The organism is Vibrio splendidus (genome assembly GCF_002873455.1).
Classification (GTDB): domain Bacteria; phylum Pseudomonadota; class Gammaproteobacteria; order Enterobacterales; family Vibrionaceae; genus Vibrio; species Vibrio splendidus_J.
In genome coordinates this window covers 356336-414006 of sequence record NZ_MCUN01000007.1, presented here as the reverse complement: position 1 = coordinate 414006, position 57671 = coordinate 356336, and the positions used below count along the sequence as shown (strand labels likewise).

Below are 57671 nucleotides of genomic sequence, written 5' to 3'. Positions count from 1 at the left end.
TTAGTGGTTCTTCCTGCAGGAACCCCATTTCGTTTTGAGCTCGATCCTCAATATAACTATTGGAAAATGGCGTGGATGTTGACGCCTGATACGCAGCAATGGCTACACATAGCAAGTTTAGGTCAGGGGATTGTACCGTTCGGAGAGTGTGAAAAGATCTGGTCACTAATGAACTTGGTTTACTTTGAGATCGGGGGCCGAGCCAGTTACCGTAAGTTGCTCTTGAGTGAAATCATCCGAACGTTGACGGGGTTTGAACCCAAATCGACCAGCACCACTGCACGTGTTCAAGCGCTGTATAATGAGATTGAAAGTAGCCTTCACCAGCCATGGACAGTGGCTGGTATGGCTGAAAGAGTGTTTATCAGTGAAGAGCAACTTAACCGAGTCACCAAGACGCTATTCAACTTGTCGCCGCGAAGCAAATTGATTCAATTACGCATGGATAAAGCCACCAGCCTACTAAAGTATCAAGATTGGTCAGTCACTATGATTGCTAATCGCTTGGGCTACAAAGATCCCTATAATTTTTCGCATCGATTCAAAAAGCATTTTGGTTTGTCGCCCAGCCAATATCGAAAAGGCTATCGAATTAAAAATTAGTAACAGTTTCTGCGGTTTATGAGGAAGGTCTGCGGAACTGAACAAGGTAATCAACCTTCCAACAGACAGACCATAGACGGCGTCTCTTTTTTTACCATGTTAAATGTGTAATACAGTAATTTTTCTGTATTGCTATTGGATGACGTTGTGTATTTTCTTCTTAATTTTTGCCACCCCAATTTAATTTTATGTGGTTGGCTTAGAAATAAAGAGGTGGAAAGTGCGACAGGTTGCATTAGAGGTGATCGATTTTAAATCAGACAAAAAAATCGTACTTAATATGAGAGAAATTCATACTAAAACGAAACTGGTCCGGAAAGAAGGTTGTGGATCCATTGTGGGGACATTATCTGAACCTCATCGTAAAGTGCTTTTTTATCTTTATCAGAATAAAGGCGTGGTTGTCAGTAAAAATATTTTAAGACGTATTGGTTGGTCAGAGAAAGACGTAACATCGGCTTCTGTACTCGTTGCGATTTATGAAATTCGTAGAGTTATAGGCGACCAATGTATTTATACGATACCTAATGAAGGCTATTTGTTAGAGACAAAGTCTTGCTATTGATATTCTGTTCATATTCTTATAATAAAAATTTAATCTCTTTACCGTATAGATTGCTTTGATTATCTTCGATTTTAAGCGTCCATTTATAAGTGACGTTAATAAACACATCTTGCAATTAGGTGGTGTCTTTGGTCGCTCTGCTAGGGAATATTATATGAATACGGACTCTTACCCCGTTATTGAAGGTGAACGGTTAGAACAAAATGAGGTTTTGGAAGTAAGCGGTAAAGTTATCGAACTAAATACTAAGCTTATACGTAATCTTGAAAATGGGTACGTAGTAGGTACGATGCCGTTAGCGTATAGAAAAATAATTCTGTTTATGAATCGTCATCGTGGACAGTTATTCAGTGTTCGACAGCTTAAAAGCATCGGTTGGGAAGGTGAGAGGGTAACCAACTCTTCGGTGATCGTCGCTATATCTGAGATACGATCAATTTTAGGCGACGGTTTGATTTTGACGATCACAGGTGAAGGGTACGTTTTCCAACCTTAATATTTTGGTAGGTTGAATATTAGCTTTTATGCATGAAAAAGGGCGCTTCCTTGAGACTATGAGTCTTGAATGAAGAGCCCCGCTATGATCATGATTGAATCTCAGAACAATGCGAATAACTTGATAATCAGTTGTTGTAGATCCGATTACTCGCCAGCGATTTGCAGAGGAGAACGTTTTAGGCTTGCAATCAACATGTAAATCGTTGTCGCTAGCAGAGACGCAAACAGGTAAGTGAATAGTCCTGCTTGTGAATCCATAAAGCTATCCGCAACGATTGGTCCCGCAACAGAGCCGATGCTATAGCAAAGCAACATGATTTGAGTCACTGACACCAAGTAGCTTGGGTCAAGGTTACGGCAACCCAAGTTAATCGCGATTGGGTATAGCGCAAATGTCGCCATGCCTAATACGAACAGGCTCATGCCTAATACGTAGAAATCGTGATTTATTGTTAACACACCAATGCTTGCAACCCCTAGCAGGCAGAACAGAGCCATCAATAACACTTGTCCTACGTGGTGAGACAACCAAGTCACCATTGGCTGTACAGCCATGCCCCCCAGGATCACCAAAGCCATCAAACCGCCAATGTCTTCATGCGCAATGTTGCGTTGAGCAAGTTCAACTGGCATCAAGCCATAAATCGCACCTAGCGTTAATCCAGACACAATGCAGCCAATTAGCGCGCTGTGGCTTAATTTACTGATCTGCTTTAAGGACAAAGATTGTGCATCGTGGATCTGTGGTGGTGTTGCTTGCCCATACATCAACACAATGATCGCACCAAACAGAAGGGTGAACATTGCAATAAAAGGCACGCCACCAGTAATACCTAGGTAACCGATGCCAAGCTGGCCAACTGCAGAACCGCCGTACAGTGAACACATGTAGATAGCTAGACGTTTTGCGCGTTGTGACTCGTCACCGCTCATTAGCCAAGATTCTACAATTACGAAGATACCTGCAACAGCCACACCAGCCACAAAGCGAGCTAATAACCATACCGCTTGATGTGGGATCAATGGCAATACAAGGATCGTTGCGATGAACACACTCAATGCGATGACGAAAGCGTCTTTGTGACCAACACGCGCAATAGCACGCTCAATCAATAACGTACCAGCCAGTAGACCTGCATAAAATGCACTCGCCAACCAACTCGATAGATTTTTGTCTAAGCCATATTCAGACAGCATTAATGGCAATGAACTCATTAAGTAGCCTGAAGCGATCGCGTAAAAAGACAATGCAATAACCGGAACAGTTATGCGAGTTGTTGGTTGGATGTTGTCCAATGCAGGACCCTCTAATAGTAAAAGAAACGATGAATTTTCCGCGACTATGGGGGAGAAACTGAATTGGGTAAAACGAATAAAAATGGTCGTGAAGACAAAAGAAATTTATCGTGTTTGTTGGTTAAAATACCGTTGTGAAATTTCGTGTTTTTGCGATATTTTCTGTGGTTAAATAGCCGGTAAAGCGTTGTTCAAACGACTATTTAATTTGAAAGACGAGGAGAGGTTTGTTGTATTCATCAGATTTTAATTTAGGGCACTTATTCGTGTTAGACCACTTCTTTTCGGTATTGCCTGGGCGAGCTTCCACTCCACTTACGAAAGGCATGTCGAAAGTTAGCGCTGTCTGAAAACCCAACGCGCTCAGATATCTCTTCAATGCTCATTTGAGTTGAAGAAAGGTAGTGCCGGGAAAGGTGAAAACGAACGTGGTCAAGTATCTTCTGGTAACTCGTATCGACGGCTTTGAGGTGCCGGCGTAGCGTTCGAGAAGACATCCCCAGTTCTGATGAAATAGATTCTATTGAAGGGTAACATCCAGGTCTCTCTAGTAGCATTTGAGAGACTTTTTCTTTTAGGCTGGTGGACGCACTGACTTTTGCCAACATGTCGTCACACGATTTCAGACACATCTGCAGCGTGATGGTATTGGCGGTAGGAAGAGGCGAGTACAAACTTGTTGCATCAAACTGCCATTCAAGGCGATCACTGTTGAATTCAACGGGACAACGGAAAATCTCTGTGTAGAGGTCGCCGTATTCTGGCTTCGGGTAAGGGAAGCGGATCACTTGGGATGGGAATGGTTGTTGCAGTACTTCTTCACACAGGCTTTGAATTGCGGTGAACCAATATTCGCAACAAAATGGCAGTAGCGAGTCCAAGTCGATCAGCTGTTCGGCTCTAAAGTATCCAACATTATTTTCTACTGACATCGTTTTTCTAAGTACTGGTCCTGCAAGCTGAAGATATTTAAATCCAATCAGCAATGCATCTAATAGTGTTTCACTACTGAATACCGCATAACCTAGAACACCAAAGTCGCTAAACCGTGCTTGTTGGCCGACTCTTAACCCTAAACCACCTTCATCAGTGTTCGCCAATGCGTTACTGAACACCGCCAACTTTTGCGCCAAGGTAATGTGGGTGTCTGGCGTGTTGAGTTGCAACTCATCAATGTTACTGCCTTCCAATAATGCTTCGATATGGAGGGCGGGTGACATATAGCGATGCAGTAATTGAAGATCAAGAATACCGAATGCTTGCATATCGGGTTCGTACACTGCGGTGTATTCCATAGGATGCCTCTTGTTGAATATTCCCATCTTAACCGAACTATTAACATTTTCGCTTGTTCTCACTTTCCCAAGCTTGTTCAAACTTTTGCTTTATGTGTGCAAGGTTCTACAAGGCCTGATAGAGCTGTGTCCGAATATCACCGGTTTTTGTCTTTTTGAAACCTGTTCGAAATGTTATCAAAATGTTGTAATTCGATGGGTTGCATATTGGAACGTCTCAAACATTTTGCTCAATAAATACTCTTACCTACATGACACACCAATGTGCAGGCTTTGATAGCAACAAAGACAACACTTATTACAACGATTAAAACGTCTAAGGCGAATAAGACCGCGAGGTCAAGCCGAATAAGGAGATCATGGATGCACAATCTTGCTGTTAACTTAGAGCGCAGCGCTTCGCTTTTTCCAAATAAAGTCGCTCTGCGAATTGGAACAGATGAAGTCAGCTTTTCTCAGTTGGAACAACTTTCTGGAAACGTCGCCGCGAATTTAAAGAGGCTGGGACTAAAGAAAGGAGATAAGGTCGCGTTATCGTGTCCGAATGTCACGTATTTCCCAATCGCTTATTACGGGATTCTGAAAGCAGGCTGTGTCGTGGTGCCTTTGAACGTCTTGTTTAAAGCAAGAGAGATCGCTTACCACCTTAATGACTCTGACGCTAAAGCCTATTTATGTTTTGAGGGCAGTGAAGAGCTTCCTATTGGTCGCTATGGCTTACAAGGTTTCGAACAGGCAAGCCACTGTGAGTACTTTGTCCAGATGCCAATCCCAACAATCACTGGAATTACTTCAGAAGCACATGAACAGCATGAATCTATTACTGACTGGTTAGCACAACCTTTGACTTCTTTTGAGTCTGTGGCTTGCAATGGTGATGATACCGCTGTGATTCTCTATACTTCAGGTACAACAGGTCAGCCAAAAGGCGCAGAGCTTTCTCACACCAATATGCAAACCAATGCGATGTCTTCACAGTATCTAATGCGATTGGAATACAGTGACACGACCATGGCCACGCTTCCTCTGTTCCACAGTTTCGGCCAGACAGTGATGATGAACGCGAGTGTGTTAACGGGTTCGACCATGGTGTTGATTCCTCGCTTTGAACCGTCACTGGTGATCGAGCAGATCATTACTCATAAAGTCAGCGTGTTTGCTGGCGTTCCTACTATGTATATTGCGCTTCTAAAGGCGGGAGAAGAGTCCTCTAGTGGTTTAGAAAACGTAAGCAAGCGTTCTGAACAAGTTAAACATAGCTTGAGACTAGGTGTGTCTGGCGGCGCTTCTATGCCCGTTGAGGTTATTCGTCAGTTCGAATCTCGCTTTGAGCTTCCTGTATTGGAAGGTTATGGGCTATCCGAGACTGCGCCCGTTGCTACGTTTAACCATATCGACGGTGATCGTTTATCGGGAAGTGTAGGACAACCGTTGTGTGGTCACCTCATCAAGATTACTGATATACAAGGAAACTCTGTCGCTATGGGTGAACTGGGCGAAGTCTGCATTAAAAGCCCAAGTGTAATGAAAGGTTACTATCAAAGGCCAGAGGCTACAGCAGAAGCGATAAGATACGGCTGGTTCCTAACTGGAGATATCGGTCGCACCGATGAGCATGGTAACTTGTTCATTGTTGATCGCGTCAAAGACATGATCATCCGTGGTGGTTACAACGTGTATCCACGTGAAATTGAAGAAGTGTTGATGTGTCACCCCGATGTCGAAATGGTCGCGGTTGTGGGTGAACATCATGATCGCCTAGGTGAAGAGATTCACGCTCATGTGGTGCTTCACGAACATACGCAATGTAATAGCGCGGCACTGATAACATGGTGTCGTGAGCAGCTCGCTGATTACAAATACCCTCGTAAGGTGTTTATTCGCAAAGCGCTGCCAATGACGGCGACAGGTAAAATTCTAAAGCGCGAATTGCACCCAATAGAAATAGCGGAGATGACAAATGGATAGTTACGATTTTATTGTTGTTGGCGGCGGTTCGGCTGGGTGTGTGATGGCTTCGCGGTTGTCAGAAGATCCTAATGTTACCGTTTGCTTGTTAGAAGCTGGCGGTAAAGACACAAGCCCATTCATTCATACACCGGTTGGCGTGGTCGCTATGATGCCAACCAAACTCAATAATTGGGCCTTCGAAACCGTTGAACAGCCGGGCTTGAATGGTCGTAAAGGTTACCAACCACGAGGTAAGACACTTGGCGGGTCTAGCTCTATCAATGCCATGATGTACGCTCGTGGGCACCGTTACGACTACGATACATGGGAATGCTTGGGTAATGCAGGTTGGAGTTATGAATCGTGTTTACCTTACTTCAAGAAAGCGGAAAACAACGAAGTTCACCAAGATGAATTTCATGGTCAAGGTGGTCCTTTGAATGTGGCAAACCTCAGATCGCCAAGCCCAATGTTGGAACGTTACTTAACGGCGTGTGAATCAATAGGGGTTCCTCGTAATGAGGACATCAACGGCGCTGCTCAATTTGGGGCGATGCCGACTCAAGTTACTCAAGTTAATGGCGAACGATGCAGTGCGGCCAAAGCTTACTTAACCCCAAACCTTTCGAGACCAAATCTCACGGTCGTGACCAAAGCAACGACACATAAAGTATTATTTGAAGGCAAGAAGGCGGTTGGTGTCGAATACGGTTCTGACGGCAAGCGTTATCAGATCCAGTGCAACAAAGAAGTGATTCTATCTGCTGGCGCATTCGGTTCGCCCCAATTGTTGTTGCTTTCGGGTGTAGGTGCTCGAGCTGAACTAAAGACGCACGGGATTGAGCAGGTTCACGAACTACCCGGTGTTGGTAAGAATCTCCAAGACCATATCGACTTGGTACATTCGTACAAGTGTAGTGAAAAGCGTGAAACTTTTGGTATCTCGTTGCAAATGGCCTCTGAAATGACCAAAGCTCTGCCGCTATGGCACAAAGAACGCCGCGGAAAAATGAGCAGTAACTTTGCCGAAGGGATAGGCTTTCTTTGTTCCGAAGATCACATCGCTGTGCCGGATTTAGAGTTCGTATTTGTGGTTGCTGTTGTCGATGACCATGCAAGAAAAATCCATACCAGTCATGGTTTTACCTCTCATATCACCTTGTTACGCCCTAAAAGCCATGGCACCGTAACGCTCAATAGTAATGATCCTTATGATCCACCTAAGATCGATCCTGCGTTTTTCAGTCATCCTGAAGATATGGATATCATGATTAAGGGCTGGAAGAAGCAGTATCAAATGTTAGAGAGTTCGGCGTTTGATGATATCCGTGGTAATGCTTTTTACCCGGTGGACGCCAGTGATGACAAGGCTATCGAGCAAGATATTCGCAACCGCGCAGACACTCAGTATCACCCGGTCGGGACCTGTAAAATGGGACCTAATAGTGATTCATTAGCCGTGGTGGATACAGATCTTAAGGTGTATGGTTTGATGAGCTTGAGAGTCATTGATGCTTCTGTGATGCCGACACTGATTGGGGCAAATACCAATGCGCCAACCATTATGATTGCCGAGAAAGTCGCAGATCAGATCAAAGAACAATATGGCTTTATCGAGCAACAAGCCAATGCACAAGCAGAAGACGAGATGATTGTATAATTAAAAAAGCAGATATAACTGATTGATTTACAGTAGGTTAGGGAGTCTTAGTTTGATAAGGCTCTCTAACCTATTTTTGTGTGTTTACTTAGAATAAAGCAAAAGCTAATTCAATCGCTTAATCAATAGCTAAAACAATAGGGTTACTTGGTTAGAGCTTGATTAAGCCACTGATCAAATTGACCTTTTGGTAGTGCACCGTTAATCGTATCGACACGTTTACCGTCTTTAAAGACCATCACCGTCGGAATACTTCTGATTTGATACATTGCTGCAAGCTGTTGTTGAGCTTCAGTATCAATCTTGACGAATCGAACATCTCCAGAACGCTCTTTTGCAACGTCACTGAACACAGGCGTAAAGCCTACACATGGGTTACACCATGTCGCCCAAAAATCAACAACTACAGGTTGTGAACTGTTCAATATAGTTTGGAAATTAAGTGACGTTCCCTCTATCGGTGCGCCATCAAGTAATGCTTCTTTGCATTTACCACAAGCAGGGCTTTCTGAAATTCTTTCTGAAGGTACTCGGTTTACCCCATTACAAGAAGGGCAACGTGTGTTGAATGTAGACATAACTTTCTCTTTTTATTGTAGCTCCGAGTCTAACGTGATTTACGAATCACGCCCGGAACGCTTATACTGTTTAAAACTAGAATACGATACTTAAATAAAAACAAACAATAAATAGGTAAATGATGACAAAATTTTACGCCGAGGTTACGGGCTGGGGAAAGTGTCTGCCACCAGCTGTACTATCAAACGATGATCTAAGCACTTTCATTGATACCTCAGACGAGTGGATTCGTACCCGTACGGGCATCGAGAATCGTCGTATCAGTCATGTTAATACCTCTGAGCTGGCAACAGTCGCTGCACAGCATGCGATGGCATGTGCTGGCCTGACAGCTGACGATATCGATATTATAATCATCGCGACGTGCAGCCCAGACTCCCTTATCCCAAACACAGCATCTAAGGTTCAACAGAACCTAGGCATTAAGAGCGCAGCGGCTTTTGACCTTAATGCAGCGTGTACTGGCTTCATTTACGGTGTTGAAACGGCGACTCGACTGATTCAAGCGGGTAACTACCGCAATGCTATCGTTGTGGGTGCAGAGCGTCTGTCATTCTTCATTGATTGGACTAAGCGTGATACTGCCGTACTTTTCGGTGACGGCGCTGGCGCAGTGGTTCTGTCTCGCACTGAAGAACAAGTTGGCTTGCAAGAGGCTCAAATCGGTTGTGATGCTAAAGGTCGTGACATTTTAGCGGTACCAAAGTTCGGTACTTCTATGGACCGCTTCGCCGCTGATAACGGCTACTGGGACTTCGATTTCGTTGGTAAAGAGATCTTTAAGCGTGCTGTCAAAGGCATGGGTGCTGCAGCACATACAGTATTGAGCCGCACAGGTATCTCAACGGATAATATCGACGTAGTGATTCCACACCAAGCAAACATCCGAATCATTCAAACCCTGTGTGATATGGCGGGTATCGATCGCGAGAAAGCGTTTGTTAATATTCAAAACTACGGCAACACATCGGCTGCAACTGTGCCAATCGCATTGTGTGAGTCGCTAGAGCAAGGTTTCGTCAAACCTAACGACAACATTCTTGTTGCGGCATTTGGTGCGGGTTTAACTTGGGGTGCTGGCCATATTAAATGGGGTAGCCGCGTTGAACCGCTAGGTCAATCGGATGCTAAGCTTCCAGAAACTGATAAATCTGCTTTAGAGCTTCTAGAAAGAGCCATTTTACACTGTAAAACGCACCCAAACTCAGTGACTGAATAACGCTAGTGAGTGACGTGTTATGAGTAAAGTGCGCCTTATGACGAAAGCCGACCTCGATGGGGCGGCTTTAGTTCACCAAACAGCCTTTGTTCGACAGCAACATTCGCGTGAGTGGTTACAATGTAACTTAAGCGCTTCACCACGCTTTCTTAACTTTGTTGCTGAAAGCGAAGGTGAAATTGTTGGCTACATTGTTTGGGTTCAGAAAAGTGGCTTTAGACCGGAAGCGGTATTGGAATTGGAACAACTCGCTGTGTTGCCCAGCGCTCAAGGTCAAGGATTGGGCAAGAAGCTGATTCTAAATTCTTTACCGCAGGTAAAACATCATTTGGCGCAACAAGGCTCGACACTAAAGCATGTTCTGGTTACCACCAGAGCAGACAATTTTGCACAAAAACTGTATCAGTCGACATTAGGCGCTGAAGTCGAAACCACGATTTCAAACCTGTACTCTGCGGATGAAGTGCTGATGATCGCTCGCAATGTGGGTGAGCGAATCTGGTCGCTGAGTTCTTAGAACCAATTATAATCAGCGATACAAACCGACCATCATCGATAAACGTTTAATTAGGGACTAATCCAGTCCCTTTTGTTATTTCTTAGGAAGTGTTTTGAAGAAAGTTTTAGCAATTGGCTACGTTTGGCCAGAACCGAATTCATCGGCGGCAGGCAGCCATATGATGTCTCTTTTACGTCTGTTCAAGAGGCAAGGCTGGTCAGTTGAATTTGCAACGCCAGCTCAAGAAACCGAGCACATGATCAATCTCTCTGAAGAGGGCATCACAAGCCAATCCATACAGTTGAATTGCGATAGTTTTGACCAGTACATCGAAGAATTTCAACCCGATGTCGTGATGTTCGACCGTTTCATGATGGAAGAGCAGTTTGGTTGGCGCGTGGAAAAGGTCTGCCCGAATGCCTTTAAGCTGTTGGATACTGAAGATTTGCAGTTCCTACGTAATGCTCGACACGAAGCGGTTAAGAAAGAGACAGAGCTTACCAAAGTACACTTGTACAGTGACTTGGCTAAACGTGAAATTGCCGCGATTCTACGCTGTGATCTTTCGTTGATCATTTCTAGCCATGAGATGGAGCTACTGCAATCTGAATTCAATATCGATCCGAAACTGCTTCATCATCTACCGTTCATGGTTGATCTTAATACGCTTCCTGAAAGCACTAAGAGTTTTGAAGAACGCAAGCATTTCATGACGATAGGTAACTTTAGACACGCACCGAACTGGGACGCAGTACTTCAACTTCAAAAGATTTGGCCGAAGATCCGTAAGCAGCTCCCTGAGTCTGAACTTCATATTTATGGATCGTATCCGCCGCCAAAAGCGACGGCATTACACAACCCTAAAACCGGCTTCCATATCAAAGGCTGGGCGAAAGACGCTCAAGAAGTGATGGAACAGGCACGTGTGTGTGTGGCGCCACTGCGTTTTGGCGCGGGCATTAAAGGCAAGTTGCTTGATGCCATGAAGCTGCAAACTCCAAATGTGACCAGTGAAATTGGTAGCGAAGGCATGTTACCGCAAGGCGATTTGCAGTGGCCTGGTGCAGTTTCTGATGATATTGACGAGTTTGTTGAACAAGCTGTTGCTCTCTATAAAGATGAAGAGAAGTGGCTTAAGGCACAGATCCAATGTCATTCAATTCTTGAAGCACACTATGAACAGAATCAACTGGGTGACAAATTGATCGAGCGATTGATTACGCTAAATTCTGAACTTGAATCTCACCGATTGGATAACTTCTTTGGCTCGATGCTTAAGCACCACAGTATGGCGAGCACCAAGTACATGTCGCAGTGGATTGCTGAGAAGAACAAGATCAAATAACTGTTCTTTTTGAAAGGACAGAATAAATCATGAGCCCTTAGGTTAACGCCTAGGGGCTTTTTTATATGGCAAGCTCTTGTGATTCCAGACTTAAAAACCGAAACATAACGGCATTATATTAGCATTGACTAATTTATATTTATTAGTAAAATCTAATCTATATTTATTAGCAAGATCTAATTTAAATCTGTAGCGGGTTAAATTTAAGTTTGCGGACAGGAGAGGTCGATGATGAGTTTAATACCTTGGGATGCATTTTTCGGGGGCATGTTGCTAGGCGCGTCGGCGATTATTCTGATGTTGGGGATCGGGCGAGTTGCGGGGATCAGCGGGATCGTTAGCCGCTTATTACCGTCTAGAAAGAACAAAAGATTAGAATTAGGATCTGAATCCGGCTCGGACGCCAACATTGAGAAAACCGAAAAACATTGGCGGCTTGCTTTTGTTGTCGGAATGGTTGCGAGCGGTTGGTTGTTGATTCCGACTGGATATCAACTTCCCCAATTAGAAGAGATTAACTTAGCAGTCATTATCATAGCCGGACTTTTGGTGGGCTTCGGTACGAAAATGGCGAATGGCTGTACTAGCGGTCATGGCATTGTGGGCATGGCACGTTTGTCTAAACGTTCAATTGTCGCAACCTGTGTATTTATGGGGGTGGCAATGGCAACAGTGTTGGTTAAGAATCTGATTGGCTTGGGGGCATAATGAAAAACTCTTCGTTTACTATCGTTATCGGATTGCTCGCGGGCCTTCTTTTTGGTTCAGGTATGATCATTTCAGGCATGGTTGATCCTAAGAAGGTACTTGGATTCTTAGATCTTACGGGTGATTGGGACATTAGCTTGGCGTTCGTCATGGGTGGTGCGTTATTGGTGTTTGCTCCGTTTTATCATCTAGTCATTAAAAAGCGCGCTAAAGCCATCAATGGTGAGTCATTAGACAACAGTAATAATCCGCTTATAGATAGAAAGCTGATTCTAGGTTCAACAGCGTTTGGCTTAGGTTGGGGGATTGCAGGTTTTTGCCCGGGACCTGCAGTAACCAGCCTAAGTGGTGGTAATCCAACAGTGTGGCTGTTTATAGTGAGCATGTTGCTTGGGACGTGGCTAGCGGGTCGTGCAAACAAGATCGGGTAGCAGTATACCTATCATTTATTGCATGGGCTGAGATGACTCGCTCTGAAGTTGCCAAACAGAGAGGTTGACTCGCTTTAAGTAAAAAGCCAGTCAGCCTCTTTTTACATCTCTATCTACTATTTAATAGTCGTTGAAACTGGGCAGTGGTCGCTGAGTATGTAGTCCAGCACATCTTGGGTTTCAAATACCTTTTGTTTCGCAGGAGTAGCATCTAAGGACTCGCTCACCACAATATGGTCAATGACCGAACGAAATTGATGTGTACGGTGATTGTTGCGGTTTGAGCGTACTTTACAATCTGCTCGAGTTTTTCTTGTTGCCAACTGAGCATCGGTATTTTGCGTCATATCTTTCCACATCCAATCTCTTGAATAAGCAAGGTTGTGGTTAAAGTCGCCCAGAATTGCGTAGTCTTCGCCTTTACGCTCTCTCTGCTGTATCCACTTATTCAATTGTTTAGCTTGGTCTTTGAGCCTTGAACAGTTGCGGTTTGATTTGTACGCGCCACTGCAGCCCGCCTTTAAATGCACCGACAATATGTGAATTGGCTCTGCATCCGTTTCTACAACCACATAGCTGGCAAACCTAAGCTTGCTGTTGGTGCTCGTTTCTAGAGGAAAGTCAGCGTAGTCAGTGAATGTGATTCCTTTACGAACCGCGAACCCTGTGTATTGATTCACTTCTTTGAACTGATGGTTACTGTTTTCTGGTAATGCCCGGTCAGACATCAATATCTTGTATTGATCGCCAGCGATGCGCTGAATGGCATTGACGTCGTCGACTTCTTGAAAGGCGACCACATCCGCATCTAAGGATTGAAAGTATTCTTCAAGTTTGTCGAAATCCGCTTGATCACGTTGGGCAGAAAACTTATTCACAGCCTCGTTGGTTGATAACCATTCGATATTCCAACTGGATATGGTCAAAGGTTCAGCAAATGTCTGGCTACTGAGTAAGCAACCTAACATTATCCAGTTTTGAAGTCGTTTCATCCCAAATATCCCTAATTTTGGTGTGCAATATAGTTGAGCCGTTATCCTACAACACTTACCGAAAATTCAACTCTTTTTAGCAGTTTTTTTATTGTTACATTGTTTCTTTTCGACTTGAGATCTCACGTAATAATATTGGATTTATCTTGTTCGGCGTGCCTATTTTATTGATCCAAATCAATACTCAATGTTGGTGGTTCTCGTTAAATACGCCACAATATCTAGTGTTAGTTAAACGATAAATCGCTCTATAGTGTGTTTGTGGATAAGTCTGTGAATACCTCAAGAGTAAGGAGAAGTGGTGAAATCAATCGTAATCAAGCGTGATGGCTCAAGGGCTCCATTCAGTAGAGATCGCATCCAAGCTGCAGTGGAAGCAGCATCAGACAAAGCCGATAAGGAAATTGCTATTTATGCTCTGAATGTGGCATTAGCAGTTGAGTTGAAGCTCGAAGACTACGATGAAGTTCATATCTCTGAAATTCAAACCATGGTCGAGAACGAGCTAATGCAGGGGCCTTATAAGTCTCTGGCTCGTGCCTACATTGAATATCGTCATGACCGCGACATCGCACGTGAAAAGCAAAGCGCTTTAACTCGTGAGATCGAAGGTCTGATCGAAGAAAGCAATGTTGATCTGATCAATGAGAATGCCAACAAAGATGGCAAAGTTATCCCAACTCAGCGTGATTTGCTGGCGGGTATCGTGGCTAAGCATTATGCAAAAACTCACATTTTGCCGCGTGATATCGTACAAGCTCACGAGTGTGGTGACATTCACTATCACGATTTAGACTACGCACCGTTCTTCCCAATGTTTAACTGTATGCTTATCGATCTTAAAGGCATGTTAACGCATGGCTTTAAGATGGGTAACGCGGAAATCGACACACCTAAGTCTATTTCCACAGCGACAGCGGTAACCGCACAGATCATCGCACAAGTAGCGAGCCACATTTACGGCGGTACAACGATTAACCGTATCGACGAGGTTCTAGAACCTTACGTAATGGCGAGTTACGAGAAGCACCTATCACTAGCGAAAGAGTGGGATATTCACAGCCCAGAAGCTTTTGCTATCTCTCGTACAGAGAAAGAGTGTTACGACGCATTCCAGTCTTTGGAATACGAAGTAAACACACTACACACGGCTAATGGCCAAACACCATTCGTTACGTTTGGTTTTGGTCTAGGCGAAAGCTGGGGTTCAAAACTGATCCAGCAATCTATCTTGAAAAACCGCATTGCAGGTTTGGGTAAGAACCGTAAAACAGCCGTGTTCCCTAAATTGGTGTTTGCAATCAAAGATGGTTTGAACCATCAGAAGCAAGATCCAAACTACGACATCAAGCAACTAGCGCTTGAGTGTGCATCTAAGCGTATGTACCCAGACATTCTTAACTACGACAAGGTAGTAGAAGTGACAGGGTCATTTAAAACGCCGATGGGCTGCCGTAGCTTCTTGAATACATACAAAGAAAACGGTGAGTTGATTCATGAAGGTCGTAACAACTTAGGTGTTGTTAGCCTTAACTTGCCACGTATCGCGATTAACGCGAAGCAAGATATGGCTAAGTTCTACGAACTGCTTGATGAAAAACTCAAGCTTGCTCGTCGCGCATTAGAGACTCGTATTTCTCGTCTAGAAAACGTGAAAGCGCGTGTTGCTCCAATCCTATATATGGAAGGTGCATGTGGCGTTCGTTTGAAAGCAGATGACTCTATTGCCGATATCTTCAAGAACGGTCGTGCTTCTGTTTCTCTTGGTTACATTGGTATCCACGAAGCAATGACAGCACTTTACGGCACAGACGTTCACCTGTATGACGACGGCGAAATGCGTACTAAAGCACTTGAGCTGGTGGAGTACATGAAGCGTGAAGTGGAATCTTGGACGAAAGAGACAGGTTATGCGTTCAGCCTATATGGCACACCAAGTGAAAACCTATGCAGCCGTTTCTGCAGCATAGACACCAAAGAGTTTGGTGTGATTGATGGTGTAACGGACCGTGGCTACTATACAAACAGCTTCCACTTAGACGTACAGAAGAAAGTGAACCCATACGACAAGATCGATTTCGAGATGCCTTATCCTGAAATCTCTAGCGGTGGTTTCATCTGTTACGGTGAATTCCCTAACATGCAGAAGAACATCGAAGCGCTAGAAAACGTATGGGATTACAGCTACACACGCGTTCCTTATTACGGCACCAACACACCAATTGATGAGTGTTACGAATGTGGCTACAACGGAGAGTTTGATTGTACAAGTAAGGGCTTTACGTGTCCTAAGTGTGGCAACCATGACTCAACCAAAGTATCGGTAACACGCCGTGTTTGTGGTTACCTTGGTAGCCCAGATGCACGACCATTTAACTTCGGTAAACAAGAAGAAGTTAAACGCCGCGTGAAGCATCTTTAATCTAACGAAGGATCTTAGTTAAGATCTGCGATCTTTAGCTAGTTAACTTAAAAAAGCTACGTTTCAAGAAATAAGATTGGTATCGGCGCTATGTCGATATCAATTCTTTCGTTTCAGTTTACGTTAGTAGCTAGTTCCAACAGCTGAGCATTAAACTTCAATTTCTCGCATCAAATATTAAGCAATAACGAGTTTTCAATACTGCCTTATGAATTATCACCAATATCACCCAATCGACGTTGTAAATGGCCCAGGTACTCGCTGCACTTTGTTTGTGTCGGGTTGTGTGCACCAATGTCGCGGGTGTTATAACCAGTCGACGCAAAGGTTGGATTCTGGGCACTTGTTTACGCAAGAGCTGCAAGACCGCATTATCGCTGATCTCAACGATCCGCGAATCAAACGTCGTGGTTTATCGCTTTCTGGTGGTGACCCTCTACATCCTGCAAACGTGTCTGAAGTGCTTAAGCTTGTTCAGCGTGTAAACGCAGAATGTGAAGATAAAGATATATGGATGTGGACTGGCTACGAACTCGACGAACTAGATGAAAAGCAGAAGCAAGTACTTGAATACGTTGATACCTTGATTGATGGTCGCTTTGAACAAGACAAAGCGGATCCAATGTTAGATTGGCGTGGTAGTTCAAACCAAATTATTCATCGGTTCCGACTGTAGTGGACTTGCGTTAATTTACGACATGCTGCATTAATACAATTAGCTAGCTTCAGCCTCTCTGCTGAGGCTTTTTTATTTTATGACGTAGTTAAATTTGTAAATTGATGGAATATTGAACTATCTGGAGTAGGGATTATTAGGGTGCACTGGATTCAACTAGAGTTATCTCCTAAAAATCAAAACTTTGATGAATTTCTGTTTCTTAAATTGTAAATAAAATGATAACTTGGAGTTCATACTTGAATTTCAAAGGGTTGTGACTTTCATGTTTTCACATCTACCAAAACCAACTTTAGATCCAATTTTATCTCTTTCTGTCGCTTATCGTGGCGATCCTCGTACTGACAAAGTCGATTTAGGCATTGGCGTTTACAAAAACGACCAAGGTGAAACACCGATCATGAAAGCCGTTTCTATGGCTCAAGATATTGTTGTCGATACTCAGAAAACCAAAGCTTACGTTGGCCTAGCGGGCTGTGAAGAGTTTAACCAGAGCATGGTTGATCTGCTGCTTAAAGGGACTTCTGCAATGGATCGTGTTGCAGCGATTCAAACACCAGGTGCAAGTGGTGCACTTCGTATGTTGGGCGACTTAATGAAAGTTTCTCAACCAGACACCACGGTTTGGATTTCAAACCCAAGCTACGTTAACCATAAACCAGTAATGGAAGCTGCAGGCTTAAAAGTCAGATATTACAATTACTTCAGTCCTGAAACGAAGCAAGTTGATACTGCTAGAATGTTGGAAGATCTTTCAAAAGCGGGTCCATCAGACGTGGTACTGCTGCATGGTTGTTGTCATAACCCAACGGGTGCTGATATCGACTTTGAAGCGTGGCAGGAAATCACCAAATTATCTCAGAAGAATGGTTTCTTACCGTTCGTTGATATCGCCTATCAAGGCTTTGGTGATGGCTTAGAAGAAGATGCAAAAGGTCTTCAACATATGGCTAACAACGTCGAAGAGATGCTGATTACTACGTCTTGTTCAAAAAACTTTGGGTTGTACCGCGAAAGAACGGGTGCAGCTATCGTGATCGGCAAGAATACCGAACATGTTGGTAATGCCAAAGGTAAGCTTCTTACGCTTGCACGTTCAACTTACACAATGCCACCTGATCATGGTGCGGCTTTGGTTAAAACAATTCTTCAGAATCAAGAGCTAACATCGATTTGGAAGCAAGAATTGAATGAAATGCAGCAACGTTTGTTAAATCTGCGCCAAAGTTTATGTGGTGAATTACGAAATATTTACAACACGTCACACTTTGACTTCATTGAAAGCCATAAAGGTATGTTTAGTGTACTAGGCTTTAAAGAAACTCAAATGAATCAATTACGTGAAGAATATGGAGTCTATGGTGTTGGTGACGGACGCATCAATATTGCAGGTCTTTCTGAATCCCATATTCCTTATGTAGCTAAAGCGATAGCCAACGTTTCAAAATAGAAGGTGACTGAATGTATAATTGGAAAGCGATTGTAACCCTAATGCTAAGTGGTGGCCTGTTTGCTTGTTCGACGACGACTCAAGTGCCAGTCGAGCCAGAGCAAAAGCCTCAAGTAGAACAACCTGTTGTGGATGAATCTTCTAAGACTGACGCAACTGAAGGCGAGAAAGTAACGGAGCCTACTGAGAAGCCTGAAGAAGTGAAGCCTACTGAGCCAGAAGCTAAACCAAAGCCTGAACAAAAACCGGCTGCAAAACCGACGAAAACAAGCGATGGTAAACTGATTCTTGGTGAAGAAGAGTGGGTGTTTGTTCCTGGTTTGAAAGAAGCATTTAAAGCTCGTGTTGATACAGGCGCAACAACATCTTCGATCAGTGCTGTAGATATCGTTGATTTTGAGCGTGACGGAAAAGACTGGGTCAAGTTCAAAATTGAACATGACGGTATCACAACCAAAGAGATCAGTTTACCGGTAGAGCGTTGGGTTAAGATCAAGCAATCGAGCGCAGAGGGTACACAACGACGTGCTGTTGTCGTAGCTTCAATTCAAATCGGCGATCTAAAAGACAAAACTGAGTTTACGCTAGCAGACCGAACGCATCTTTCTTTCCCTATTCTGTTGGGTAGAAGCTTCTTTAGAGATGTTGCGGTAGTGGATGTAGGCCAGAAATTTGTTCAGAAGAAAATAACGAAATAGCATTAAGTTATCGTTAATACAGATTTAATCTGGTGCTTTTATTTTTTGTAAATTGAATCCCTGCTAATGGAATTAGCGGGGATTTTTTCTATTTCCGGCGAAATTAGCGATGAAATTCATTTAATTGTCCATTGTTCTCTATTCGTTCACGGTTTAACCTCGACAATGTGATCCCGATCTCTATATAATCCGCGCTTCGTTTTATGTTTAATCCATACTTTCGTACATCTTGTTTAGGCGCGTTAATCCGCTTAAAAATTATCTGTCAGTACACGCTTAGGAATTAGTTCTTTGATATCTACCGCGAACATCACAATGCAATTTGGCGCAGAGCCGCTGTTTGAAAACATCTCTGCTAAATTTGGTAACGGCAACCGCTATGGTTTGATCGGCGCCAATGGTTGCGGAAAATCAACGTTCATGAAAATCCTAAGTGGTGCATTAACGCCAAGCTCGGGTAACGTTTCTATCACTCCAGGTGAAAAACTGGGTGTGCTAAGCCAAGATCAGTTCGCTTTTGAACAATACAGCGTTATCGACGTTGTGATCATGGGTGACAGAAAACTGTGGGAAGTAAAACAAGAGCGTGACCGTATTTATTCTTTGCCAGAAATGAGCGAAGACGATGGCATGAAAGTCGCTGAGCTTGAAAGTGAATTCGCTGAAATGGATGGCTACACAGCAGAAAGCCGTGCAGGTGATATCCTAATTCAAGCGGGTATCGAAGAAGAATTCCATTTCGGCCTGATGCAGCAAGTTGCTCCAGGTTGGAAACTGCGTGTGCTTCTGGCACAAGCACTGTTTGCAAACCCAGATATTCTACTTCTTGATGAACCAACCAACAACTTGGACATTCACACGATCAACTGGCTTGCTGAAGAGTTAAACCAGCGTAAATGTACAATGATCATCATTTCACACGATAGACACTTCCTGAACTCTGTGTGTACGCACATGGCCGATATCGACTACGGCGAGCTACGTGTTTATCCTGGTAACTACGAGTATTTCCTAGAAGCTTCTGGCTTGATTCGTGAGCAACTTCTAGCAAACAACGCTAAGAAAGCCGCTGAAATTAGTGAGCTTCAAGATTTCGTAAACCGTTTTGGTGCAAACGCATCTAAAGCGAAGCAAGCAAGTTCACGTGCTAAGAAAATGGACAAAATCACGCTTGATGAAGTGAAATCATCGAGCCGTATGAGCCCATCAATTGATTTTGGCGAAGGCAAAAAACTGCACCGTCAAGCGCTTGAACTGAAAGAGCTTAGCCACGGCTTCGATGGCGAAACCCTGTTTGCTGGTGGCAACTTGCTGCTTGAAGCGGGTACGCGTCTTGCCGTTATCGGTGAGAACGGTGTGGGTAAAACCACGCTACTGCGTTGCCTAGTTCAAGAGCTAGAGCAAAACGAAGGTATCGTTAAATGGTCTGAAAACGCATCGGTAGGCTACTGCCCACAGGATAGTACGTCTGACTTTGATAACGACCTGAGCATCTTCGATTGGATCTCTCAATGGCGTACAGTGAAGCACGATGACCTTATGGTACGTGGTATTCTAGGTCGTCTATTGTTTACTGCTGATGATGCAAACAAGAAAGCACGCAACTGTTCTGGTGGTGAGAAAAACCGTCTGTTATTTGGCAAGCTAATGATGCAAGACATCAACGTACTTGTTATGGACGAACCAACCAACCACATGGACATGGAAGCAATCCAAGCTCTGAACGATGCGTTGAAGGTTTACACTGGCACGCTTATCTTTGTAAGTCATGACCGAGAGTTCGTCTCTTCACTGGCAACACACATCATCGATGTAAAAGATCAACAACTAGTGAGTTTCCAAGGTACTTACGAAGAGTACTTAGATCATCAGAAAAAGATGCTGATGGTTAATTTGTAAAGTAAGTCGCTGGCTTAGGGTGTTGAACGACTAAAAGCCAGCTAAACTAATAAACAAAAAAGCGCCGAACATTAATGTGTTCGGCGCTTTTTTATTTAATTCATGTCGTTATTATTACTTAGTAACGAAGCCTCGCTTATCAATAAAACCTAGGTGCGAAATCTAGATTAGAATCCGAATCGAGCCGACATTAAGATCTGGTGGCCGTACGTGCCGTTATTTCGCAGATCTACACCAACAGAAAGTTGATCGGTTGAGTGAAAACGAGCGCCAAAACCAACAATTGAACTGCTTTTATCGTTATCAATCAGTTGACCAAGGCGCGCGTTGACTTCAACGTTTGCAATGATCCAGGCTTTTACGCCGATGTTTACTTCCGTTTTAATGCTGTTGTCGTCGTTGCGTTCGATGTTGTGCAATAGCATCTGGCCATAGATATCAGCAAACTGTCCAATCGGCCCATTAAAACCAACACCAGCTGCAGCATCCCAATCACTTTCGAAACCACTATCAACACGCCCGATAAAATGAGCATTTTGAGTAAATAGCGTTGTGAATTCACCACCAAACGTACTAGGACTAGCCCCCATGCGTAGCTCGAATGTGTTGTAGTTAAAGTTGTTTGCAGACGCAGAGAATGAACACAGTGCAGCTAACCCCAAAAGGACAGTCTTGTTTGTGCGACCTAGCATGGTGACTCCATATAAATTGTATTTTTCGGCAGTATAATACAAAAAAGCCTGCAATATGCAGGCCATTTAATTGAAGTCAGTATATTTTATATCTATCGCTTATAGAACCTGGATGTGATCCACTTCGATTTCTGGTGTCTTGCCGCCTTCATATTCACCGAAGATACGAACTCTGGTATCAGCGGTTAGTGGTTGTGCCAGGCGGATATCGTCATCCAGCTCAATTTGAATTTCACTCTGTCCGTCAGAGAAGATAAATGTGTCATTCTTTAGTTGACGAACAATCTTGCCATCTACAATCGCTTCTTGCTCTGCGAACATGCTTGTGTCTGCAAGTAGTGTTGCAACAGAAACGGTTTCAATCGGACCCGTGTAAGCAATAGCGCTCTCGTGCTTGTTGCCGTTGCTCTCGTTGTGGTGGTCACTAGCCATTGCGAAAGTAGGTGCAAGGATAATAGTAGATGCGATAGCTAATACAGTTTTTTTCATGGTGAATCCCTTAATGTTGTTTTTAGTAGAAACGTTTTGTGAATTTGAAACGCTTCTTTTCGTTAGTACGTTTTACTTGTTGATGCGCTGCTTATCGTTCATAAGCTTCGTTTCGATGTAGCTATTAAACAACACTGGGGTTGAATCCAGAGTGAGTAACACATTCATTTTCCATTCATTTTATTGAGCATCTACTCGGCAATGGCGTTAAGATGGAGGCAGAGAAATATTGCCCACAGCTATAAATTGAAAATTAAGAAATTAAGAAATTAAGAAATTAAGGATTTAAGTACAAATGCGATCACCATTAAGTGCCCTTATGGTTCAAGGGACAACGTCAGATGCCGGAAAAAGTGTGTTGGTGGCAGGTTTATGCCGTGTATTGGCAAGAAAAGGAGTCAAAGTGGCACCTTTTAAGCCACAAAACATGGCTTTAAATAGTGCGGTGACAAAAGATGGTGGCGAAATTGGCCGTGCTCAAGCGGTTCAGGCGCAAGCCTGTAATATTGAACCTACCGTTCACATGAACCCGGTATTGCTAAAACCTAATTCAGATACCGGCGCGCAAGTGATTCTTCAAGGTCGAGCGCTGAGCAACATGGAAGCTACGGGTTATCACGATTACAAGAAAGTGGCGATGGATACGGTTATTGATTCGTTTGTTCGACTTTCTGAAGAATATGAAAGCGTGATGATTGAAGGTGCGGGCAGCCCAGCTGAAATCAACCTCCGTGAAAATGATATCGCTAACATGGGATTTGCTGAGAAAGCGGACATCCCTGTGATCATCGTTGCTGATATTGACCGTGGTGGGGTTTTTGCGCACCTCTATGGCACATTGGCTCTATTGTCTGAATCTGAACAAGCTCGCGTAAAAGGCTTTGTGATAAACCGTTTTAGAGGCGATATCGCACTGCTTCAATCTGGACTTGATTGGCTAGAAGAAAAAACCGGTAAGCCAGTGATTGGTGTACTGCCATATCTTCATGGTTTTAACCTAGAAGCGGAAGATGCGATTACCTCTGCTCAAGAATCTGACGGAGAAGCTAAGCTTAAGGTCGTAGTGCCAGTGCTAACACGAATCAGCAACCATACGGATTTCGACGCGCTAAGACTTAACCCTTCGATTGATTTGCGTTATGTCGGTAAAGGTGAACGTGTAAACAATGCGGATTTGATTATCTTGCCAGGCACAAAATCGGTAAGAGCAGATTTGGATTATCTCAAACAGCAAGGTTGGGATAAGGACATTCAACGTCATCTGCGCCTAGGCGGTAAAGTGATGGGTATCTGTGGTGGTTACCAAATGTTAGGAAACATCATTCACGATCCTGATGGTGTTGAAGGTGCACCCGGTAGCAGTGAAGGGTTAGGGTATCTTGATACTGATACGACGCTAACACAGCAGAAAACCTTAACAAACGTGCTTGCTACTATGACGCTAGATGGAAAATCAGCACCAGTAAAAGGGTATGAGATCCACGTAGGTAGGACTGATGTCAAAGAAAGAGCATTACCGGTTCAGTTAGAATCAGGCAGCCTTGATGGCGCAGTAAATCAAGATAACTCGATTTTTGGTACTTACCTGCATGGCGTGTTCGATAACAGCGATGCGTTATCGCTTATTTGCGAGTGGGCAGGAGCCAACGATGTGACAGCGATTGACCATGAACAACTTAAAGAGTTGGGTATAAATCGAATCGCTGATGCTATCGAAGAGCATTTAAATCTTGACCTGCTTTGGCCTGAACTTAGCGTTCTAGGTCATAAATAAAAACGAATAATAGATAAGTGATCACAATGAAAAAGCGAGTCATCCTTTTAACCATCGCCTTAACGTCGGCATTGAGTTCTAGTCATCTTTTGGCTGCCGAAAAGCTACGAGTTTATGCTGCATCGTCAATGACCAATGCGGTTAACCTGTTGGTTGAAGAGTTTGAGAAAAACCATTCTGTCGATGTGATTCCTGTGTACGCGAGCACGTCTTCTCTGGTGCGCCAAATCGAAAGAGGGGCACCAGCAGACATCTTTATCTCGGCAAATGAAAAATGGATGACGCATTTAGTCGACCGCAAATTGGTTTCTAGTGACAATGTCACAAACCTGTGTGAAAACGACCTTGTGCTGATTTCACCGAAAGAGACGTCAATATCTTTGGATCTCTCAAAGGGTGACCAATGGGCCAAACTACTAACGAATGAAAGACTTGCGGTTGGCAACACCATGTCGGTTCCTGCGGGTATCTATGCAAAAGAAGCGCTTGAAACGCTAGGTGTATGGGACGATGTGAAGATTCGATTGGCGCCCAGTAACAATGTTCGTATGGCATTGGCTTTGGTAGAGCGTAGTGAAGCTAAGCTTGGCATTGTTTACAAAACAGATGCCTTGCTTTCTAAAGAAGTGAACCTAGTGTCGACGTTCCCATCAAATTTACATACGCCAATACGTTACCCTGTAGCGAAATTGAGCGATAAAGTCGTCGCAGAAGAGTTTTATACTTTCCTAAATAGCGAAAAAGCGAAGGACACCTTGAACAGTTTTGGATTTGAAGTGCGTTAAATGATGTATTTATCGGAATACGAATACCAAGCCTTAATGCTGAGCTTGAAAGTCGCTGGGTTTGCCATCTTGTGGCTTATTCCTATCGGCATCGGCTTAGCATGGTTGCTTGCTAAGAAACAATTTGTAGGCAAAAGCATTGTAGAAAGCATAGTCCATTTGCCTTTGGTACTTCCACCTGTGGTCATTGGCTATTTGCTGTTAGTGATGATGGGTAGGCAAGGCATTATTGGATCATGGCTTAATGACGTATTGGGTATTGTATTCAGCTTTAGCTGGAAGGGCGCAGCACTCGCGTGTGTCGTTGTGGCGTTGCCGTTAATGGTTCGTTCTATTCGCCTGAGTCTAGAAACTGTAGACAGTAAACTTGAAGAGGCCGCTGCTACATTGGGCGCCTCGCCGATTCGAGTCTTCTTCACCATCACTTTACCTTTGATGATCCCAGGGATCATTACCGGCACTATGCTTTCATTCGCAAGAAGCCTAGGTGAGTTTGGTGCGACCATCAGCTTCGTTTCGAATATTCCCGGTGAAACTCAAACCATTCCTTTGGCCATGTATACCTTTATTGAAACCCCTGGAGCTGAAATGGAAGCGGCGCGTTTGTGTGTCATTTCAATAGTGATAGCGCTTGGTTCATTAATGCTTTCTGAGTGGCTAAATAAAAAGTCAGCAAGACGCTTGGGAGGAAATGCATGAGTGCTTTGATCCTCCAATACCAACAGCAGCTTGGAGAAACCTTTTTCGATATCGATTTAGAGTTACCAAGTACCGGAATTACGGCAATTTTTGGTCGTTCTGGTGCGGGGAAAACGTCCCTTATCAATGCGATTAGTGGACTTAAACAGCCAGACAAAGGCGTGATCAGCGTTTCTGGAACCACTCTGTTTGATAGTAGCAATGGTATTAACTTGCCAACTCACAAACGCAACGTCGGTTATGTGTTCCAAGAGTCGCGATTGTTCCCGCACATGAAAGTCGCGGCGAACCTTAAGTACGGCATGAAAGGGGGCGATAGCGCGCACTTTGAACAAATAGTTTCGCTGTTGTCTTTGGGTTCACTGCTTGATCGCTATCCAGCTCGTTTGTCTGGCGGTGAGAAGCAACGGGTGGCGATTGGCCGCGCATTGTTATCAAAGCCAAGCATTTTGTTGATGGATGAGCCTTTAGCGTCTCTGGACTTACCTCGTAAGCGTGAAGTCATGCCATTTTTGGAAAACTTATCCGAAACGGTTCAAATACCGATCATTTATGTCACTCATAGCCTCAATGAAATTTTGCGCTTGGCGAATCACCTTGTGATCATCGACCAAGGTAAAGTTATCTCATCGGGTGTGACAGAAGAAGTGTGGGCTTCAAGAGCTATGCAACCGTGGCAATCTTTCTCAGAACAGAGCTCGTTGTTTGAAGCAACATTAGCGGAACATAATGATGACTATGCGTTGTCACGTCTAACACTGGGTAAATCGACATCGCTTTGGGTTCAGAAAGTGTCGAGTGAGCTTGGTGCAACGGTAAGGCTGCAAGTGAGGGCAAATGATGTCTCTATCACGCTAGAACAGCCGAAAGGGACTTCGATACGTAATATCCTTCCTGTCACCATTAAAAGCGTAGAGACGCACCAGCAAGGCTCAAACAAGCAAAGTGTTGCAGTAGAGCTGGAACTAGAGCCTGGTTGTTACTTGTGGGCCACCATAACCTTGTGGGCATTGGATGAGCTAAACCTAGAAATCGGTCAACGTGTTTATGCGCAAATTAAAGGTGTAAGCGTCGCCCAAAGAGACATCGCGGTCACGCACTAGTTTGTGCGGTAGGCTGTTAAATCTGCGAGTTAAGTTATTAAGTTCATGCGGCAAGATATTTAGTGCTTATGGTGACCAATTAAGTTTCGGACTGTCGGACTGGGGTCTCACGGTGTTTTCGTTTTTATCTTGAAGTTTGTAAAACTCGATCTTGATTCCATGAATGGATACATGCGTCACTTTTATACGGTATAACTGCCAGTTTTGAGCCACACTGTATGAGTGTTAAGGCATATTGCTTACTTGTAAAATGACAACAACACACAGACGCTACGTTCAAAGAACAGATAAAGAACGAACAAAAAAGTAACAGGCACAAAAAAGCCGCATGTTTGAAGCAACATACGGCTTAATCATTAAGTTTTCGTTAAGCACTCAACCTAAACTTAGGTGATATGAATGGCTTATCGGATGAAAACTTCTTTAAAATCACGCTTCAAGATAGCATCACGGCGCGCTTTCTTGATTTGCTTAGCCATATCTTTTACACAGTTATGTAAAATTTGGTCAAGCAGTTGAGCTCTGTACTCTTCTTTTTCTTCATCAGACATACCTTCTGGAAGTTTAAGAGTAGGGAACTCTTCCATCATGTTTACACCAGCGAAAGCTTGGCTAACAGAGATTAGAGCGTGGAATTGCTCAAAGTTGTCCAAAACATTTTGTGCGCTTGCTGGAAGGCTGCTCCAAGTTTCACGCACAGCTTCTTCAGACACCTCATGAATAGAAGTAACCATGTTGTGCATCTCTTTAGGCACTTCATCAAATTCGATAACTTGGCGAAGCTCTGGTGAGATAGTGGTTAAATCGATTTCTTGTACTTCGTTGTTTGTAGCGTCTGACATAGTATTTCTCTTTAAAAAGAAACAATGCTAAAAAGATCTGTAAAAAAGTCAATATAATATAGAGATTAGGGCATGATTTAAGCCCAAATTTGAGCTACTTTGAATATTCAACACTAGATAAAGGTGATGTGATGATAGAAAAGGGATCTTCGATGCGCATATTGCTGGTTGATGACGTTCAACTAGATAGAATGCAACTCGCTATTCGACTCAAGCAATTGGGTCATGTTGTAGAAGCTGTCGGTAGCGGAAAAGAAGCCCTGAATGTTTATTCTGATTTTGATCCTGAACTCGTGTTACTTGATATTAGTATGCCAGACATGGATGGATTTGAAGTGGCTAATGAGGTTCGTGGCCAATTCCCAGAGTGGGTTCCCATTATCTTTTTGAGTGGTCACGAAGAGCCAGAGATGATCGCGAAAGCGATTGATGCTGGTGGTGATGATTACCTAATCAAACCAGTAAACAAAGTTGTTTTGAACTCTAAGTTGATTGCGATGCAGCGTATCGCGCACATGAGACGAGAGTTAAAACAGAGCACCGCCAAACTCGAAGAACTGAATATCCTCTTACAACAACAAGCGAATGAAGATGGTCTGACTAAATTGTATAACCGTCGATATATGGACACCAAGCTCGAAGAGAGCATTGCGTGGCATGGAAGACGTAATATACCCATGACTATTATACTTCTAGATGTAGACTTCTTTAAGCCTTACAACGATAATTATGGTCATATTCAAGGGGATAAGTGCTTGCAAGGGCTTGCCAATACCTTGAAGCAGCTGTTTGTTCGTGCGGGAGAATATGTCGGTCGCTATGGCGGCGAAGAGTTTGTTCTTATTTTAAGTGACACGGACAGCGATGTTGCTATGTTGCAGGCGACACGTATAAAAGAAACGTTGCATGAAATGAACTATGCTCATGAGCATTCAACCGTATCTGATAGGGTGACAGTGTCACAGGGCGTGCTCTCATTTGTGCCTGATGGTGGAGAATCTATCCCCACGATTTACGAAAAGGTCGACCAAGCGCTTTACCAAGCCAAGCAAAGTGGTAGAAATACTTTCATACAACGCAACATTTTGGAGCTTGCTCGTTAGTTGGCGAGCTCTTTTAGATATTTAAATCCATGCGTCTAATAGCAATGAGCTAGGAAGCGATTTAGTGATAGAAAAAATGCCACACTCCACCTCATTCTTCATTTCTAATACGAACAGGGTAATCGTACTGCCGATACTTTGCGTCCTTTTCCCTGCGATTGTTAATGCTAATACGCTGTCTGATCTTTTCAGAAAAGAGCTCGAACAAACTTTCGCCGCGAGCGTATTGCTTAATGATACTGATGTATTTACGTTTGGTATTAATAACTTTGATCCGAATAAAGTTTTTCGTTTAGACAATGAAGATATTGGTTCTAACGAATCTGTCAGTCGCAGAAAAGATATTACATCAATAAGTATCCCTTATACGTTTGAACTGCCTGAATACATCGAAGATAACCACCAAGAGATAACATTGCGCTTGTCAGCGCTTCGTATTGAGAAAGATGTCTCGTACGCGTCAACGACGAAAAGTGATTTTCAAAAAGAATCCGTGGTTTCTGGCTATGTGGAATTTGCCAATATTTCTCAGTTAAATGAGTATTGGAGCTTCAGCTCTGCGGTAGGTAATCACATTTCGTATTATCGAAACGACTTTGAATACCGTTCTTCGCTGCTTGAGCCAATTAAGGGCCAATTGGATGGTATTTATCTGAATACCGATGCGTGGGCATACATCATTGAGCCGAAGATTAAACTGACCTTTGAAGATAAGAGTGATTGGGGGAAATACAAGTTAAGTACGAGTTGGCATTACTTCAACGGTCTGGGTTGGGGAGAGGCAAATGATGGCAATATCGGGCACCCTGAAGGCTGGTATGTCGCTAATGAAGCCAAACTCTTCTATGACTTAATAAGCTGGGATAAAAACATTACTTCGATGTACTCAAGTATTAAAAGGATTGATATTGGTGGTGACACTGTTGCGTCTATGGGGACGTCTTCATATTACGAGGGTTGTGTGGGGTGGTTACTCAATCCAAATCTGTTTAATGACTGGGTCGATAATGTAGGAATAGGCTTTACGATCAATTACGGAAGCAGTTTGAAAGGCGGGAGTTTGGTTATTTTCTTTAACCAAGATTAAGCTCCCTTTTGTCTAGCCTAATCAATGATTACTGTTAGTACTTGTCGACGGATGTCTATTGAATCGTATAGCTACCGTTATTGAAGCGTAAAGCTTCTGGGGCGCACCGTTATTGAAACTGTTGGTACTGAAAGCTATTAACGCCTTTTACTTATTAACGCCTCTAGCTGCGAAAACTTGTAATCATCAATATCTTTAGAGCTATCAATGCTTTAACTGCAAATGCCTTTAACTCTTGATACGCTCTTTAACTAGCAACACACAGCTTGTTTCGGCCAGTTTCTTTCGCTTTATAGAGTGCCTTGTCAGCAAGCTTCAATACTTCTTCTGGATGCTTGGTAGTTGTACTGTCAGACAGTCCAATACTCACGGTAACATTCACCACTTCGGATGGTTTGCCGTTTTGACCACGCTTTTTAATACCCACGTCATGATCATCAGGACGCTCGTGGCTGTTACGGATCGTCATGTCGTAGTTTTGGATCTCGGATATCAGTACCTGAAGGTGCTCTTTTACCTGTTCTGTGTATTTGCCTTTAAAAATGATCGTGAACTCTTCTCCACCATATCGATAAGCTTTTGCGCCGCCGGTAGTTTCTCTGAGAATACGCGCCACTAACTTCAACACATCGTCGCCAATATCATGGCCATAGGTATCGTTAAATGTCTTGAAGTGATCGATATCGACCATTGCCATTGAATATTTACGCCCTAAATGTTTCATATCGACTTCTAAGGCGTGTCGACCTGGGATGTTAGTCAGTTGGTCATTAAAAGCCATATCGTGGCTAGCAGACATCACATAGACGATAATTAACGTGCCTGACAAAGAGAACATGGTGCTAGAGATGTACTGAACGTCAAAGAAGATGAACGTACAAGAAGAAAGTAATATAGCGCTGTAAACCACAACATCGATAGAGCGGTTATACACCAACACTAGAATGGCAGTAAGGCCAAGCAAGCAAAGACTATACAACACTAAAACAAAAGGCAGTTTGGAGAAGTCTCTGACAACAAACAGTAGGCCTTCACTCCATGATTCAAAACCGCCGGCATGGAAATGAGAAACGATCAATTGTGCCCAAACCATGAACAGAATGAGAACGATGGCATATAGGAACATCGACTTTGAATTTACGCCATTATCCGGGAATGCGTACACCAATAAGCAAGTGACCGGTACTAATGCCGCAAGCAACGACAGCTCTAATAGGGTGGTGCCGGTATTCAGAGGCGTTTGCAAACGAATTTGGATGATCAAGTAAGCCACGAGCATGGTTAATGAAACCATGGCCATGCGGCCTTGTCGGAATGTATGGCATAGCAAAACGGCAACGCTCAATAAGATATATGGGAGGTTGCTAGCAAACCCTAAGTTTGAATCCGTCACGAGAATGACGTTGTTCATACCAGCGAGTAAAATTGCTAATAAAAATAGAGGAAAGCAAAATCGAAACATGCTCGACGTTACAAAAGAAGATGCCATTTACGTGGTGAGCCTAATTATACTGATGATCTTATAATTTAATTTTATACGTAGGATACGGTTAAACAAGCGATTGCCAAGCTTTTTCGCTAAAATCAGTGCGAAAACATAGTCATAGGTCGCTAATAATGCAACAATTTTTATATGTATTTGAGTTGCTATTAACCATGGAACGAACTACACAGTATATATGAGAACCTAATTAGTCGTTATAAATACTTAACAAAACCTAGTTGGTTCGCTCTTACTCAGCCACTCTGCTCATGCTTAGTTGCTTAGTTGCTTAGTTGCTTAGTTATTTAGTTAGTTGTTCATTCTGACTTAATTGTTCTTTCTCAAAGTTGACATGTTTACTTACAATAGATTGGCGTAAAGTCTGTAATGACATTAGAGTAAGCTTGCTACGGTGTATTGAGTCAGTTCACTCAGCGTTTTAGAGCGCTTTATAACCCAATAGAACGCTTTTTAACTCAATGGAAAACTCTATAAATCAATAAAAAGTTCTATAACTCAATTTTATTGCTTTGTAGCCGTTAGGTACTGCATTACTTGAAGTCAGCTCAGAAACGACGGCTATTATGAAAAACCGCTACAAATGGAGGTGTGGTATGCAAATTAGTGTTGATGTACATAACTATATGGAAACTCTGGTTGGTCACGTTTTGGCTACCGAGGAATACGTGTCTAGCTATACCAATGAACAGTTGGCTGATCTCGCGTGTTTGGCTTTGGGTCAGCTTAAGCCCATCTACATTCGCTTCGATATCGATTTTCTTTCGGCATTGCCAGAAGACAAATTGGTACTCTATAAACGAAATAGTGAGATCGCAGTCAAGAATGCTGAAAGTATGATCATAGACGATAGAAGACTTGAACGTGACGACAATGTGCCCGTTATATTTAGTCAACACAATTTTGATGATGACGTAGAATTGCAATGGTATGAAAAGCCATTGTTGAACCGTAAACAGTCATGATAGTTTAAGGTTAATACGGTCATTTAAGGAGTAAAAAAAGTGGGATTCTTTTCTAGATTATTTGGTGGCAAAGAAAAAACCGAACAAAAAGTAGAGATTGAGCCAGTCGAATATAAAGGCTTCAATATTTACCAAGATGCCATTGCAGAATCTGGTCAATACCGTGTTGCTGGGCGAATCGAGAAAGAATTCGACGGTGAAATCAAAACTCATCGTTTTATTCGTTCAGATGTTGTTTCAAACAAACAAGATGCCGATGAATTGATGCTAAAAAAATCGCAGATGTTCATCGACCAAATGGGTGACAATATATTTAGCTAACCAATTGGGGTTAGAATTGATGTTGGTCATCATTTCGAGAGCTTTCAGTGTATATGCTGAAAGCTCTTTTTAGTTTTAGGGACAAAGAACAGCTAGTAGGTTGTTATTAAAGGATTATTAGAAAGTGGTTCGACCTCTTTCTTCGAGAAGGCCAACATTTATCGAAATGTAGCGCCGAAAACTCAACTAAATCGTTATAAGTAATAACTTTTCCTGTTCTTTGAACAAAACGCTTGAAGTATTAGTTGTCGTTAGATACAAACGAATAAGTCATTGTGCCAATAGTCAAGGAATCGCTATGCAAATTGGTGTACCAAGAGAAACACTCGCGGGAGAAACGCGAGTTGCTGCTTCGCCGAAATCGGTAGAACAGCTTCTAAAATTAGGGTTTGAAGTTTGTGTTGAATCACAAGCCGGTGCGTTAGCAAGTTTTGAAGATGCAGCTTATGAACAAGCTGGAGCAAAAATTGTTACTGCCGATGAAGCTTGGAAATCCGATATTATCTTTAAAGTTAACGCTCCAATCGTTGACGAGTCTAAAAATGAAATCGAATTACTTAAAGATGGCGCGACATTGGTCAGCTTTATTTGGCCTGCTCAAAACCCAGAATTAATGGAACAACTGTCCACTCGTAACATCAACGTGATGGCGATGGATTCTGTGCCACGTATTTCGAGAGCGCAGGCGCTAGATGCGTTGAGTTCTATGGCAAACATCGCGGGTTATCGTGCTGTTGTTGAAGCGGCGCACGAGTTCGGTCGATTCTTTACGGGTCAAATTACGGCGGCAGGTAAAGTTCCACCAGCGAAAGTATTGGTTGCTGGTGCGGGTGTTGCTGGCCTAGCGGCGATTGGTGCTGCGGGTAGTTTGGGTGCGATCGTTCGTTCATTCGATGTTCGTCCTGAAGTAAAAGAACAAGTCGAGTCTATGGGCGCTGAATTCTTGGAAGTTGATTTCAAGGAAGATACAAGCGCTGGTGACGGCTACGCAAAAGAAATGTCGGAAGCATTCAACAAGAAAGCTGAAGAACTTTACGCGGCTCAAGCGAAAGATGTCGACATCATCATTACGACGGCACTGATTCCAGGTCGTCCGGCACCTAAGCTGATTACCAAAGAAATGGTAGACAGCATGAGTGCAGGTAGCGTTATTGTGGATCTTGCTGCTGCGAATGGTGGTAACTGTGAATACACGGTTGCGGATCAAGTGATCACCACTGCGAATGGTGTAAAAGTTGTGGGCTACACGGATATGGTTGGTCGACTGCCGACTCAATCATCTCAGCTGTACGCAACTAACTTGGTTAACCTACTCAAACTTCTCTGCAAAGAGAAAGACGGCAACATCAATATCGACTTTGAAGATGTTGTATTGCGTGGCGTGACAGTGGTTAAAGAAGGTGAGGTCACTTGGCCAGCTCCACCAATTCAAGTTTCTGCTCAACCACAACAACAGGCTAAGCCTAAAGCGGCTAAACCTGAACCAAAAGTTCAAGAACCTGTCTCTCCTATTAAGAAAGTGGCTGGTATGGCAGTTGCCGTCGGTGCTTTTGCTTGGATAGCTTCGGTCGCTCCTGCTGCGTTCTTATCTCACTTTACCGTTTTTATTCTCGCTTGTGTGGTGGGTTATTACGTCGTTTGGAATGTAAGCCATTCTCTACATACTCCTTTGATGTCTGTGACTAACGCGATTTCAGGGATCATTGTAGTAGGTGCTCTGTTACAAATAGGACAAGGAAGTGGTGTTGTCACGTTCTTATCATTTATTGCCGTATTAATTGCAAGTATCAATATCTTTGGTGGCTTTACCGTGACCAAACGTATGCTTGAAATGTTCCGTAAAGACTAAGGAGTAACAGATGTCTGAAGGATTAGTACAAGCAGCTTATATTGTTGCTGCTGTATTCTTTATCATGAGCTTGGCTGGATTATCGAAACAGGAATCTGCACGTGCAGGTAACTACTACGGTATTACAGGTATGGCAATCGCATTGATCGCGACGATCTTTGGCCCTCACTCAGCAGGTATTGTGTGGATCATCATTGCAATGGTGATTGGTGGTGGTATTGGTATTCACTTTGCTAAGAAAGTTGAAATGACAGAAATGCCTGAGCTGGTGGCTATTCTGCACAGCTTCGTAGGTATGGCTGCGGTACTTGTTGGTTACAACAGTTACATTGATGCTCCAGTAGCAGCAACACATGCAGAGCACGTTATCCACTTGGTAGAAGTGTTCCTTGGCGTGTTCATTGGTGCGGTTACATTTACCGGTTCCATTGTTGCATTTGCTAAGCTACGTGGTGTTATTTCATCGTCTGCATTGAACATTCCTCATAAGCACAAGTGGAATTTAGCGGCTATCGTTGCTTCTACACTGTTAATGATCATGTTTGTTAAAGCTGATGGCAGCATGTTTGCGCTAATGGTAATGACACTTATCGCATTCGCATTCGGTTACCACCTAGTGGCATCGATTGGCGGTGCAGATATGCCAGTGGTTGTTTCAATGCTGAACTCTTACTCAGGTTGGGCAGCAGCAGCAGCAGGCTTCATGCTTGCGAACGACCTTTTGATCGTAACGGGTGCGTTGGTTGGTTCGTCAGGTGCAATTCTGTCGTACATCATGTGTAAAGCGATGAACCGATCGTTCATTAGCGTTATCGCTGGTGGTTTTGGCCAAGAAGTGGTTGTTTCTGACAGTGATGAAGAACAGGGTGAACACCGTGAAACATCTGCTGAAGATGTTGCGGATCTGCTTAAAAACTCTAAGTCAGTGATCATCACTCCAGGGTACGGCATGGCAGTAGCTCAAGCTCAGTACCCAGTGCATGAAATCACTGAAAAACTAAGAGCGCAAGGTATCAACGTTCGTTTTGGTATCCACCCAGTTGCGGGTCGATTACCGGGTCACATGAACGTGCTTCTTGCTGAAGCAAAAGTACCATACGACATCGTTCTTGAAATGGACGAACTTAACGATGACTTTAATGAGACAGATACTGTATTGGTTATTGGTGCAAACGACACCGTGAACCCTGCAGCATTAGAAGATCCAAACAGCCCAATTGCAGGTATGCCTGTATTGGAAGTCTGGAATGCTCAAAATGTTATCGTGTTCAAACGTTCAATGAACACAGGTTACGCCGGTGTGCAAAACCCACTGTTCTTTAAAGAGAATACACAGATGTTGTTTGGTGATGCTAAACAGAGCTGTCTAGGTATTTTAGAACATCTATAGAAAGAACTTTCTAAGCTCTTTCTAAGTGTTTTGTAAGCATTAAGCTAAGCGCCTAACTAAGCATTAAGTAACAACTAGACTAGGAGCTCATTTGAGCTCCTTTTTTTGATCTTAAGAACTTAGTCTTAATCCGAACCTATGCGATCGGGACGAGGGAAACCAAAGCAAAACCCAATCGAAGTAAAGCTGGATTCATCAATCGGGTAGTGATTACACTTGTGCAACACAATCCTAATCTGATGAAATTTATCGCTATAACGCACCATTCCCACTGTTTTCATGCGGTTAAAAATTTATCTTTGATAACGAATGGTATATATTTGTTTGATCTATATGAATTTGCGTTGGTTTGTGATCATCAAAAGAACATTTACTCTTCTTATCGCTACGTTATCTGTGTCTGCAAACGCACTTGCTGACTCTTTACCTGAGCGTATCGATAATTTCACCAAACTCTTTGATCATGAAACCGCAATCGAATCTTATGATATTCGATTATTACAGGCTGATTATCCAACACGTTTGATCATGCCGTCTTCTATGCTGCCACAAACAGCAGAGTACCCATTAAAAGACATTCAGCGCTTATACCAATTATCAAAAACGTGCAGCGGAAAATTACCGCTAAGCCCGTTAATCACGGAACCTTTGGTCTTTACTCGTGCAATGTGTAAAGGAACCAAGCTTTCGGATCGTTGGTTTAGCCGTAGTGGCCTGATTCACCCTGGTGGTGGTTCTTATGCGGCGCGATACGTAGAGAAGTATCCTGACAAATTCGACTCTTTGAAACGCTTTATGCATATTCAAGAGCGCCCAAACACTGAGCATGATGAACTGCTATCTCGCTTACAAAATATGGACAGTGAGGCCATCACGGCACTATTAGCCGGTGCGAGCATGTTTGTCGAGCTTGACGAAATGTGGGTTAAACGCGGCGATAGATATTACCTGTACAAAGAAGCAGACTGGAATGAAAACGCAACACTTTCTGGGTTATCGTTCAGTTTATCTTCAGAAGGCAACAGCTGTTTTGTTCAGCGCGGTAATGTATGTTGGGAAATAGAAGACCATTCCGAACTTCTGCAAATCGCGATGTTTATCTTGGTTATTGCCAACATCATGCTTGTCTTAGGTTGGGCCATTTACCGTTGGAACAGCAAGAAGCAAGAGATGAAAAGCCGCATGTTGGTTCTTCAAATCTTAACGCATGAATTAAGAACGCCAATTGCGAGTTTGTCACTGACGGTTGAAGGTTTTAGACGTGAATTCGAACACTTACCTGAATCGGTATATGATGAGTTTCGTCGATTGTGTGAAGACACTCGTCGTTTAAGACAGTTGGCAGAAGCAAGTAAAGATTATTTGCAGTCAGACAATCAACCATTAGCGACAGAATGGGTGCCAAGCGTAGAAGAATGGTTGCAGTACAAAGTTGAAGAAGATTTTGCCCCCGGAATTGAATTACGTGTAGACAAAGATATTGCTGCAAAATTGAACGTATATTGGTTAGGAACGTGCATCGACAACCTAATCAGAAACGCCGTGAAGTATGGTGTGGCTCCAGTGATACTAGAACTGAATACTTCTGACAAGAAGCTGACATTCAAAGTTATAGATAATGGAGACTTATCCCGTAAAGATTGGGGACAACTAAGAAAGCCATTCGTAAGTAAGAGTGGACTAGGTTTAGGTCTGACGATAGTTGAATCTATGGTCGGAAAAATGGGCGGTCACATGACGCTTATCGGCCCCCCGACAACATTTATTTTGGAGATACCTTGTGAAACAGACATTGCTTCTCGTTGAAGATGATAAAAATTTAGCTGACGGTTTATTAGTTAGCCTTGAGCAAGCTGGATATGAATGTTTGCATGCAGAACTGATCTCTGAAGTTGAAGGCTATTGGGATAAAGCGGACCTAGTGATTCTAGACCGTCAACTTCCTGATGGTGACTCAGTAGATTCACTTCCAGGTTGGAAGAAAAAGAAAGATATCCCAGTTATTTTGCTGACAGCACTCGTAACAGTAAAAGACAAAGTAGCAGGCCTAGATTCAGGTGCAAATGACTACCTAACTAAGCCTTTCGCAGAAGCTGAATTGTTTGCTCGAATTCGCGCGCAGTTACGTCTGCCTGATGCTGAAGATCAAGACGCATCAAAAGTGATGGCTCAAAACCTAGTTATCGACAAAGCGACACGTGAAGTGTTTTTCAATGAACTGGAAGTCACGTTAACGCGCACGGAGTTCGACCTACTGCTATTTTTGGCAAGCAATCTTGGCCGTGTTTTCACGCGTGATGAGCTGCTTGACCATGTATGGGGTTACAACCATTTCCCAACAACACGCACGGTAGACACGCACGTTCTGCAACTAAGACAGAAATTGCCGGGTCTAGAAATCGAAACGCTACGTGGCGTTGGTTACAAGATGAAAGCGTAATGAAAAAAGCCTTACTTCCACTTTTAATGGTGTCTTGCGTGGTAAATACCGCGCAAGCTGCAGATTGGTTTAAGAGTAGCGATACTCTAACTCAAGTTCATAAACATCTGTTGGATAATGACTTACCTCAGATGTTTGATTCATTAGTGGAAGTTTGGCAAATCAACTCTTCTCAATCACGAGAAGATCACCTCAATGAATTGTTTGATCAAGCTTTGAACAAAGATTGCGGTAAAACCCTCACCAAAAAAACACTCCCAGATTGGATAAGTTCAGTCGTCGTTAAAAGACATATTATCCAAAGCCCTGGCCGAGATACTTTTCGCGTATCGATTGATGTTGAATCAGAAAAAAACATTCAAGATATTACCTTTGAGAAATGGGTCGATAAGATTGTTTCATCGGACAGTGAGCTAACCAAAGACAGTGACGTGGTAAACAACGCATCGGCGAGCCTATACCGCAAGCGTTACAACTTAGCATCTCAACTTGAGTCAGGCTTGTATCGTTTGAGTGTGAAAGGAGACGGTGGTAATTCATGGAGCACTTGGATTATTCTTGGAGACGTTGCCTTGCGTCAGCAAGTTCGTTGGGCATCAAAAGATACGTGGCGCATCGATAAAAAAGAACTGCTGAACCCTTATTGTCCGCTTCCTAAGCTCGAAATTGGTTTGTACGATTACGTCGATGAACACTACGAGCAGGTGTGGGGCAAGAGCTATGAATCGGATTATCCAATGAACTTAACTAGCGAAGAACTTCCAAATGATCGCTACGTTTTGGCGGTTTCAATGGTGCATTCACGTTGGCAAGGTGACATAGCGATAGAACAAGCACAAACTATCAGTAAAACTTATGATATTTCTAGCGAAGAAGAGTTAAAGTAATTTAAAATTGTGCCGTTAACTATGTAAGGGATCTAACAAAGATAAACGGCATGAAAAATACAACTAAACTACTCGCAGCATCAATTGCATTCGCCAGTCTTCCTCTTTCAGCAGCAAACTACGCCATTGAAGCGCGTGGTGATGCGATGGGTGGTGTTGGTGTTGTTTCAGCAAACTTCCTAACCGCTCCATTCTATAACCCAGCACTTGTTGCCATTTATCGTCGTAACGATGACATGGGAATGATCACGCCAAGTTTTGGTGGTAGCTATAACGACCCTAACGATATGAAGTCGAACGTTGATGATGTTATTGACGCATCAACTCCTGGCGATATAGATGCTGCTCTAAAAAAACTTGATGGCAACCAAGCCAATGTTGAACTGGGTGGTGTTGTCGCATTCGCTCTTCCTAATCAGTTTGTTGCGGCAAACTTTTTCGCGAAAGCCTACACAGAATCATTTGCTACGCCAAATGTTTATAACAACTCTACAGCGACAGATCCCGATAAAGTGGAACTGTCTACTGTTGAAGCGGTTTCAATCGGTGTCGCAGAAGTCGGCCTTTCTTTAGCAAAATACCAAACCTTTATGGGCCAACATATCTCATTTGGTATCACACCTAAGATTCAGCGAATTTACACATACAATTATGTGGCGTCGGTGAAAGATTACGACCTGTCTGACGTACGAGAAAACAGCAATGGTGAAACTGCGTTCAACATGGATGCTGGTGCACTCTGGTTCTTTGGGCCATTCCGAGTGGGTGTAGCTGCGACTAATTTGATCTCAAGAGACATTGAGACGAAAGACACAACTCAGTTATTAACAAGCGGCTCTCAAAGTAACCTTGTTGGCGGTAAATATAATTACAAGCTTGAACCGGTATACACAGTTGGTGCCGGCATTGTATCGGATTACTTTTCTTTCAGTGTTGATTACGACCTAAACGAGACTGAGAAATTTACTTCATTTGATGACAACGAACAGATGATTCGTGTTGGTACTGAAGTCGACCTATTACGTCAGCTTAAGCTAAGGGGAGGGTACTACAAAAACCTGGCTTACTCTGATTCGGAAGGGACAGTCACAGCCGGTGTTGGTATTTCGCCACTCAACTTGTTTCAGCTAGATCTAAGTGCGAACTACACAAACAAAAATGCAATGGGTGCTTCAATCAATTTCCTTGCTAGTTACTAACAGTCCTTATATAGTTCTGCTCCTAAATAAAGGAGCAGAGCATGCTAAACGACTTACCAACCCTTTCTCACGAAGAACAACAGAAAGCTGTTGAACGAATTCAAGAAATGATGACTCAGGGCATCAGCACAGCACAAGCTATCAAAATCGTTGCTGAGCAAATTCGTGAAGAAATGAGTAATAAAGAAGAGTAGGGCATCAGCCCTTCTTTTTTAACACCTTAGTGCACTATAACTAAATATACTACCCTCTAGTATATTATCTCGTACATCCCAACTCTTTAGTTACCCTAAATCCCGATCTACCAGAAACCATTAAATGTCTTTTATTCAGTAGGTTACCTCGGAGTAATCCACTTTTCAGGTTTTCCTTGGCTTTGGGTTGTAATTAAATTACAGCAAGATCTGAAAGTAAAACAATCGCTATTTTAGGTGTCAGTATTTGTGTCGCTACATCTAAGTGGTTAAATATATGGCGTTTTTTAAGGCTAGTGACGTTGTGACTTCTATTTTTAGTGGATACGAGTGTATGAATGTTCAGAAGCAGACAAATGAGGATTTCATCTAAGAACAGTGCGAGATAAGTAGCGACGGTAATGTTCAAAACCGATACCGCGAGTGACTTACCACTGGTTCGAGCGCGCTTTACTAGCCAAAAATATGTGCACTTTAAAGCAAGTGCTTAGGAAGCTAGAGGCGTACAGGAGAGCTGTTTATAGAGCGATTCAGGAACGATACGTATCAACCTGAGAATGATATTGATGGCGTTATTACAGATGGTGAGATTGGGCTTTGAGGTGTGCGAATCGATGAAAATGCTGATGAGACACCAAAGCTTATGAGCTTGTTTAGTCAGCGGTTAAAAATTTAACGGGTGCTTAGGTGGAGAGTCGATGTCGACAGGGTATTAATGGCGTGTTGATTGTGTATTAGCAGATAGTTGATTGAGTAGTGGCCGAGAGTTGAATGTGTAGCTGCGGTCCAGTCTAGCAAGCCTTAATTAAACGTAACGACTTGGTTTCGTCCGTTGTCTTTCGCTTGGTAGAGCGCTTTGTCTGCACGTTTGATGGCAGTACGTATCGATTCATGCTCCTTAAGCTGCGTTACTCCGGTCGAAGTCGTTACTTTAAGCGCTTTAGGCCAAGGTCTTTGGTCCATTGCTAGGTAAAAATCATCGATAGATTTCGTTACACTGTAGCGCAGTTTGTTCCAGACAAACGAGTAAAAACTCCTCACCACCCCAGCGATAAAGCAAGTACTGCTCACCAAGGCTCTCGTTCGCCATTACGACAAACTGAATAAGTACTTTGTCGCCCACTTCATGGCCATGTTGATCATTGATCTGCTTAAAATGGTCTAAATCAAACAACGCGATGTGAATCGTTTTTCCTTGTTGCGCCAACCATTCGAAATCATAGAAGGTATCTAACGCTTCGGTTCGGTTTCTACATCCGGTCAACGGATCGGTTGTTGCTTTTACCTTTAACTCTTCAATTTCTTGGGTTAAATAGCGTTGTTGCTCTGCTGCACGCGTTTTGCTTCGCTGTGCGATATGTAACGCACAACCCACATAATAGATGGCATACGTCACCCATAATCCAATTAATAGTTCGCCTAACAAAGCTTTGCTGATGACTTTACCGTGGAAAACAATACTCGAGATCTTAAGTGAATGGTGTCCATCTAGCGTGCTGGCTCCAAGCCCGAGCTCAACAGACACCGCGTTTGTAATGTCTACCGCGCTACTAGTAATCGGTTGGTTGTAATGATCAATCCACCAAAAAGGAACGTTGAAATAGTTTAAGTCGATGTGGTTTTTATCTGGTAGTGAGAAGTCTAAGCGATTGAACTTGTTCGACATAGCATCGCCTTTCACGCTGTAATTCTTGTTGTAATTACGAATGTAGAAGCGAAACCTTGGGTCTTCTTGGCCTTGGTAATCCATATTAATGGTGACCGAATCGAACGTTGAGAGATCGAGCCCTTTACCTTGTGTTGATATAACGAACTCAATTTCACAGAAGGGTAAACTATAGGTCCGTTCAAAGTCACACTGTAACTCAATTCCATCTTCTGACTTATGTAATGAGCCTACGGTGCCACCATCGTGGTCTCTGTCTGTGTTAACGCGTGTAGGGTATTTGTCGGGTGTAATAACGTAGCTCTTATTCATAAGCGTATTAAGCAGATTGCACACGACTTAGCGTTAAGTCGTCAGAAGATAAGCGCAATTAGAAGCGGAGCTCGCTATCTAACTGAAACTGAAGCACTTTTTATTGCTGAAAGGATTGGTTTGTCAGAGGAAGAAGTCTTAGTGTACTTAGCCGCTGACCGCAGCAAAAATCACAAGGCTCAGGTAGCTTGGCAGAACATCGCAAAAAAGTTTAACGGACTTAATATGTCAGGCGTTTCAATGGCTTGTGGTGGATTGGTGTTATGGATGATGCCTACTCAAGATGCCATAGCTCAGTGCGTATTATGTGCGTTATGTTAAATTAGTTTTGGTGTTTATAAGGCAGGTATCTTTGTGTGATGCCCTGCCTTTATTCGGTGTCGATAATCTCTGAATTATACTGTGTATTTAACCATAGTGGTTATTTACCATAAAATACCTAATAACCAGTGATAATAATCTTCGATTTTAACCCTGGGATTAGTTAGAGCTTAACCGCCAGCAAATTTAACTTTGTAGCCTTTCTTTTCAAGATGCGCTTTGAGCTTATCACGAGCGTCGCCTTGAATTTCGATGTTGCCATCTTTTACTGAGCCGCCGCAGCCACACACTTTTTTGAGTTCCGCTGCCATTAGTTTTAATGGTGCGTCATCTAGGTCTAAGCCTGTTACTATAGAAACGCCTTTGCCTTTACGGCCTTTGGTTTCTTTTTGGATTCGAACGATACCATCGCCTTTAGGACGTTGGACTTTCTCTTCTTCAGGCTTAATACGACCTGTTTCTGTTGAATATACTAGGCTCATAAATTACTTCTTTTGTTGCTCTGCTTTTTGTTTTGCGAGTAAGTAAGCTTCTATATGACGCTGGATTGCAATCTTGCCGCCTTTGATAAGACGCCCGTTAAACATGCAATACCACGCGTTAGGCTCACCGGTGTCATTCTTGATCTGATAGCCGTTGAAGTTTTCAGTTAGGCCACCAGTTCCTCTCGACTTATTTAATGCAGTGAACTCTTTAGGGTCAATAATAGACGCCGTGTCAATCCACCAATCAATACTCTTCTTCACGGCAGCTAGGTTGCCCTGAATAACATTGTTTTTTAACTTAGCACGCCAAATGGTGTTGTTAGCATCCATCGATTGCAGATGGACGCTACGGTAAATTGAATTAGCCATATCTATTAATCATCTTTTTGTTTTCACTGTATTAATCATAAGTATACTTATAATGATATCAAGCATAATATGGTAAAAACACCTGTTGAGGTACGGTAATTTGAGAAAAAAAGTCCCTATTTTAACCGACTCTGTGACAATTAATTCATTTGTTGAAAAATTGAACAGGCACGCGACAATTGAAATTATAGATGAGTTAACAGGATATCAGTATTCTCGTAACTCACTGCTGGGTATCTACAGTGATTGGAATCGCTACCATGCGTTCTGCACAAAAAACCGTATCAACACACTTCCTGCCTCTATTACTGCTGTTCGTCGTTTTCTTGAGACTGAATCCAGTGATAGAAAATACGCATCTTTAAAACGTTACACTGCAACGCTTAGTTTGTTGCATACTGTGTTGAGCTTTGCCAACCCAATCAAGCACAGACAAGTTCGTTTTACCCTGCTCCACTTGCAAGCTCAAATGGCCGGCGACGCTAAGCAAACCAATGCCATGACATCTGCACACCTCGCTGAGTTAAACACGTTACTTTCAAATGAGAAATCGAGCTTAAAAGAGATCAGAGATATCGCCATTTATAATGTGATGTTTGAGTGTGCTTTAAAACGATCAGAACTTAAGGCGTTATCAATGGGTAATGTCGAGTGCGTTGAAAATGATTACCAGATTACAGTAAAAGATTCAGTGTATCGGCTGTCGCAAGTAGCAAGTGCTGCACTTCAGCGTTGGTTTGCGTTTACTGGGACACAAGACGAGTTACCCGTGTTTCGTGCTATTGACAAGCATGAGAACATTAGTCTGCAACCTTTAGATGATTCGTCGATCTATAGGATATTAAGAAGTGCAAGCGACTTACTTCAACTCGCAGAAAACCACCATTTTTCAGGGAATTCGATTCGTGTGGGTGCCGCACAAGAGTTGTCAAAACAAGGTCTTAAGGTGAGGGAGATTCAGGATTTTGGTCGTTGGCTCAGCCCTGCAATGCCTGCGCAATATGTGGGTTATTCTGGAACGGCTGAAAGTGAGAAGATGAAGTTTAAAGCACTAGTGCCTTGGCAATAAGCTGACTACATGTTGGCATTAAACCAATGGTACCTTGGCTGTAAGCTGATGGCCTCTTTTTGAATAGTTAGCTTTTAATAGACAGCTAGTTAAAAAACGGCGTGAGCAATAGACGGCAGACTCTTAAAACAAAAAGATCTGACTCTAAAAAAACTCGGAATCTTGAAAAAATAGCGCCTTGGCGAGTAAGCTCAAGGCGCTATTTTTTATTTAGCCAGTGGTGTAAGACTCGCTAAGATATTTTGGAACAACTAAGAAATGCTCGTTCTCACACAGTTCTCTAGAAACTGGCTGAATTTGTGGCCATCATGTTCAACCATTTTAGGGAACATGGAAATTGGTGTCATACCTGGGAAGGTGTTTACTTCATTCAAGTAGATCTCGTTGTCTTGCGTTAAGAAGAAATCGATACGAGATAAGTGACGTAGCTTCATTTGGGTGAATACTTTACGAGCACTGTCTGCAATTAACTCTAGTTGTTCGTCTGTTAAGTTATTTGCTTCAACTTCGGTAATTGAGTGGCTGTCTGAGCTGTATTTCTCTTCGTAAGAGTAAAATGCGCCATTAGGTGCAATCACCTCGCCCGGTTTGCTGATGTGTAGCTCACCATCGATTTCATAAGCGGCAACTTCGAGCTCTCTAGGCACAACTGATTTCTCAACCAGTACTTGATCTGAAAAGGTAAACGCCTTATTGATCGCTTCGCTTAAGTCTTCCACTTGGTTAACTTGGTAACAACCTACAGAAGAACCTTGACGAGCCGCCTTCACGAACACTTTGCCCCAATTTTCAAAAGCTTGAGTCGCTTGCGAATGCGCTTGGTCGTTGTTGTCTGATAAAAACAGATACGGCGTGTTTGGGATGCCAAGTGCGTCGTACCAAAGCTTTGAAGTGATTTTGTTAAAGCTGTTGTTGCTCGCTTCAGAACCACAACCTAAGTACGGAATCTTAGCCATTTCAAACAATGATTGAATGTCACCTGTTTCACCCGGGAAGCCGTGAATACAAGGCACAATGAAATCGACTTTAGACTCTAGGTTGTCACCACGTAAGGTTTGATTGTTGATATCAAGATAAACCAATTCACCTGAATCAAGACACCAGCCTTCGTTTTTAATTTCAACTCTGACAACGTTAAAATCTGCAACGCTATTCAGTTGTTCAAAAAGGTAATTGGCTGAAACTAAAGATACTTCATGTTCTGAAGATCCACCGCCGCAAAGTAGAAGGATGTTAATGGTGTTCATGGGTAAATTCGGTCCTTGAAACTAGGAATACTGACTTCAATGATAAACAAAAGTCGAAATAGGTACAGTGTTTTGAACGTTAAAATTGTGTTCGAAAGATCGAGCGATTAACTATTAAACAAAACTGCTGGTCTTAAAACAAAAGAAGGAGCATTTGCTCCCTCTTTCTGAATTAAAACTTAGTTCAACTTGTTAAGTGTTGGGTATTCAGAGTTCTTGATGTCATCAATGCTCTTAACAAACGGCTTCAAGTTTTGGAAAGTGGTTGGCAGCGTTGAGATTGCCTTTTTAGCTTCTAAGCGTGTTGCGTAATCACCGTAAAGTACTGTGAACCACTTAGTGCCGTTAACCATTTTGTAGTTTTCCCAAACTGGTTGAGAAGTCGTAGGTAGCATTTTCACGAAAGAATCGACTTTACTCTGGCTGCCAACAGCAACAACTTGAACCGTGTAACCAAAGCGCTGGTTCATATCTTGTTGTTTCTTCGTTGGGCCTGTCACTACTGCAACGGGCTTAGCTTTAGTCGTTTGAGTGACTTTCTGCTCAACAGGTTCAGTTCTGATCACGTTGACAACGTTTTCTTCAACAACGCCTGTCTGCTCAGATTGAGATACAACTGGAGCTTCAACTTTTGCCGTTTTGTACTCTTCTTGATAACTATCTGAAGTTACATTTGTAACGTAGTCGTCAGATACACATGCAGCCAAGAGCAGTGGCAAAGTCACAATTGCAAATTTTTTCATGGAAAGCTCTATATCCTTAATAATAATTACTATAAATCATGCCGATACGACGGTTTAGAATCAAGTTAACTTTGAGATTATACACCATTAGTGGGTGACCTATTTCACAAACTTTATGCAGTGTCTGCTTATTCATCTTAATTCGGTGAATTTGCCATCAACCCGTGAGTGAAAAGTAAGTTACGATGAACTTACGTGCATTGCTAGGATATGTCTATGAATCATCTTGATCCCCTCCTTAAACCCCGTTCAATCGCTGTTGTTGGTGCTTCTCAACGAGAAACGCGTGCGGGATATATCGTCATGAACAATTTGTTGCACGGGGATTTTAAAGGTGCGGTGATGCCTGTTACGCCAAAATATGACTCGGTGGCAGGCGTACTCTCATACAAGAATATTTTGTCGCTGCCTATCGTGCCTGACCTTGCGATTCTATGTACCAATGCGACCCGTAATGTAGCCATTTTTGAAGAGCTAGCCGAGAAAGGCATAGCCTCTGTCATTGTGCTCTCTTCCGACATGCAGCAACAAAGCAATAATAGCGAAACTTATGATGCACGATGCCTAGCGATTGCTAAAAAACACAACATTCGGGTGCTTGGATCCAATAGCTTGGGGATTATTGTCCCTTGGTTAAATTTAAATGCCTCTTTCTCTCCGGTAACTGCGCTGCCAGGTAAAATCGCCTTTGTTTCTCAATCTGCTGCAGTGTGTACCACGATTCTCGATTGGGCGAACGACAAAGAGATTGGCTTCTCAGCGTTTATCTCGATAGGCAATGGCAGTGACATTGAATTCTCGGAACTCTTGGATTATTTGAGTACCGATTCTCACACCGAAGCGATTTTGCTTTATGTCGATAGTATTACTGACGCGAGGCGCTTTATCTCTGCGGCGCGTGCAGCGTCACGCAACCGACGTATTCTGGTGTTGAAAGGCGGACGAACCGCCAAAGGTCGAGCGGCAGCAATGGCACATACCGGTGGTGCTGATACCTTAGACATTATCTATGATTCAGCGATCCGACGTAGTGGTATGTTGCGAGTTAAGAACTTACATGAACTGTTTGCTGCGGTAGAAACACTGACTCACTCAGTGCCCTTGCGTGGCGAGCGTCTTGCTATTGTGACCAATGGTGGTGGTCCTGCAATTATGGCCGTGGACACCCTATTTGACCGCGGTGGTAAGCTCGCAGAATTATCTGAAGATACGCTCGATAAACTCAGTAAGGTTTTGCCATCGAGTTGGTCTAAGAACAACCCTATCGATATTGTTGGCGATGCTGGCGATCAACGCTATATCGACACCATAAACATCTTGCTCGATGGCGATGAAGCGGATGCCATTCTTATCATGCACAGCCCCTCTGCGGTCGCACATTCAGCCAAAACAGCAGAGCGAATTATTGAAGCGATTAAAAAGCATCCTCGCCACAAGCGCTTTAATATCTTAACGAATTGGTCTGGTGAGCTAACAGCAAGGCCAGCGAGAAAGCTGTTTACGGAAGCGGGATTCCCGACCTATCGAACGCCTGAAAGTTCAGTGGTCGCATTCATGCACTTGGTCGAGTACAGACGCAACCAACGTCAGTTAATGGAAACGCCGACCACGGCAGAAAAAGTGCACATTGAAGACTTGGCAGATGCCAAAAATTGGATAGAACGCCAACTACTGGATAAAGATACAGTTAGCCTTGATACTCATCAAAACAGTCAGTTTTTCAAGCACTTCAACCTTGAAGTATTGCCAACTTGGATTGCTTCCGACCCAAGCGAAGCAGTACATATTGCCGAAACGATTGGTTATCCGGTTGCCGTAAAACTCCGCTCGCCAGATATTGCGCATAAGTCAGACGTTCAAGGTGTGATGCTCAATTTACGAAACAGTAGTGAAGTCGCGAATGCCGCTCAGGCGATTCTCGATCGCTCTCAATTGTCGTTCCCCACCGCTCACATCCATGGCTTGTTGATTCAAGGTATGGCTAAGCTTGCAGGCGGCCAAGAGCTACGAGTGAAAGTCACTACAGACGAAACCTTTGGCCCTATCATTTTGCTTGGTCAAGGAGGCTCTGAGTGGGATGAGTCAATTGATGCCGCTGCTGCTTTCCCACCATTGAATATGACACTGGCGCGTTACTTGATCATTAGGGCGATAAAGAGTGGCAAGATTCGCCTGCAAAAACTGCCTAACCCGATCGATATTGAAGGGCTCTCTGAATTGCTAGTTCGTATATCGCAAATGGTAGTGAATTGCCCTGAAATACATGACTTGGATATTCATCCCGTACTGGCCAATGGCGACAAGTTCACGATCTTGGATGCCGATATCATATTGAAAGCGTACGAAGGCGATCCTCAAGAACGTCTTGCGATTCGCCCATACCCAGTCGAGCTTGAAGAGAATATTATACTCAAGGACGGCACCGAAGTGTTGTTACGCCCTATTCTTCCTGAAGATGAACCGCTTCATGCGGATTTTATTAATCGAGTATCCAAAGAGGATCTCTATAAGCGTTTCTTTAGTGATGTTGGTGAATTCAATCATGAGGCGTTGGCTAATTTTACTCAGATTGATTTTGATAGAGAAATCGCATTTGTGGTTGTCCGTAAGGAACAAGGCGTGCCTGCGATTATTGGTGTATCGAGAGCACTGATTAACCCAGAGAACACCGATGCAGAGTTCGCGATTCTGATGCGTTCCGATCTAAAAGGCGTCGGATTAGGTCGTATTTTGATGACTAAGATTATTGACTATTGCCGTACAAAACAGACTAAACAGATGTCGGGCATGACGATGCCAACGAATAGAGGGATGCTAACACTAGCTCAAAAGCTTGGTTTTGAGCTAGACATCAGTTTTGAAGATGGTACTGCAGATATGGTGTTACCGTTATTTTAACGCCCATGTCTTTTTAAGATGTTGGATACACCAAGACTTGGCGTCGCCCATTTTGTTGCGTCGCCAAGCCATGACAATATCGATCGGCTGTGGTTCTGTACCCGAAATCTGCTGTAGAACGCCAGATTCAATCAGCGGTTTGGCAATACTACTCGGCAAGGTGCCAATCCCTAATCCAGTTGTTAGAGCCTCTACCTTTGCAAAGAAGCTTGTCACGGTTAAACGAGGTTGTTTCTCTAGAATGTTGCGACTTAAAGCTGGTTGTTCACGTGCAGTATCCGCAATTGCAATAACCCTGTAACTTTCCCTTGCCTTTTGATCGAACTCGCCAGAACGTTTATGAACGTAGTGGTTTGATGCCGCGACCCATACCATTTCCATTTTACCAATCACGTCACTTTTCATATCGTTTGGAATCGTGTCGAGCTTGGGGCAAACAAGCAAATCCGCACGGCCATCCGTGAGGGATTCCCAGCAACCCGCTAAGATCTCTTCTTGTAAACGAACACGTGTTTTGCTGATTTTCCCGAGTTCGTCGACCAACGAGAAGAAATTAGCAATTGGAATAATGCCATCAAAGGCAATAGTTAAATCCAGCTCCCAACCATTGGCAAGAATACTCGCGTCGTTCACGAGTTGTTCGGTGGCACCAAGAATGATCCTGCCTTGCTCTAATATTAACTGCCCCGCTTCCGTGAAATTAGCGCGGTGGCCAGAGCGATCAAAAATCATGATATCCAAATCTTGTTCTAACTTCTGGATTTGATAACTCAATGAAGAAGGTGCTCGGTCCATTTCATTCGCTGCAGCTGCGAAACTTCCACGACGATCAATGGCATCTAATATGTGTAATGCTTCAAGTGTTATTGGACTATGCATAGCTTTCCTACTTTATAAATGAGACTTTAATCACAAAAACAGAAGCATTCAGGCTATGAATGGAACTGTAAAAGTCTTTTTAATACAGCTGTTTAAGAATATTAATTATGAATTAGTTGATAAAATTGAAAATTATTTAAATGCAAATAATAGTAATTATCATTTAGATCCAATATTATCTTTCGCAAATCAAGATAATACTATGGAACTAAGGTAACTATCAGATGTATAAGCAATCCCTACTCTCTGCTTCAATCGTTTTAGCGCTTTCATCAACCTCAGCCTTTGCTGACGATTATGCCCTATTTGACGAGGTTGTTGTATCTTCGACTCGTACTAATCAACAACTTGAGGATGTTGCTGCATCGGTAACTGTGATTAACGATAAAGATATCGAAAAAAACATGGTAACGGATGTAAACGATTTATTTAAGTACACACCAGGTGTCACGGTCACTACGAATTCTCGTCAGGGGATTCAAGGTATTAATATTCGTGGTATGGAAGGTAACCGAGTAAAGGTTATCGTTGATGGAGTCTCACAAACTAGCCAATTTACTCCTAGTGGTACTCAGTCATATAACTTCATCAACTCTTCGCGTGTTGATGTTGATACAGATATGTTGAAGTCTGTTGAGATAGTTAAAGGTGCAGCTTCTTCTCTTTACGGGTCAGACGCTATTGGCGGTATTGCTGCATTTGAAACAAAAGACCCAAGTGACTTTTTAAAAGGCAAAGATTTCGGGGGGCACGCGAAATTCAACTACTCTTCATCTGATAACACATTTAGCGAATCCGTTGCCTTAGCGAATCGTATTGGCGATCTTGAAACGCTAGTTGCTTATACTCGCAGGGATGGTGAGCAAACTGAAAACTTCGGTACACCTGATGAACAAGATACTCAAAACAACAACTTGCTGGTTAAGCTTCAATATCAATTCAATGAACAACATCGTTTAGAATTCTCAGGTAATTTTATCGAGAACTCAGGTGATACCAATTTAAATAGCTCAAGCTACACCGGTTACACTGGCGAAGATTCGACTAGCCAACAGCAAATTGGTATCAAACATATTTGGGATGCTGACTTAGCGTTTGCCGACACCGTTACTTGGCAAGCTGACTGGCTGAGCAAAGAAGAAAACGGTATAACTAATCGTACATCTAAGGGTGGTAGTATGTTCTTACCGCCAGCTGGCAACGTTCAGAAAAAGGACTATATCTACGAAGATGAAGGCTATCAACTTGATGTGCAATTCGATAAGTTCTTCATGACAGGTAATGTAGAAAATTACTTTATCTACGGTGCTTCATATTCAGACAAAGATATTAAAAACGTTAATAACGAATATAACTCAATCAGTGCAGACCAAGTTATCTTCTATATTCCTTCAGCATCAGAAAGAAAGTATGGATTCTTTGCACAAAATGAAATGACGATCGGAAATTGGATGATTACTCCGGGGGTTCGTTTTGACGGCTTTGAAACAGATCCTGGTGATACAAGCCAAAACCCAAGTCGAAACCCTGAAGAATCTTATGCAAAATATTCTGACTCAGCTGTAACTGGACGCTTAGGTACAACTTACACGCTTAATGACGAAAATAAGATCTTCGGTCAAATCAGCCAAGGCTTCAGAGCTCCTGATTTCCAAGAGCTTTACTATTCATTTGGTAATCCTGCTCACGGTTATGTTAATGCCCCTAACCCAGACTTAGAAGCTGAAGAAAGTATTTCATACGAGCTAGGTTGGCGTCACAACACAAATTATTCATCAAGCGAAATCGCTATCTTCTACAGCGACTACGATAACTTCATTGATAATGTAGCTGTTAGTGGTTCAGCCACTCCTATGGATCCAACAGTATATAAAAATGTAAATATTGATGAAGCAGTAATCAAAGGTATCGAGGCTTCAAACACGTTGTCTTGGAATAACTTCATGCCGGTACAAGGTGTGAGTACTCGTGTTGCAGCCACGTACACAGAAGGCGAAGACGGTGAAGGTAACCCTCTTAACAGTGTGAACCCTTGGAATGCTGTAGTTGGATTCAACTATGATGCTCCTTCAGCGTTATGGGGTACATCACTTAACATTAGTTATACAGCTGGCAAGAAGTCTAGTGATATAAATAGCGCGGGTCTAAAAGACGAAATTCTACCGACTGATTCTGCAACAGTAGTTGACCTAACTGCATACTACTTGCCGATGAAGGACCTTACGCTTAGAGCTGGTCTTTTCAACGTTACGGATGAAGAGTACTATTCGTGGAATGACGTTCGTGGATTCTCACAAGAAGATAAAGATTACACGCAAGCTGGTCGTAACTGGTCAGTCACAGCTAAATACGAATTCTAATTCGTTAGAAAGCTGAACCACAGAAACGTATACTGCAGAAACTAAAAAGCCAGCTAAATGCTGGCTTTTATTATTTCACTAAAAATTGTATTAAAAAGGGATAAAGTGAAATTATTTCTCTGCCATCTCTTTCTTAACCATTACTGCAGCAGCAATGATGAAAGTGATAATTAGGCCTAGTTCCATGATTAACTCCAAAGAAAATTAACATTAAACATATATTTCGCGAGCATGATAACAACAACCGATACAGAATGATACTTTTTAACCACTAATTCACTTTTTATTCGATTTAGATCAAAAAAGATGCCCTAAAGCATCTTTCTGTATATTAATCATTCATGAAACAACTAGATCAGCCAGGGAAACCATTTGGATTCGTTGACTGCCAGCGCCATGTATCTTCCGTCATTTCAGTCAATGTACGCGTAGCATTCCAGCCCAGTTCTTTCTGAGCTTTAGCTGGATCTGCCCAACATTCTGCTATATCACCAGGGCGGCGATCGACCAGTTTATAAGGGACTTGTTTACCACTCGCTTTCTCGAACGCTTTCACCATATCTAATACACTTGAACCATTACCAGTACCAAGGTTGTAGATATGAAGACCATCTTTACGCCCTACTTTTTCAAGCGCTGCGATGTGACCATCAGACAGATCCATTACGTGGATGTAATCGCGAACGCCAGTCCCATCTTTTGTTGGATAATCGCTACCAAATACAGACAGGAATTCACGTCGACCGACTGCTACTTGAGAGACAAATGGCATTAGATTATTTGGAATACCTTGCGGGTCTTCACCTAATTCACCACTTGGATGAGAGCCTACTGGGTTAAAGTAGCGAAGTAACGTAATGCTCCAATCTGGGTTTGCATTATGGAAATCTGCTAAGCACTCTTCAACCATTAGCTTACTACGGCCATACGGGTTCGTTGCACTTGTTGGGAAATCTTCAGTAATTGGCACACTTGCTGGATCGCCATAAACGGTAGCCGATGAACTGAATACTAAGGTTTTTACGTCAGCTTCGCGCATTGCATCAACAAGAACCAAAGTACCGTTAACGTTGTTGTCATAGTATTCAAGTGGTTTCTCAACTGACTCGCCGACTGCTTTCAGACCGGCGAAGTGAATAACCGCTTCAATGTTGTGTTGCTTCATGGTTTCAATTAAAAGTGCTTTATCACGAACGTCACCTTCAATGAAATCAGGGCGAACACCAGATACTTTTTCGATACGCTCTAGTACGCTTGGTTTACTGTTGTACAAGCTATCAAAAAGTACAGGAGTCATGCCCGCATTGATCATCTGGATACTTGTATGGCTACCGATGTAACCCATGCCACCTGTAACTAAAACATTCATGTTTAGCAGACCTTTTAATTAAAATATTCAACCTATCACTTATGATACAACAACTTAGGTTGAGGTCACAAACGCCTTTGGCAATTAACTATTACGAGAGAACACAAATTGACCTTTTCCTTTGCGTTTCGCTTGGTACATCGCCTCATCAGCAATTTTTAGAATCACGTCAATATCGCGCTCTGAACCATCAACTAAGTGTATGCCCAAGCTCGCTCCAACATTAAGTGAACGCTGTTTGTGGGTCACTTGTTGCCCAATCAGCTGCAACAGTCTCTCAGCTAACTTCACTAATAAAACTTTGTTGGTCTGTTTAATAATAAGAACAAATTCATCACCCGACAAACGTGCAACTAAATCTCCAGCACGAACCTGAGATAACAATCGGCTCGATACTTGTTTGAGGATTTCGTCTCCCGCATCGTGTCCAAAGTTATCGTTAACGTGTTTAAAGCCATCAAGATCCAAATAGATAACCGCAAACTGCTGGTTTAAATAATGGCTGGAGGTTACAACATCATCCATCACCTTATACAGCTGCGCTCTGTTGGCTAAGCCAGTTAACGCGTCGTGATGAGCCAAGTGTTCAAGCCTTTCCATCTCTTTAACATTAGATAAATCAGACAATGTTAGTACCATATCAAACTCGTCTTTCTCATTGTCTGACGAAACTCGGTTCACTTTGACAAACATTGGAACCAAAGTGCCAGATGCACTCTTTTCCCATACCTCACCTTGCCATTGACCGTAATTTTCTAAAGAACTGCGAATTGTCGGCATTAGTGATGAAAATTGTTGCCAAGAAAACACATCAAATGGTGTTTTACCCACCAGCAGATCAGCGTGATAACCGAGAAGTTGAGTGACCGCAGGATTAACCATGGTAATCACGTTTGACGAATTCAGTACGATTAAGCCATCTTTACTGTTCTCAAAAACCCCCGCAGCTATACGCTGACGGCTCATCGCTGTTTCTATCCCCGTGACATCTTGGATTGCATAAAGGATACGACCATGTTTCGACAACGAACGGCTACTCACACGAAGCCAGCGTTTTGATTGATATAGATCGGTGGTTTCGAGTAACTCGTCATTGAACTCAATATTGGCGTCGATAACCGCTTGTATGACCCCAGTTTGCTTGGTCGCGATCAAGTCTTGAATCAATAAATTTTCAAGAAACGCTTCGGAACACTTAAAAATATCGCGTGTGGCTGCGTTCGCATGAACAATGATCCCTTTTTCATCCACAACCAACAATGAGTGCTGAACGGTTTCAATGACCTCATTCGCAAACGACTTTTCTTCTTGCAACTTGTCTAACGTAAAATTGATTTGGTTATCGCGATGTTGAAGCCTTGCGAGCATGGTATTGAAAGCGCGAATTAGATCTCCTATCTCATCACGGTTCGTTGCAACTAATTTTGGTTGTTCTGAACGACGCTCAACAAAGGCTTGCATCGCCTCATTAAGGTCAAACATCGGCTCGATAATCAAGCGTTGAACCAATTTGACCAGTACCCCACCTAAGATCACTAGAAACAACAGGTAAACCGCCGCAACTTTGAAAATATTCGTTAAGATCGTATTAAACGTCTCTTTTGATATTGTCACTCTCAAGTTCGCGATCACAGCGTCATCCAGCGTCACCGGGACGAGTAAAAAGATGAAATTCTCGGAGATGGCAAATTGATGATCCGCGATGTCATTTAATTCATCTGTATTCGGCCTTGGAACCAACGTATTGCTCACTTGATAGCTGGCAAAAAGTTGTTTGTTTATGTCATAGAGTTTTACCCTGACGATATCTTTATCTGCAACGAAGGCTGACAAAATTTCCTGAGCCGAAGGTTTATCCTCAAATAGAATTGCGGCTTGTAGGTTATAAGCAACACCTTGTGCCAACACTTTAACTCGCTGAATAAGACTCTCTTTTTCACGCTCAAAAGTGACAGTGTAATTAACCGATTGAATCGTTACAAAAGTAACCACGATGAAGATGACAATCGGTAATATAAGCTTGTTTTTAATCGATATATTATTAATGAAAGACAACATTATTGGCCCTCCACTATAGCGATTCTTAATAGATTTTAACCGATGACGTATTCACCGCGTCTTGCATTTACTAAGTTGATCTTAGGCTTTAGCTTGTTGTTGATGTGCGTTAGCTCGATGACCCCTCCCATGTCCGTAAAGTTTGGGATATCACTTATCGTCACAGCATGTGGTGAGTGGGCTTTACGGCTAAATTCATCATTATCGAGGTCAGATAGATAAGTAATATCACACCTAGGAGTCACCAATTGATGAACTTGAATCGCGAGAGAACGAATAGATTTCCCTTGTGTAATCGACGTCAGTGCTTTGCTTACCTCTTCATCGCCAATCACACAGAAGTTAACCGTATTCATTGCGCTTTCGTCGTTCCAATGAATAAAGTTGGCAATTCTAAAAAGGTACACTGCTTTCACTTCATGAGGCTTGAAACTAGCCGCCGATGTATTCAACGGCACAATAAGCATAGCTAACGTGGCAAGGCTGAGTTCAGTAAAACCGAGCTTAATGCGGTGCTTAAGCCATTTAGAATTCATGCGATACCCTCACATACACCGACTCTTGGTTGACACAAATATCGGTCAGTTTTTGTGTCGCTTTCGAAGCCGTTTCCATTTCAACATCTAACATAGACAACTCTTCAAGGCTCATCGACATGAGTTGCTCTAGAGAGTTTTCTTGAGCCGATACAAAAACAGGTGTCGTTAATGCTAACCCTAAGCAAACCTGGCGGGATATCATGTGCTCACCTAATATACAGATAGATATTAATCCTTTGACCAATAGCTTAACTATATATGAAATGCCATACTGGTAAATTTTCGGTGTCGAAAGTTTGAGTTAGGTCACTGTTTATTTATGGTATTTATAAGACCGTCATTACTTACCTCAACGTAAAGGATTAGCACCACGTGACAACGAAGATTTTGCTTAATTGCGACATGGGAGAAAGTTTCGGCAATTGGAAGATGGGCGATGATGAGTCGGTCATGGAATGGGTCGATATGGCGAACATCGCATGTGGCTTTCACGCGTCTGATCCGCACGTTATGTCCAAGACCATAAAACTGGCACAGCACTATCACACCCAAATTGGTGCTCATCCTGGTTATCAAGATTTAGTTGGGTTTGGTCGCCGTTCTATTCCACATACCATGGATGAAATCAGTGAATTAGTTTGCTATCAGGTCGGTGCACTACAAGCCCTTTGCCGCTATCACCACACCTCTGTTGGCTATGTGAAACCTCATGGCGCCCTTTACAACGATATGATGGCGAACATTGATGTATTTAATGCCGTTGCTCAAGCGGTCGCTGGATTTAACATCCCCTTGATGATTCTCTCTTCGTCCGACAATCAGCAGTATTTAGATATTGCTGACGATCATGACTTACCCCTCTTGTTTGAAGCGTTTGCTGACCGTGCATACTTAAATAACGGACAGTTATCACCGCGAACTCAAAAAGGCTCGGTTTACGTCAATCAAGACGACATCTATAACCAAGTCATGCAAATCATTAACTACGGCTCGGTCACGACCATTGAAGGTGAGAGACTGCCTATTGAAGCCGATACCATCTGTGTTCATGGTGATAACCCCCAATCCATTGCATTAATTAGAAAAATCAGACAAGACCTCAACGCTTTTAACTAGTTAGTTAGTATGAAGCGTGTGATTTGTGTGACGCATGGCCTTATCGTTCGCTTAACCGCTCACCTAACCAATTGCTCGTAAGATCTAGTCTCTTTGTATTGGTTTGGACACGGAAGTTAGAAACGCCAAGCAAGC

Annotated in this window: 53 protein-coding genes and 1 pseudogene (1 of these 54 cut by a window edge); 36 read left to right on the top strand and 18 right to left on the bottom strand. The window is 42.9% G+C overall.

Features of this window, described 5'->3' with window-relative positions; all coding sequences use genetic code 11:
- The 3 genes from BCU75_RS06100 to BCU75_RS06090 form a co-directional block, all read left to right on the top strand.
- Nucleotides 1–603, top strand: the 3' portion of a protein-coding gene (locus tag BCU75_RS06100; RefSeq protein WP_102473250.1) for a helix-turn-helix transcriptional regulator. The gene continues 291 nt to the left of window position 1, outside the view; only the last 603 of its 894 coding nucleotides appear in the window; its start codon lies beyond the left edge, outside the window; the stop codon is at nt 601–603.
- 220 nt (nt 604–823) lie between these two features.
- Complete coding sequence (locus tag BCU75_RS06095; RefSeq protein WP_076678586.1) at nt 824–1168, top strand: winged helix-turn-helix domain-containing protein; 345 nt, start codon at nt 824–826, stop codon at nt 1166–1168.
- Nucleotides 1169–1322: 154 nt separating this feature from the next.
- Nucleotides 1323–1664, top strand: a complete 342-nt coding sequence (locus BCU75_RS06090; RefSeq protein ID WP_102473249.1) for a winged helix-turn-helix domain-containing protein — start codon at nt 1323–1325, stop codon at nt 1662–1664.
- A gap of 146 nt (nt 1665–1810) precedes the next feature.
- Here BCU75_RS06090 and BCU75_RS06085 read toward each other — a convergent pair whose 3' ends face one another.
- The gene (locus BCU75_RS06085) at nt 1811–2962 is read right to left on the bottom strand and encodes an MFS transporter (protein WP_102473248.1); all 1152 of its coding nucleotides are present in this window, start codon (nt 2960–2962) and stop codon (nt 1811–1813) included.
- Here BCU75_RS06085 and BCU75_RS06080 point away from each other — a divergent pair.
- A complete protein-coding gene (locus BCU75_RS06080) occupies nt 2952–3134 on the top strand; it encodes a hypothetical protein (RefSeq protein ID WP_241903918.1) in 183 nt (60 codons plus the stop codon). The two genes, BCU75_RS06085 and BCU75_RS06080, sit on opposite strands and share 11 nt — an antisense overlap.
- A 97-nt stretch (nt 3135–3231) precedes the next feature.
- Here BCU75_RS06080 and BCU75_RS06075 read toward each other — a convergent pair whose 3' ends face one another.
- Nucleotides 3232–4257 carry an AraC family transcriptional regulator gene (locus BCU75_RS06075; RefSeq protein WP_102473247.1) on the bottom strand — a complete coding sequence of 342 codons (1026 nt, stop codon included), beginning with the start codon at nt 4255–4257 and terminating at the stop codon, nt 3232–3234.
- A 363-nt stretch (nt 4258–4620) separates the two neighbouring features.
- Between BCU75_RS06075 and BCU75_RS06070 the strand changes: the two genes are divergently transcribed.
- Nucleotides 4621–6225, top strand: coding sequence for a long-chain-fatty-acid--CoA ligase (locus tag BCU75_RS06070; RefSeq protein ID WP_102473246.1), 1605 nt, complete (start codon nt 4621–4623; stop codon nt 6223–6225).
- On the top strand, nt 6218–7867 hold the full coding sequence (locus tag BCU75_RS06065) for a GMC family oxidoreductase (protein WP_102473245.1): 1650 nt from the start codon (nt 6218–6220) through the stop codon (nt 7865–7867). Before BCU75_RS06070 ends, BCU75_RS06065 begins: the two co-directional genes overlap by 8 nt.
- A gap of 143 nt (nt 7868–8010) precedes the next feature.
- On the opposite strand, the gene trxC is transcribed toward BCU75_RS06065, so the two are convergent.
- On the bottom strand, nt 8011–8445 hold the full coding sequence (gene trxC, locus BCU75_RS06060; RefSeq protein ID WP_102473244.1) for a thioredoxin TrxC: 435 nt from the start codon (nt 8443–8445) through the stop codon (nt 8011–8013).
- Nucleotides 8446–8567: 122 nt separating this feature from the next.
- Here trxC and BCU75_RS06055 point away from each other — a divergent pair, with 122 nt between their 5' ends.
- The 5 genes from BCU75_RS06055 to BCU75_RS06035 all read left to right on the top strand — a co-directional run bounded on the left by BCU75_RS06055 (nt 8568) and on the right by BCU75_RS06035 (nt 12648).
- Nucleotides 8568–9665: a ketoacyl-ACP synthase III gene (locus BCU75_RS06055; protein WP_102473243.1), complete on the top strand. Its 1098-nt coding sequence runs from the start codon at nt 8568–8570 to the stop codon at nt 9663–9665.
- Nucleotides 9666–9702: 37 nt separating this feature from the next.
- Entirely contained in the window at nt 9703–10182 is a 480-nt protein-coding gene (locus BCU75_RS06050) for a GNAT family N-acetyltransferase (protein WP_102473242.1), read from the top strand.
- Nucleotides 10183–10276: 94 nt separating this feature from the next.
- The gene (locus BCU75_RS06045; protein WP_102473241.1) at nt 10277–11509 is read left to right on the top strand and encodes a glycosyltransferase; all 1233 of its coding nucleotides are present in this window, start codon (nt 10277–10279) and stop codon (nt 11507–11509) included.
- Nucleotides 11510–11737: 228 nt separating this feature from the next.
- Entirely contained in the window at nt 11738–12217 is a 480-nt protein-coding gene (locus tag BCU75_RS06040; RefSeq protein ID WP_102473240.1) for a YeeE/YedE family protein, read from the top strand.
- A complete protein-coding gene (locus BCU75_RS06035) occupies nt 12217–12648 on the top strand; it encodes a DUF6691 family protein (RefSeq protein ID WP_102473239.1) in 432 nt (143 codons plus the stop codon). The genes BCU75_RS06040 and BCU75_RS06035 overlap by 1 nt, the downstream gene beginning before the upstream one ends.
- A 116-nt stretch (nt 12649–12764) precedes the next feature.
- Here the strand turns inward: BCU75_RS06035 and BCU75_RS06030 are convergent, their stop codons facing one another.
- Nucleotides 12765–13640, bottom strand: a complete 876-nt coding sequence (locus BCU75_RS06030; RefSeq protein WP_102473238.1) for an endonuclease/exonuclease/phosphatase family protein — start codon at nt 13638–13640, stop codon at nt 12765–12767.
- Nucleotides 13641–13941: 301 nt separating this feature from the next.
- Here BCU75_RS06030 and nrdD point away from each other — a divergent pair, with 301 nt between their 5' ends.
- From nrdD to BCU75_RS06005, 5 genes are all read left to right on the top strand, one after another.
- Nucleotides 13942–16062 (top strand): anaerobic ribonucleoside-triphosphate reductase, encoded by a 2121-nt coding sequence (gene nrdD / locus BCU75_RS06025; RefSeq protein ID WP_102473237.1) that lies wholly within the window; start codon nt 13942–13944, stop codon nt 16060–16062.
- Nucleotides 16063–16270: 208 nt separating this feature from the next.
- Entirely contained in the window at nt 16271–16738 is a 468-nt protein-coding gene (nrdG, locus tag BCU75_RS06020) for an anaerobic ribonucleoside-triphosphate reductase-activating protein (RefSeq protein ID WP_102473236.1), read from the top strand.
- Between the two features lie 265 nt (nt 16739–17003).
- Complete coding sequence (locus BCU75_RS06015; protein WP_076678600.1) at nt 17004–18188, top strand: amino acid aminotransferase; 1185 nt, start codon at nt 17004–17006, stop codon at nt 18186–18188.
- 11 nt (nt 18189–18199) lie between these two features.
- Nucleotides 18200–18886 (top strand): RimK/LysX family protein, encoded by a 687-nt coding sequence (locus tag BCU75_RS06010; RefSeq protein ID WP_076678601.1) that lies wholly within the window; start codon nt 18200–18202, stop codon nt 18884–18886.
- Nucleotides 18887–19177: 291 nt separating this feature from the next.
- Entirely contained in the window at nt 19178–20785 is a 1608-nt protein-coding gene (locus tag BCU75_RS06005) for an ABC-F family ATPase (protein WP_102473235.1), read from the top strand.
- Between the two features lie 167 nt (nt 20786–20952).
- On the opposite strand, the gene BCU75_RS06000 is transcribed toward BCU75_RS06005, so the two are convergent.
- Both BCU75_RS06000 and BCU75_RS05995 read right to left on the bottom strand, forming a co-directional pair.
- On the bottom strand, nt 20953–21477 hold the full coding sequence (locus BCU75_RS06000; protein WP_076678602.1) for a hypothetical protein: 525 nt from the start codon (nt 21475–21477) through the stop codon (nt 20953–20955).
- A gap of 99 nt (nt 21478–21576) precedes the next feature.
- Nucleotides 21577–21966 carry a YgiW/YdeI family stress tolerance OB fold protein gene (locus BCU75_RS05995; protein ID WP_102473234.1) on the bottom strand — a complete coding sequence of 130 codons (390 nt, stop codon included), beginning with the start codon at nt 21964–21966 and terminating at the stop codon, nt 21577–21579.
- A gap of 295 nt (nt 21967–22261) precedes the next feature.
- On the opposite strand from BCU75_RS05995, the gene BCU75_RS05990 reads away from it, so the two are divergent.
- Genes BCU75_RS05990 through modC form a run of 4 tightly spaced genes read left to right on the top strand, consistent with a single transcriptional unit; the run spans nt 22262 to nt 26327 of the window.
- On the top strand, nt 22262–23740 hold the full coding sequence (locus tag BCU75_RS05990) for a cobyric acid synthase (protein WP_102473233.1): 1479 nt from the start codon (nt 22262–22264) through the stop codon (nt 23738–23740).
- Nucleotides 23741–23766: 26 nt separating this feature from the next.
- Nucleotides 23767–24525 (top strand): molybdate ABC transporter substrate-binding protein, encoded by a 759-nt coding sequence (gene modA / locus BCU75_RS05985; RefSeq protein ID WP_102473232.1) that lies wholly within the window; start codon nt 23767–23769, stop codon nt 24523–24525.
- Nucleotides 24526–25224: a molybdate ABC transporter permease subunit gene (modB, locus tag BCU75_RS05980; RefSeq protein WP_102473231.1), complete on the top strand. Its 699-nt coding sequence runs from the start codon at nt 24526–24528 to the stop codon at nt 25222–25224. It begins immediately after the preceding gene.
- Entirely contained in the window at nt 25221–26327 is a 1107-nt protein-coding gene (gene modC, locus BCU75_RS05975; RefSeq protein WP_102473230.1) for a molybdenum ABC transporter ATP-binding protein ModC, read from the top strand. Before modB ends, modC begins: the two co-directional genes overlap by 4 nt.
- A gap of 404 nt (nt 26328–26731) precedes the next feature.
- On the opposite strand, the gene BCU75_RS05970 is transcribed toward modC, so the two are convergent.
- Nucleotides 26732–27169, bottom strand: a complete 438-nt coding sequence (locus BCU75_RS05970; protein WP_004731036.1) for a DUF3069 domain-containing protein — start codon at nt 27167–27169, stop codon at nt 26732–26734.
- A 131-nt stretch (nt 27170–27300) separates the two neighbouring features.
- On the opposite strand from BCU75_RS05970, the gene BCU75_RS05965 reads away from it, so the two are divergent.
- Nucleotides 27301–28272, top strand: coding sequence for a diguanylate cyclase (locus tag BCU75_RS05965; RefSeq protein WP_198592571.1), 972 nt, complete (start codon nt 27301–27303; stop codon nt 28270–28272).
- A gap of 76 nt (nt 28273–28348) precedes the next feature.
- Nucleotides 28349–29359, top strand: a complete 1011-nt coding sequence (locus BCU75_RS05960) for a Solitary outer membrane autotransporter beta-barrel domain (RefSeq protein WP_102473229.1) — start codon at nt 28349–28351, stop codon at nt 29357–29359.
- Between the two features lie 247 nt (nt 29360–29606).
- On the opposite strand, the gene BCU75_RS05955 is transcribed toward BCU75_RS05960, so the two are convergent.
- On the bottom strand, nt 29607–30848 hold the full coding sequence (locus tag BCU75_RS05955) for a GGDEF domain-containing protein (RefSeq protein WP_102473228.1): 1242 nt from the start codon (nt 30846–30848) through the stop codon (nt 29607–29609).
- A 608-nt stretch (nt 30849–31456) separates the two neighbouring features.
- Here BCU75_RS05955 and BCU75_RS05950 point away from each other — a divergent pair.
- The 9 genes from BCU75_RS05950 to BCU75_RS05910 all read left to right on the top strand — a co-directional run bounded on the left by BCU75_RS05950 (nt 31457) and on the right by BCU75_RS05910 (nt 40105).
- Nucleotides 31457–31825, top strand: a complete 369-nt coding sequence (locus BCU75_RS05950; protein WP_102473227.1) for a late competence development ComFB family protein — start codon at nt 31457–31459, stop codon at nt 31823–31825.
- Between the two features lie 39 nt (nt 31826–31864).
- Nucleotides 31865–32146 carry an HlyU family transcriptional regulator gene (locus BCU75_RS05945; protein ID WP_004731023.1) on the top strand — a complete coding sequence of 94 codons (282 nt, stop codon included), beginning with the start codon at nt 31865–31867 and terminating at the stop codon, nt 32144–32146.
- 298 nt (nt 32147–32444) lie between these two features.
- A complete protein-coding gene (pntA, locus tag BCU75_RS05940) occupies nt 32445–33995 on the top strand; it encodes a Re/Si-specific NAD(P)(+) transhydrogenase subunit alpha (protein WP_076678612.1) in 1551 nt (516 codons plus the stop codon).
- 10 nt (nt 33996–34005) lie between these two features.
- Nucleotides 34006–35385 carry a Re/Si-specific NAD(P)(+) transhydrogenase subunit beta gene (gene pntB, locus BCU75_RS05935; protein WP_076678613.1) on the top strand — a complete coding sequence of 460 codons (1380 nt, stop codon included), beginning with the start codon at nt 34006–34008 and terminating at the stop codon, nt 35383–35385.
- Between the two features lie 333 nt (nt 35386–35718).
- A complete protein-coding gene (vxrA, locus tag BCU75_RS05930; protein WP_076678614.1) occupies nt 35719–37191 on the top strand; it encodes a sensor histidine kinase VxrA in 1473 nt (490 codons plus the stop codon).
- Nucleotides 37166–37825: a response regulator transcription factor VxrB gene (vxrB, locus tag BCU75_RS05925; RefSeq protein ID WP_102467156.1), complete on the top strand. Its 660-nt coding sequence runs from the start codon at nt 37166–37168 to the stop codon at nt 37823–37825. The genes vxrA and vxrB overlap by 26 nt, the downstream gene beginning before the upstream one ends.
- Nucleotides 37825–38712, top strand: a complete 888-nt coding sequence (locus BCU75_RS05920) for a DUF2861 family protein (protein ID WP_102467155.1) — start codon at nt 37825–37827, stop codon at nt 38710–38712. Before vxrB ends, BCU75_RS05920 begins: the two co-directional genes overlap by 1 nt.
- 50 nt (nt 38713–38762) lie before the next feature.
- Complete coding sequence (locus BCU75_RS05915; protein WP_102473226.1) at nt 38763–39911, top strand: conjugal transfer protein TraF; 1149 nt, start codon at nt 38763–38765, stop codon at nt 39909–39911.
- Nucleotides 39912–39952: 41 nt separating this feature from the next.
- Nucleotides 39953–40105 (top strand): YoaH family protein, encoded by a 153-nt coding sequence (locus tag BCU75_RS05910; RefSeq protein WP_004731009.1) that lies wholly within the window; start codon nt 39953–39955, stop codon nt 40103–40105.
- An 801-nt stretch (nt 40106–40906) separates the two neighbouring features.
- On the opposite strand, the pseudogene BCU75_RS05905 reads toward BCU75_RS05910, so the two are convergent.
- Nucleotides 40907–42092: pseudogene (locus tag BCU75_RS05905) on the bottom strand (GGDEF domain-containing protein); the annotation flags it as partial.
- Between BCU75_RS05905 and BCU75_RS05900 the strand changes: the two are divergent.
- Nucleotides 42078–42404, top strand: coding sequence for a DUF3693 domain-containing protein (locus BCU75_RS05900; RefSeq protein WP_102473280.1), 327 nt, complete (start codon nt 42078–42080; stop codon nt 42402–42404). The pseudogene BCU75_RS05905 and the gene BCU75_RS05900 sit on opposite strands and share 15 nt — an antisense overlap.
- Before the next feature lie 170 nt (nt 42405–42574).
- Here the strand turns inward: BCU75_RS05900 and yciH are convergent, their stop codons facing one another.
- Together yciH and BCU75_RS05890 are read right to left on the bottom strand one after the other, a co-directional pair.
- Nucleotides 42575–42886, bottom strand: a complete 312-nt coding sequence (gene yciH / locus BCU75_RS05895; protein WP_009845368.1) for a stress response translation initiation inhibitor YciH — start codon at nt 42884–42886, stop codon at nt 42575–42577.
- Nucleotides 42887–42889: 3 nt separating this feature from the next.
- A complete protein-coding gene (locus tag BCU75_RS05890; protein WP_004730993.1) occupies nt 42890–43258 on the bottom strand; it encodes a DUF3319 domain-containing protein in 369 nt (122 codons plus the stop codon).
- Nucleotides 43259–43358: 100 nt separating this feature from the next.
- On the opposite strand from BCU75_RS05890, the gene BCU75_RS05885 reads away from it, so the two are divergent.
- Nucleotides 43359–44327 carry a tyrosine-type recombinase/integrase gene (locus BCU75_RS05885; protein ID WP_102473225.1) on the top strand — a complete coding sequence of 323 codons (969 nt, stop codon included), beginning with the start codon at nt 43359–43361 and terminating at the stop codon, nt 44325–44327.
- A 251-nt stretch (nt 44328–44578) separates the two neighbouring features.
- On the opposite strand, the gene BCU75_RS05880 is transcribed toward BCU75_RS05885, so the two are convergent.
- On the bottom strand, nt 44579–45574 hold the full coding sequence (locus BCU75_RS05880) for a D-alanine--D-alanine ligase (protein WP_076647591.1): 996 nt from the start codon (nt 45572–45574) through the stop codon (nt 44579–44581).
- Nucleotides 45575–45753: 179 nt separating this feature from the next.
- Nucleotides 45754–46317 (bottom strand): SPOR domain-containing protein, encoded by a 564-nt coding sequence (locus tag BCU75_RS05875; RefSeq protein ID WP_004730988.1) that lies wholly within the window; start codon nt 46315–46317, stop codon nt 45754–45756.
- A 216-nt stretch (nt 46318–46533) separates the two neighbouring features.
- On the opposite strand from BCU75_RS05875, the gene BCU75_RS05870 reads away from it, so the two are divergent.
- Nucleotides 46534–49215: a bifunctional acetate--CoA ligase family protein/GNAT family N-acetyltransferase gene (locus BCU75_RS05870; protein WP_102473224.1), complete on the top strand. Its 2682-nt coding sequence runs from the start codon at nt 46534–46536 to the stop codon at nt 49213–49215.
- On the opposite strand, the gene BCU75_RS05865 is transcribed toward BCU75_RS05870, so the two are convergent.
- Nucleotides 49207–50094, bottom strand: coding sequence for a LysR family transcriptional regulator (locus tag BCU75_RS05865; protein WP_102473223.1), 888 nt, complete (start codon nt 50092–50094; stop codon nt 49207–49209). The two genes, BCU75_RS05870 and BCU75_RS05865, sit on opposite strands and share 9 nt — an antisense overlap.
- A 224-nt stretch (nt 50095–50318) precedes the next feature.
- On the opposite strand from BCU75_RS05865, the gene BCU75_RS05860 reads away from it, so the two are divergent.
- Nucleotides 50319–52454 (top strand): TonB-dependent hemoglobin/transferrin/lactoferrin family receptor, encoded by a 2136-nt coding sequence (locus BCU75_RS05860; RefSeq protein ID WP_102473222.1) that lies wholly within the window; start codon nt 50319–50321, stop codon nt 52452–52454.
- Nucleotides 52455–52809: 355 nt separating this feature from the next.
- Here BCU75_RS05860 and galE read toward each other — a convergent pair whose 3' ends face one another.
- The 4 genes from galE to BCU75_RS05840 all read right to left on the bottom strand — a co-directional run bounded on the left by galE (nt 52810) and on the right by BCU75_RS05840 (nt 56622).
- Nucleotides 52810–53823 carry a UDP-glucose 4-epimerase GalE gene (gene galE / locus BCU75_RS05855; protein ID WP_076678638.1) on the bottom strand — a complete coding sequence of 338 codons (1014 nt, stop codon included), beginning with the start codon at nt 53821–53823 and terminating at the stop codon, nt 52810–52812.
- Between the two features lie 84 nt (nt 53824–53907).
- The gene (locus BCU75_RS05850) at nt 53908–55881 is read right to left on the bottom strand and encodes a diguanylate cyclase (protein WP_102473221.1); all 1974 of its coding nucleotides are present in this window, start codon (nt 55879–55881) and stop codon (nt 53908–53910) included.
- Nucleotides 55882–55916: 35 nt separating this feature from the next.
- Nucleotides 55917–56417 (bottom strand): YfiR family protein, encoded by a 501-nt coding sequence (locus BCU75_RS05845; protein ID WP_102473220.1) that lies wholly within the window; start codon nt 56415–56417, stop codon nt 55917–55919.
- Nucleotides 56407–56622, bottom strand: a complete 216-nt coding sequence (locus tag BCU75_RS05840; RefSeq protein ID WP_076678640.1) for a hypothetical protein — start codon at nt 56620–56622, stop codon at nt 56407–56409. Before BCU75_RS05840 ends, BCU75_RS05845 begins: the two co-directional genes overlap by 11 nt.
- Before the next feature lie 170 nt (nt 56623–56792).
- Between BCU75_RS05840 and BCU75_RS05835 the strand changes: the two genes are divergently transcribed.
- Nucleotides 56793–57536 (top strand): 5-oxoprolinase subunit PxpA, encoded by a 744-nt coding sequence (locus tag BCU75_RS05835; protein ID WP_102466141.1) that lies wholly within the window; start codon nt 56793–56795, stop codon nt 57534–57536.
- Nucleotides 57537–57671: the final 135 nt, after the last annotated feature.

What these genes read in the sequence shown, in the direction of transcription:
- BCU75_RS06090 (WP_102473249.1), top strand. Translation starts at nt 1,323, where the DNA reads ATGAATACGGACTCTTACCCCGTTATTGAAGGTGAACGGTTAGAACAA.
- BCU75_RS06080 (WP_241903918.1), top strand. Translation starts at nt 2,952, where the DNA reads ATGTTGTCCAATGCAGGACCCTCTAATAGTAAAAGAAACGATGAATTT.
- BCU75_RS06075 (WP_102473247.1), bottom strand. Translation starts at nt 4,257, where the DNA reads ATGGAATACACCGCAGTGTACGAACCCGATATGCAAGCATTCGGTATT.
- BCU75_RS06070 (WP_102473246.1), top strand. Translation starts at nt 4,621, where the DNA reads ATGCACAATCTTGCTGTTAACTTAGAGCGCAGCGCTTCGCTTTTTCCA.
- BCU75_RS06065 (WP_102473245.1), top strand. Translation starts at nt 6,218, where the DNA reads ATGGATAGTTACGATTTTATTGTTGTTGGCGGCGGTTCGGCTGGGTGT.
- trxC (WP_102473244.1), bottom strand. Translation starts at nt 8,445, where the DNA reads ATGTCTACATTCAACACACGTTGCCCTTCTTGTAATGGGGTAAACCGA.
- BCU75_RS06055 (WP_102473243.1), top strand. Translation starts at nt 8,568, where the DNA reads ATGACAAAATTTTACGCCGAGGTTACGGGCTGGGGAAAGTGTCTGCCA.
- BCU75_RS06050 (WP_102473242.1), top strand. Translation starts at nt 9,703, where the DNA reads ATGACGAAAGCCGACCTCGATGGGGCGGCTTTAGTTCACCAAACAGCC.
- BCU75_RS06040 (WP_102473240.1), top strand. Translation starts at nt 11,738, where the DNA reads ATGATGAGTTTAATACCTTGGGATGCATTTTTCGGGGGCATGTTGCTA.
- BCU75_RS06035 (WP_102473239.1), top strand. Translation starts at nt 12,217, where the DNA reads ATGAAAAACTCTTCGTTTACTATCGTTATCGGATTGCTCGCGGGCCTT.
- BCU75_RS06030 (WP_102473238.1), bottom strand. Translation starts at nt 13,640, where the DNA reads ATGAAACGACTTCAAAACTGGATAATGTTAGGTTGCTTACTCAGTAGC.
- nrdG (WP_102473236.1), top strand. Translation starts at nt 16,271, where the DNA reads ATGAATTATCACCAATATCACCCAATCGACGTTGTAAATGGCCCAGGT.
- BCU75_RS06015 (WP_076678600.1), top strand. Translation starts at nt 17,004, where the DNA reads ATGTTTTCACATCTACCAAAACCAACTTTAGATCCAATTTTATCTCTT.
- BCU75_RS06010 (WP_076678601.1), top strand. Translation starts at nt 18,200, where the DNA reads ATGTATAATTGGAAAGCGATTGTAACCCTAATGCTAAGTGGTGGCCTG.
- BCU75_RS06000 (WP_076678602.1), bottom strand. Translation starts at nt 21,477, where the DNA reads ATGCTAGGTCGCACAAACAAGACTGTCCTTTTGGGGTTAGCTGCACTG.
- BCU75_RS05995 (WP_102473234.1), bottom strand. Translation starts at nt 21,966, where the DNA reads ATGAAAAAAACTGTATTAGCTATCGCATCTACTATTATCCTTGCACCT.
- BCU75_RS05990 (WP_102473233.1), top strand. Translation starts at nt 22,262, where the DNA reads ATGCGATCACCATTAAGTGCCCTTATGGTTCAAGGGACAACGTCAGAT.
- modA (WP_102473232.1), top strand. Translation starts at nt 23,767, where the DNA reads ATGAAAAAGCGAGTCATCCTTTTAACCATCGCCTTAACGTCGGCATTG.
- modB (WP_102473231.1), top strand. Translation starts at nt 24,526, where the DNA reads ATGATGTATTTATCGGAATACGAATACCAAGCCTTAATGCTGAGCTTG.
- modC (WP_102473230.1), top strand. Translation starts at nt 25,221, where the DNA reads ATGAGTGCTTTGATCCTCCAATACCAACAGCAGCTTGGAGAAACCTTT.
- BCU75_RS05970 (WP_004731036.1), bottom strand. Translation starts at nt 27,169, where the DNA reads ATGTCAGACGCTACAAACAACGAAGTACAAGAAATCGATTTAACCACT.
- BCU75_RS05965 (WP_198592571.1), top strand. Translation starts at nt 27,301, where the DNA reads ATGATAGAAAAGGGATCTTCGATGCGCATATTGCTGGTTGATGACGTT.
- BCU75_RS05960 (WP_102473229.1), top strand. Translation starts at nt 28,349, where the DNA reads ATGCCACACTCCACCTCATTCTTCATTTCTAATACGAACAGGGTAATC.
- BCU75_RS05955 (WP_102473228.1), bottom strand. Translation starts at nt 30,848, where the DNA reads ATGGCATCTTCTTTTGTAACGTCGAGCATGTTTCGATTTTGCTTTCCT.
- BCU75_RS05950 (WP_102473227.1), top strand. Translation starts at nt 31,457, where the DNA reads ATGCAAATTAGTGTTGATGTACATAACTATATGGAAACTCTGGTTGGT.
- pntA (WP_076678612.1), top strand. Translation starts at nt 32,445, where the DNA reads ATGCAAATTGGTGTACCAAGAGAAACACTCGCGGGAGAAACGCGAGTT.
- pntB (WP_076678613.1), top strand. Translation starts at nt 34,006, where the DNA reads ATGTCTGAAGGATTAGTACAAGCAGCTTATATTGTTGCTGCTGTATTC.
- vxrA (WP_076678614.1), top strand. Translation starts at nt 35,719, where the DNA reads ATGAATTTGCGTTGGTTTGTGATCATCAAAAGAACATTTACTCTTCTT.
- BCU75_RS05920 (WP_102467155.1), top strand. Translation starts at nt 37,825, where the DNA reads ATGAAAAAAGCCTTACTTCCACTTTTAATGGTGTCTTGCGTGGTAAAT.
- BCU75_RS05915 (WP_102473226.1), top strand. Translation starts at nt 38,763, where the DNA reads ATGAAAAATACAACTAAACTACTCGCAGCATCAATTGCATTCGCCAGT.
- BCU75_RS05910 (WP_004731009.1), top strand. Translation starts at nt 39,953, where the DNA reads ATGCTAAACGACTTACCAACCCTTTCTCACGAAGAACAACAGAAAGCT.
- yciH (WP_009845368.1), bottom strand. Translation starts at nt 42,886, where the DNA reads ATGAGCCTAGTATATTCAACAGAAACAGGTCGTATTAAGCCTGAAGAA.
- BCU75_RS05890 (WP_004730993.1), bottom strand. Translation starts at nt 43,258, where the DNA reads ATGGCTAATTCAATTTACCGTAGCGTCCATCTGCAATCGATGGATGCT.
- BCU75_RS05880 (WP_076647591.1), bottom strand. Translation starts at nt 45,574, where the DNA reads ATGAACACCATTAACATCCTTCTACTTTGCGGCGGTGGATCTTCAGAA.
- BCU75_RS05875 (WP_004730988.1), bottom strand. Translation starts at nt 46,317, where the DNA reads ATGAAAAAATTTGCAATTGTGACTTTGCCACTGCTCTTGGCTGCATGT.
- BCU75_RS05870 (WP_102473224.1), top strand. Translation starts at nt 46,534, where the DNA reads ATGAATCATCTTGATCCCCTCCTTAAACCCCGTTCAATCGCTGTTGTT.
- BCU75_RS05865 (WP_102473223.1), bottom strand. Translation starts at nt 50,094, where the DNA reads ATGCATAGTCCAATAACACTTGAAGCATTACACATATTAGATGCCATT.
- BCU75_RS05860 (WP_102473222.1), top strand. Translation starts at nt 50,319, where the DNA reads ATGTATAAGCAATCCCTACTCTCTGCTTCAATCGTTTTAGCGCTTTCA.
- galE (WP_076678638.1), bottom strand. Translation starts at nt 53,823, where the DNA reads ATGAATGTTTTAGTTACAGGTGGCATGGGTTACATCGGTAGCCATACA.
- BCU75_RS05850 (WP_102473221.1), bottom strand. Translation starts at nt 55,881, where the DNA reads ATGTTGTCTTTCATTAATAATATATCGATTAAAAACAAGCTTATATTA.
- BCU75_RS05845 (WP_102473220.1), bottom strand. Translation starts at nt 56,417, where the DNA reads ATGAATTCTAAATGGCTTAAGCACCGCATTAAGCTCGGTTTTACTGAA.
- BCU75_RS05840 (WP_076678640.1), bottom strand. Translation starts at nt 56,622, where the DNA reads ATGATATCCCGCCAGGTTTGCTTAGGGTTAGCATTAACGACACCTGTT.